This is a genomic window from Nocardioides ureilyticus (assembly GCF_051280745.1).
Taxonomy (GTDB): domain Bacteria; phylum Actinomycetota; class Actinomycetes; order Propionibacteriales; family Nocardioidaceae; genus Nocardioides.
In genome coordinates this window covers 1-54,245 of sequence record NZ_JBNCOG010000015.1, presented here as the reverse complement: position 1 = coordinate 54,245, position 54,245 = coordinate 1, and the positions used below count along the sequence as shown (strand labels likewise).

60 protein-coding genes, 1 tRNA gene and 1 pseudogene (1 of these 62 running past the window's edge) are annotated in these 54,245 nt (G+C 73.5%); 29 read left to right on the top strand and 33 right to left on the bottom strand.

Annotated elements, in window-relative coordinates:
- The 6 genes from ACSMHG_RS10390 to ACSMHG_RS10365 all read left to right on the top strand — a co-directional run.
- On the top strand, positions 1–972 hold the 3' portion of the coding sequence (locus tag ACSMHG_RS10390; protein WP_435744501.1) for an ABC transporter permease. It extends 51 nt beyond the left edge of the window; only the last 972 of its 1,023 coding nucleotides appear in the window; its start codon lies beyond the left edge, outside the window; it ends in the stop codon at positions 970–972.
- Positions 969–2,084 carry an ABC transporter permease gene (locus ACSMHG_RS10385; RefSeq protein WP_435744499.1) on the top strand — a complete coding sequence of 372 codons (1,116 nt, stop codon included), beginning with the start codon at positions 969–971 and terminating at the stop codon, positions 2,082–2,084. The genes ACSMHG_RS10390 and ACSMHG_RS10385 overlap by 4 nt, the downstream gene beginning before the upstream one ends.
- Positions 2,084–3,319 (top strand): substrate-binding domain-containing protein, encoded by a 1,236-nt coding sequence (locus ACSMHG_RS10380; protein WP_435744497.1) that lies wholly within the window; start codon positions 2,084–2,086, stop codon positions 3,317–3,319. The genes ACSMHG_RS10385 and ACSMHG_RS10380 overlap by 1 nt, the downstream gene beginning before the upstream one ends.
- A 138-nt stretch (positions 3,320–3,457) precedes the next feature.
- Positions 3,458–4,366, top strand: a complete 909-nt coding sequence (locus ACSMHG_RS10375) for a sugar phosphate isomerase/epimerase family protein (RefSeq protein ID WP_435744495.1) — start codon at positions 3,458–3,460, stop codon at positions 4,364–4,366.
- The gene (locus ACSMHG_RS10370; RefSeq protein WP_435744493.1) at positions 4,359–5,516 is read left to right on the top strand and encodes a Gfo/Idh/MocA family protein; all 1,158 of its coding nucleotides are present in this window, start codon (positions 4,359–4,361) and stop codon (positions 5,514–5,516) included. The genes ACSMHG_RS10375 and ACSMHG_RS10370 overlap by 8 nt, the downstream gene beginning before the upstream one ends.
- 51 nt (positions 5,517–5,567) lie before the next feature.
- A complete protein-coding gene (locus tag ACSMHG_RS10365; protein ID WP_435744491.1) occupies positions 5,568–6,566 on the top strand; it encodes a sugar phosphate isomerase/epimerase family protein in 999 nt (332 codons plus the stop codon).
- 113 nt (positions 6,567–6,679) lie between these two features.
- Here ACSMHG_RS10365 and ACSMHG_RS10360 read toward each other — a convergent pair whose 3' ends face one another.
- The 3 genes from ACSMHG_RS10360 to hflX all read right to left on the bottom strand — a co-directional run bounded on the left by ACSMHG_RS10360 (position 6,680) and on the right by hflX (position 9,232).
- Entirely contained in the window at positions 6,680–7,384 is a 705-nt protein-coding gene (locus ACSMHG_RS10360; protein WP_435744489.1) for an SGNH/GDSL hydrolase family protein, read from the bottom strand.
- Between the two features lie 106 nt (positions 7,385–7,490).
- On the bottom strand, positions 7,491–7,643 hold the full coding sequence (locus ACSMHG_RS10355; RefSeq protein ID WP_435744487.1) for a hypothetical protein: 153 nt from the start codon (positions 7,641–7,643) through the stop codon (positions 7,491–7,493).
- A 47-nt stretch (positions 7,644–7,690) separates the two neighbouring features.
- Positions 7,691–9,232 carry a GTPase HflX gene (hflX, locus tag ACSMHG_RS10350; protein WP_435744485.1) on the bottom strand — a complete coding sequence of 514 codons (1,542 nt, stop codon included), beginning with the start codon at positions 9,230–9,232 and terminating at the stop codon, positions 7,691–7,693.
- A gap of 92 nt (positions 9,233–9,324) precedes the next feature.
- Between hflX and ACSMHG_RS10345 the strand changes: the two genes are divergently transcribed.
- A complete protein-coding gene (locus tag ACSMHG_RS10345; RefSeq protein WP_435744483.1) occupies positions 9,325–9,942 on the top strand; it encodes a nucleoside/nucleotide kinase family protein in 618 nt (205 codons plus the stop codon).
- 61 nt (positions 9,943–10,003) lie between these two features.
- Positions 10,004–11,647 (top strand): catalase, encoded by a 1,644-nt coding sequence (locus ACSMHG_RS10340; protein ID WP_435744481.1) that lies wholly within the window; start codon positions 10,004–10,006, stop codon positions 11,645–11,647.
- A gap of 84 nt (positions 11,648–11,731) precedes the next feature.
- Here the strand turns inward: ACSMHG_RS10340 and ACSMHG_RS10335 are convergent, their stop codons facing one another.
- On the bottom strand, positions 11,732–11,941 hold the full coding sequence (locus ACSMHG_RS10335; protein WP_435744479.1) for a hypervirulence associated TUDOR domain-containing protein: 210 nt from the start codon (positions 11,939–11,941) through the stop codon (positions 11,732–11,734).
- A gap of 145 nt (positions 11,942–12,086) precedes the next feature.
- Between ACSMHG_RS10335 and ACSMHG_RS10330 the strand changes: the two genes are divergently transcribed.
- The gene (locus tag ACSMHG_RS10330; protein ID WP_435744476.1) at positions 12,087–13,364 is read left to right on the top strand and encodes a serine hydrolase; all 1,278 of its coding nucleotides are present in this window, start codon (positions 12,087–12,089) and stop codon (positions 13,362–13,364) included.
- A 69-nt stretch (positions 13,365–13,433) separates the two neighbouring features.
- Here the strand turns inward: ACSMHG_RS10330 and ACSMHG_RS10325 are convergent, their stop codons facing one another.
- From ACSMHG_RS10325 to miaA, 7 genes are all read right to left on the bottom strand, one after another.
- Positions 13,434–14,210: an SDR family NAD(P)-dependent oxidoreductase gene (locus tag ACSMHG_RS10325; RefSeq protein ID WP_435744474.1), complete on the bottom strand. Its 777-nt coding sequence runs from the start codon at positions 14,208–14,210 to the stop codon at positions 13,434–13,436.
- A 28-nt stretch (positions 14,211–14,238) separates the two neighbouring features.
- Positions 14,239–15,123, bottom strand: a complete 885-nt coding sequence (gene dapF, locus ACSMHG_RS10320) for a diaminopimelate epimerase (protein ID WP_435744472.1) — start codon at positions 15,121–15,123, stop codon at positions 14,239–14,241.
- Positions 15,116–15,784: a pyridoxamine 5'-phosphate oxidase family protein gene (locus tag ACSMHG_RS10315; RefSeq protein WP_435744469.1), complete on the bottom strand. Its 669-nt coding sequence runs from the start codon at positions 15,782–15,784 to the stop codon at positions 15,116–15,118. Before ACSMHG_RS10315 ends, dapF begins: the two co-directional genes overlap by 8 nt.
- A gap of 47 nt (positions 15,785–15,831) precedes the next feature.
- The gene (locus ACSMHG_RS10310; protein ID WP_435744467.1) at positions 15,832–16,380 is read right to left on the bottom strand and encodes a dihydrofolate reductase family protein; all 549 of its coding nucleotides are present in this window, start codon (positions 16,378–16,380) and stop codon (positions 15,832–15,834) included.
- A complete protein-coding gene (locus ACSMHG_RS10305; protein WP_435744464.1) occupies positions 16,377–17,312 on the bottom strand; it encodes a helix-turn-helix domain-containing protein in 936 nt (311 codons plus the stop codon). The genes ACSMHG_RS10310 and ACSMHG_RS10305 overlap by 4 nt, the downstream gene beginning before the upstream one ends.
- Positions 17,313–17,393: 81 nt before the next feature.
- A complete protein-coding gene (locus tag ACSMHG_RS10300) occupies positions 17,394–18,377 on the bottom strand; it encodes a serine hydrolase domain-containing protein (RefSeq protein ID WP_435744462.1) in 984 nt (327 codons plus the stop codon).
- Positions 18,378–18,477: 100 nt separating this feature from the next.
- Positions 18,478–19,440 (bottom strand): tRNA (adenosine(37)-N6)-dimethylallyltransferase MiaA, encoded by a 963-nt coding sequence (gene miaA / locus ACSMHG_RS10295; protein ID WP_435744460.1) that lies wholly within the window; start codon positions 19,438–19,440, stop codon positions 18,478–18,480.
- A gap of 47 nt (positions 19,441–19,487) precedes the next feature.
- On the opposite strand from miaA, the gene ACSMHG_RS10290 reads away from it, so the two are divergent.
- Genes ACSMHG_RS10290 through ACSMHG_RS10265 form a run of 6 tightly spaced genes read left to right on the top strand, consistent with a single transcriptional unit; the run spans position 19,488 to position 21,209 of the window.
- Positions 19,488–19,658: a hypothetical protein gene (locus ACSMHG_RS10290; RefSeq protein WP_435744458.1), complete on the top strand. Its 171-nt coding sequence runs from the start codon at positions 19,488–19,490 to the stop codon at positions 19,656–19,658.
- The gene (locus tag ACSMHG_RS10285) at positions 19,655–19,858 is read left to right on the top strand and encodes a hypothetical protein (RefSeq protein ID WP_435744455.1); all 204 of its coding nucleotides are present in this window, start codon (positions 19,655–19,657) and stop codon (positions 19,856–19,858) included. Before ACSMHG_RS10290 ends, ACSMHG_RS10285 begins: the two co-directional genes overlap by 4 nt.
- Positions 19,855–20,046 (top strand): hypothetical protein, encoded by a 192-nt coding sequence (locus ACSMHG_RS10280; protein ID WP_435744453.1) that lies wholly within the window; start codon positions 19,855–19,857, stop codon positions 20,044–20,046. The genes ACSMHG_RS10285 and ACSMHG_RS10280 overlap by 4 nt, the downstream gene beginning before the upstream one ends.
- Before the next feature lie 7 nt (positions 20,047–20,053).
- Positions 20,054–20,533 carry an NUDIX domain-containing protein gene (locus ACSMHG_RS10275; protein ID WP_435744451.1) on the top strand — a complete coding sequence of 160 codons (480 nt, stop codon included), beginning with the start codon at positions 20,054–20,056 and terminating at the stop codon, positions 20,531–20,533.
- Positions 20,533–20,832 carry a hypothetical protein gene (locus tag ACSMHG_RS10270; RefSeq protein WP_435744449.1) on the top strand — a complete coding sequence of 100 codons (300 nt, stop codon included), beginning with the start codon at positions 20,533–20,535 and terminating at the stop codon, positions 20,830–20,832. Before ACSMHG_RS10275 ends, ACSMHG_RS10270 begins: the two co-directional genes overlap by 1 nt.
- Complete coding sequence (locus tag ACSMHG_RS10265) at positions 20,829–21,209, top strand: hypothetical protein (RefSeq protein ID WP_435744447.1); 381 nt, start codon at positions 20,829–20,831, stop codon at positions 21,207–21,209. Before ACSMHG_RS10270 ends, ACSMHG_RS10265 begins: the two co-directional genes overlap by 4 nt.
- A gap of 4 nt (positions 21,210–21,213) precedes the next feature.
- Here ACSMHG_RS10265 and miaB read toward each other — a convergent pair whose 3' ends face one another.
- A complete protein-coding gene (gene miaB, locus ACSMHG_RS10260) occupies positions 21,214–22,701 on the bottom strand; it encodes a tRNA (N6-isopentenyl adenosine(37)-C2)-methylthiotransferase MiaB (protein ID WP_435744445.1) in 1,488 nt (495 codons plus the stop codon).
- A gap of 135 nt (positions 22,702–22,836) precedes the next feature.
- Between miaB and ACSMHG_RS10255 the strand changes: the two genes are divergently transcribed.
- From ACSMHG_RS10255 to ACSMHG_RS10230, 6 genes are all read left to right on the top strand, one after another.
- On the top strand, positions 22,837–23,988 hold the full coding sequence (locus tag ACSMHG_RS10255; protein WP_435744443.1) for a Kelch repeat-containing protein: 1,152 nt from the start codon (positions 22,837–22,839) through the stop codon (positions 23,986–23,988).
- A gap of 243 nt (positions 23,989–24,231) precedes the next feature.
- The gene (locus tag ACSMHG_RS10250; RefSeq protein WP_435744566.1) at positions 24,232–24,951 is read left to right on the top strand and encodes an amino acid ABC transporter ATP-binding protein; all 720 of its coding nucleotides are present in this window, start codon (positions 24,232–24,234) and stop codon (positions 24,949–24,951) included.
- 76 nt (positions 24,952–25,027) lie between these two features.
- Positions 25,028–25,906 (top strand): glutamate ABC transporter substrate-binding protein, encoded by an 879-nt coding sequence (locus ACSMHG_RS10245; RefSeq protein ID WP_435744441.1) that lies wholly within the window; start codon positions 25,028–25,030, stop codon positions 25,904–25,906.
- Between the two features lie 87 nt (positions 25,907–25,993).
- A complete protein-coding gene (locus ACSMHG_RS10240) occupies positions 25,994–26,671 on the top strand; it encodes an amino acid ABC transporter permease (protein ID WP_435744438.1) in 678 nt (225 codons plus the stop codon).
- Positions 26,668–27,516 carry an amino acid ABC transporter permease gene (locus tag ACSMHG_RS10235; RefSeq protein WP_435744436.1) on the top strand — a complete coding sequence of 283 codons (849 nt, stop codon included), beginning with the start codon at positions 26,668–26,670 and terminating at the stop codon, positions 27,514–27,516. Before ACSMHG_RS10240 ends, ACSMHG_RS10235 begins: the two co-directional genes overlap by 4 nt.
- Before the next feature lie 39 nt (positions 27,517–27,555).
- Positions 27,556–29,091, top strand: a complete 1,536-nt coding sequence (locus tag ACSMHG_RS10230) for a CehA/McbA family metallohydrolase (protein ID WP_435744433.1) — start codon at positions 27,556–27,558, stop codon at positions 29,089–29,091.
- Here the strand turns inward: ACSMHG_RS10230 and ACSMHG_RS10225 are convergent.
- From ACSMHG_RS10225 to ACSMHG_RS10210, 4 genes are all read right to left on the bottom strand, one after another.
- The gene (locus tag ACSMHG_RS10225; RefSeq protein WP_435744431.1) at positions 29,057–29,560 is read right to left on the bottom strand and encodes a hotdog fold domain-containing protein; all 504 of its coding nucleotides are present in this window, start codon (positions 29,558–29,560) and stop codon (positions 29,057–29,059) included. The two genes, ACSMHG_RS10230 and ACSMHG_RS10225, sit on opposite strands and share 35 nt — an antisense overlap.
- A 76-nt stretch (positions 29,561–29,636) precedes the next feature.
- A complete protein-coding gene (locus tag ACSMHG_RS10220; RefSeq protein ID WP_435744429.1) occupies positions 29,637–29,900 on the bottom strand; it encodes a metal-sensitive transcriptional regulator in 264 nt (87 codons plus the stop codon).
- A 213-nt stretch (positions 29,901–30,113) separates the two neighbouring features.
- Positions 30,114–30,485 (bottom strand): VOC family protein, encoded by a 372-nt coding sequence (locus ACSMHG_RS10215; protein ID WP_435744427.1) that lies wholly within the window; start codon positions 30,483–30,485, stop codon positions 30,114–30,116.
- Positions 30,482–31,258 carry a trans-aconitate 2-methyltransferase gene (locus ACSMHG_RS10210; protein ID WP_435744425.1) on the bottom strand — a complete coding sequence of 259 codons (777 nt, stop codon included), beginning with the start codon at positions 31,256–31,258 and terminating at the stop codon, positions 30,482–30,484. The genes ACSMHG_RS10215 and ACSMHG_RS10210 overlap by 4 nt, the downstream gene beginning before the upstream one ends.
- Before the next feature lie 63 nt (positions 31,259–31,321).
- Between ACSMHG_RS10210 and ACSMHG_RS10205 the strand changes: the two genes are divergently transcribed.
- Positions 31,322–31,807, top strand: a complete 486-nt coding sequence (locus ACSMHG_RS10205; protein ID WP_435744422.1) for a MarR family winged helix-turn-helix transcriptional regulator — start codon at positions 31,322–31,324, stop codon at positions 31,805–31,807.
- Positions 31,808–31,822: 15 nt separating this feature from the next.
- Here ACSMHG_RS10205 and ACSMHG_RS10200 read toward each other — a convergent pair whose 3' ends face one another.
- The 7 genes from ACSMHG_RS10200 to rsmI all read right to left on the bottom strand — a co-directional run bounded on the left by ACSMHG_RS10200 (position 31,823) and on the right by rsmI (position 39,508).
- A complete protein-coding gene (locus ACSMHG_RS10200; RefSeq protein WP_435744419.1) occupies positions 31,823–33,670 on the bottom strand; it encodes an ABC-F family ATP-binding cassette domain-containing protein in 1,848 nt (615 codons plus the stop codon).
- Between the two features lie 2 nt (positions 33,671–33,672).
- Positions 33,673–34,578, bottom strand: a complete 906-nt coding sequence (locus ACSMHG_RS10195) for a 4-(cytidine 5'-diphospho)-2-C-methyl-D-erythritol kinase (protein WP_435744417.1) — start codon at positions 34,576–34,578, stop codon at positions 33,673–33,675.
- Positions 34,575–35,450, bottom strand: coding sequence for a 16S rRNA (adenine(1518)-N(6)/adenine(1519)-N(6))-dimethyltransferase RsmA (gene rsmA, locus ACSMHG_RS10190; protein ID WP_435744414.1), 876 nt, complete (start codon positions 35,448–35,450; stop codon positions 34,575–34,577). Before rsmA ends, ACSMHG_RS10195 begins: the two co-directional genes overlap by 4 nt.
- A gap of 35 nt (positions 35,451–35,485) precedes the next feature.
- The gene (locus ACSMHG_RS10185; RefSeq protein WP_435744412.1) at positions 35,486–36,643 is read right to left on the bottom strand and encodes a resuscitation-promoting factor; all 1,158 of its coding nucleotides are present in this window, start codon (positions 36,641–36,643) and stop codon (positions 35,486–35,488) included.
- A gap of 297 nt (positions 36,644–36,940) precedes the next feature.
- On the bottom strand, positions 36,941–37,801 hold the full coding sequence (locus ACSMHG_RS10180) for a TatD family hydrolase (RefSeq protein WP_435744410.1): 861 nt from the start codon (positions 37,799–37,801) through the stop codon (positions 36,941–36,943).
- Complete coding sequence (locus tag ACSMHG_RS10175) at positions 37,798–38,640, bottom strand: alpha/beta fold hydrolase (RefSeq protein WP_435744408.1); 843 nt, start codon at positions 38,638–38,640, stop codon at positions 37,798–37,800. The genes ACSMHG_RS10180 and ACSMHG_RS10175 overlap by 4 nt, the downstream gene beginning before the upstream one ends.
- Positions 38,641–38,659: 19 nt before the next feature.
- Positions 38,660–39,508, bottom strand: a complete 849-nt coding sequence (gene rsmI / locus ACSMHG_RS10170) for a 16S rRNA (cytidine(1402)-2'-O)-methyltransferase (protein WP_435744406.1) — start codon at positions 39,506–39,508, stop codon at positions 38,660–38,662.
- A gap of 68 nt (positions 39,509–39,576) precedes the next feature.
- Between rsmI and ACSMHG_RS10165 the strand changes: the two genes are divergently transcribed.
- Both ACSMHG_RS10165 and ACSMHG_RS10160 read left to right on the top strand, forming a co-directional pair.
- Positions 39,577–41,214: a dolichyl-phosphate-mannose--protein mannosyltransferase gene (locus tag ACSMHG_RS10165; RefSeq protein WP_435744404.1), complete on the top strand. Its 1,638-nt coding sequence runs from the start codon at positions 39,577–39,579 to the stop codon at positions 41,212–41,214.
- Positions 41,215–41,222: 8 nt separating this feature from the next.
- Entirely contained in the window at positions 41,223–41,636 is a 414-nt protein-coding gene (locus ACSMHG_RS10160) for a TIGR03618 family F420-dependent PPOX class oxidoreductase (protein ID WP_435744402.1), read from the top strand.
- 133 nt (positions 41,637–41,769) lie between these two features.
- On the opposite strand, the gene ACSMHG_RS10155 is transcribed toward ACSMHG_RS10160, so the two are convergent.
- The 3 genes from ACSMHG_RS10155 to ACSMHG_RS10145 form a co-directional block, all read right to left on the bottom strand.
- Positions 41,770–42,525, bottom strand: coding sequence for an alpha/beta hydrolase family protein (locus ACSMHG_RS10155; protein ID WP_435744401.1), 756 nt, complete (start codon positions 42,523–42,525; stop codon positions 41,770–41,772).
- Positions 42,526–42,633: 108 nt separating this feature from the next.
- Entirely contained in the window at positions 42,634–43,083 is a 450-nt protein-coding gene (locus ACSMHG_RS10150; RefSeq protein WP_435744400.1) for a hypothetical protein, read from the bottom strand.
- A complete protein-coding gene (locus tag ACSMHG_RS10145) occupies positions 43,080–45,221 on the bottom strand; it encodes a DEAD/DEAH box helicase (protein ID WP_435744398.1) in 2,142 nt (713 codons plus the stop codon). The genes ACSMHG_RS10150 and ACSMHG_RS10145 overlap by 4 nt, the downstream gene beginning before the upstream one ends.
- 283 nt (positions 45,222–45,504) lie before the next feature.
- On the opposite strand from ACSMHG_RS10145, the gene ACSMHG_RS10140 reads away from it, so the two are divergent.
- Together ACSMHG_RS10140 and ACSMHG_RS10135 are read left to right on the top strand one after the other, a co-directional pair.
- Positions 45,505–45,909, top strand: a complete 405-nt coding sequence (locus tag ACSMHG_RS10140; protein WP_435744396.1) for a ChaB family protein — start codon at positions 45,505–45,507, stop codon at positions 45,907–45,909.
- A gap of 151 nt (positions 45,910–46,060) precedes the next feature.
- Positions 46,061–47,455, top strand: a complete 1,395-nt coding sequence (locus ACSMHG_RS10135; protein ID WP_435744394.1) for a PAS domain-containing sensor histidine kinase — start codon at positions 46,061–46,063, stop codon at positions 47,453–47,455.
- A 119-nt stretch (positions 47,456–47,574) separates the two neighbouring features.
- Here ACSMHG_RS10135 and ACSMHG_RS10130 read toward each other — a convergent pair.
- The 7 genes from ACSMHG_RS10130 to ACSMHG_RS10100 all read right to left on the bottom strand — a co-directional run bounded on the left by ACSMHG_RS10130 (position 47,575) and on the right by ACSMHG_RS10100 (position 52,881).
- Positions 47,575–47,650: transfer RNA gene (locus ACSMHG_RS10130), tRNA-Ala, on the bottom strand.
- 80 nt (positions 47,651–47,730) lie between these two features.
- Positions 47,731–48,597 (bottom strand): divisome protein SepX/GlpR, encoded by an 867-nt coding sequence (gene sepX / locus ACSMHG_RS10125; protein WP_435744392.1) that lies wholly within the window; start codon positions 48,595–48,597, stop codon positions 47,731–47,733.
- An 82-nt stretch (positions 48,598–48,679) separates the two neighbouring features.
- On the bottom strand, positions 48,680–49,291 hold the full coding sequence (locus ACSMHG_RS10120) for a GNAT family N-acetyltransferase (RefSeq protein WP_435744390.1): 612 nt from the start codon (positions 49,289–49,291) through the stop codon (positions 48,680–48,682).
- Between the two features lie 6 nt (positions 49,292–49,297).
- On the bottom strand, positions 49,298–49,777 hold the full coding sequence (locus ACSMHG_RS10115) for a MogA/MoaB family molybdenum cofactor biosynthesis protein (protein WP_435744388.1): 480 nt from the start codon (positions 49,775–49,777) through the stop codon (positions 49,298–49,300).
- Positions 49,774–50,259: a cyclic pyranopterin monophosphate synthase MoaC gene (gene moaC / locus ACSMHG_RS10110; protein WP_435744386.1), complete on the bottom strand. Its 486-nt coding sequence runs from the start codon at positions 50,257–50,259 to the stop codon at positions 49,774–49,776. The genes ACSMHG_RS10115 and moaC overlap by 4 nt, the downstream gene beginning before the upstream one ends.
- A gap of 1 nt (position 50,260) precedes the next feature.
- Positions 50,261–51,481, bottom strand: a complete 1,221-nt coding sequence (glp, locus tag ACSMHG_RS10105; protein ID WP_435744384.1) for a molybdotransferase-like divisome protein Glp — start codon at positions 51,479–51,481, stop codon at positions 50,261–50,263.
- Between the two features lie 5 nt (positions 51,482–51,486).
- Positions 51,487–52,881, bottom strand: coding sequence for a UTP--glucose-1-phosphate uridylyltransferase (locus tag ACSMHG_RS10100; protein WP_435744382.1), 1,395 nt, complete (start codon positions 52,879–52,881; stop codon positions 51,487–51,489).
- Between the two features lie 23 nt (positions 52,882–52,904).
- On the opposite strand from ACSMHG_RS10100, the gene ACSMHG_RS10095 reads away from it, so the two are divergent.
- The 3 genes and pseudogenes from ACSMHG_RS10095 to ACSMHG_RS10085 form a co-directional block, all read left to right on the top strand.
- Complete coding sequence (locus ACSMHG_RS10095) at positions 52,905–53,498, top strand: 5-formyltetrahydrofolate cyclo-ligase (RefSeq protein WP_435744380.1); 594 nt, start codon at positions 52,905–52,907, stop codon at positions 53,496–53,498.
- Between the two features lie 112 nt (positions 53,499–53,610).
- A complete protein-coding gene (locus ACSMHG_RS10090) occupies positions 53,611–53,973 on the top strand; it encodes an FmdB family zinc ribbon protein (RefSeq protein ID WP_435744378.1) in 363 nt (120 codons plus the stop codon).
- 86 nt (positions 53,974–54,059) lie between these two features.
- Positions 54,060–54,245: pseudogene (locus ACSMHG_RS10085) on the top strand (hypothetical protein); the annotation flags it as partial.

Sequence of the window (54,245 nt, the reverse complement as noted above, 5' to 3'; positions counted from 1 at the left end):
CTGGCGCTGCTGGTGCTCAGCCTGGTGCTCGGCGTCGTGCTCACCGCGCTGGAGGGGCGCAACTTCCTCTCCTCGGGCAACATCTCGGCGCTGCTGACCGGGATCAGCATCCTCGGCTTCATCGCCATCGGGCAGACGCTGGTCATCCTGGTCGGCAGCCTCGACCTGTCGGTGCCCTACGTCGTGAGCCTGGTGAGCGTGCTCGCCGCCGGCACCATGGACGGCCAGGACGCCAACGTGCTGCCGGCGGTCCTGCTCGCCGTCGCCGTCGCCGCGGGGATCGGCCTGGCGAGCGGCGCGATCGTCGCCTACCTCAACGTCCACGGCTTCATCGCCACCCTCGGCGTCGGCCTCGTCGTCAGCGGCTACCTCGCCACGAACTACCAGGGCAGCCACGGCTCGGCCCCCCGCTCCTTCCGGCTCGTCGGCGCCACCCACATCGGCCCGGTGCCGGTCTCGACGCTGATCCTGCTGGGGTGCGCGGTGCTGGTGATCGTGCTGCTGCGCCGGACCCGCACCGGCCACCACCTGTACGCCGTCGGCGGCAGCCGCGAGGTGGCCCGGCTCTCCGGCATCCGCACCTCGGTGCCGGTGCTGGTCGCCCACACCCTCTCGTCGGTGATGGCCGCGCTGGCCGGCCTGCTGCTGGTCGCCCGGCTCAGCGTCGGCAGCCCGACCATCGGCAGCCAGGGCGGCTACGACCTGATGTCGATCGCCGCGGTCGTCCTGGGCGGGACCGTGCTGGCCGGCGGCAAGGGCAACATCGTCGGCACCCTCGCCGGCGTCGCGATCTTCTCCGTCCTCGACAACGTCATGGGCGTCATGGGCGTCAGCGCGTTCCTGCAGAACGTCGTGCGCGGCCTGGTCATCGTCGTGGCCGTGGCGGTCTACGCCCGCCGCCAGGTCGACGCCCGACCGGCCCGCTTCGACGGCGCCGCCCCCACCCGGCCGACCCTCCAGGAGGCGACGTGAGCACCTCGACCCTCGTGCCCGGGCGGGCCGACCGCGCGCCCCTGCCGGCCCACGACCGCGGGGTGGCGGGGCGGGTCGCAGCGGCGCTCGCCACCCCGGGCGGCGCCGTCTACGTCCTCGTGCTCGTCCTGCTGGTCGCGACCATCGCCGCCAACCCGAACTTCGGCGACCCCGGTGTCCTGGTCCGCTTCCTCGGCCGGACCGCGCCGATCGCGATCGCGGCGATCGGCCAGTACTACGTCATCGTCTCCGGCGAGTTCGACCTCTCCATGGGCGCCGTCGTCGCCGCCCAGGTGGTGATGGCCGGCAACCTCATCGGCGACGACGAGAGCCGGATCCTCCCCGTCATGGCGCTGATGATCGGCGTCGGCGTCCTCATCGGCCTGCTCAACGGCCTGGGGACCACGCTGCTGGGCGTGCCCAGCTTCATCGTGACGCTCGGGATGATGCTCGCCCTCGGCGGCCTCATCGACCACCTCACCGGCGGCGCCGCCACCGGCAACCCGGCCGACTCCTTCCGCGAGATCGGCCGCGGCGGGTTCGAGGACGTGCCGGTGGTCGAGGTCATCCCCTACCCGCTGCTCATCCTGCTCGCCGTGGCCGCGCTGGCCTCCTGGTCGATGCGCCGCCCGTTCGGCCGCAGCCTGGTCGCGGCCGGGGACAACCCCGCCGCGGCGCGGGTCTCCGGCAGCTCCCTGTGGTGGCTCAAGACCCGGGCGTTCATCATCTCCTCGCTCTCGGCCACCCTCGCCGGCATCATCCTCGTCGGGTACGCCGGCGTGCACCCCTCGGTCGGCCAGGGCTACGAGTTCACCGCCATCACCGCGGTCGTCCTCGGCGGCGTCCTGCTCGGCGGCGGCCGCGGCTGGGTGCTCTCCGCCGCGGCCGGCGCGGTGGCGCTCGAGCTGCTCTTCGTGCTGCTCACCGCCTACGGCATCGAGTCCACGTGGCGCGACACCGTGCAGGGACTGATCATCATCGCCGCGGTCGCCGTGGCCGCCCGCGCCTGGACCCACCGCCGCCGCCCCCGGCGTACCACCTCGACCTCCCGGGACGCCCGTCCGCACCCCACCCAACTGCCCACCCAGGGCACAACCACAGGAGACAACTGATGCGCAGAACGTTGCCCACCAGGTCGTTCAGGGGCGCCGCGGCGTCCGTCGCCGTGCTGGCCACGCTCGCCGCGTGCAGCACCGACTCCTCGGTCGACGACGACCCGACCGCCCAGGACCCGTCCTCCGACGTCGAGGAGGAGGGTGGCAGCAGCCAGGAGTGGTTCGTCCAGGCCGAGTACGACGAGCAGATGGCCCAGCGCGACGCCACCTTCGAGGGCGACCCGGAGCAGCCCTGGCTGCAGTACATCGACGGCGAGATGACCGACACCTCGGACCTCGCCAGCAACCAGCCCCAGAAGGTCTGCTTCGCCAACGCCTCGATCTCCAACCCGTGGCGCCAGACCGGCTGGATCACCATGAACCAGCAGCTGGAGGTGCTCCAGGACGAGGGCGTCATCTCCGAGATGGAGACCCGGGACGCGCAGGACGACGACAACACCCAGATCGCCGACATCGACTACTTCATCTCCGAGGGCAACTGCGACGTCTTCATCATCTCGCCGAACTCGACGGCGGCGCTGACCCCGGCCGTCGAGCGGGCCTGCGAGACCGGCAAGCCGGTCATCGTCTTCGACCGCGGCGTCAACACCGACTGCCCGACGACGTTCATCCACCCCATCGGCGGCTACGCGTGGGGCATCGACACCGCCAACTTCCTCGTCGAGAACCTCGAGGAGGGCGACAAGGTCGTCGCGCTGCGGATCCTGCCCGGCGTCGACGTGCTCGAGACCCGCTGGGCCGCGGCCGAGAAGATCTTCGAGGAGAACGGCATCGAGGCCGTCGACTACTTCACCGGCGCCGACCCGACCGAGATCAAGAAGATCATCTCCGACGAGCTCGTCCAGGGCGAGGTCGACGGCGTCTGGATGGACGCCGGTGACGGCGCGGTCGCCGCGATCGAGGCCTTCGAGGACGCCGGCGTCGACTACCCCGTGATGACCGGCGAGGACGAGATGAGCTTCCTGCGCAAGTGGGAGGAGACCGGGCTGAACGGCCTGGCCCCGGTCTACTCCAACTTCCAGTGGCGCACGCCGCTGCTGGCGGTGCAGAAGATCGCCGCCGGCGAGGAGATCCCGCAGGAGTGGGTGCTCCCGCAGGAGCCGATCACCGAGGACGAGCGCGCCGACTTCCTCGAGGCCAACGAGGGCATGCCCGACGGCCACTACGCGAAGTTCGGCGGCGAGGACCTGCCCGGGTACCCGCAGGTCTGGCAGGAGCGCCAGATCCCCTGACCCCCGCAGCGGTCGGCCGGGCGGTGCACCCACCGCCCGGCCGGCCCGGGGACCCGTGCCCCTGACCTCCGACCCGACCTCCGACCTGACCTCCGACCCGACCTCCGCCACCCCGCCCGCGCACCGGAAGGCCACCCCGTGAGCTCCCCTGCGAGACCGATCGGCGTCAACACCTGGGTGTGGACCTCCCCCCTCACCGACGCCGGGCTCCCCGCCCTGCTCGAGCGCATCGCCGGCCTCGGCTTCGACGCCGTCGAGCTGCCGCTCGAGGAGGCCGACCACCTCGACCCCGCGCGGACCGCCGCCGCCGTCCGCGACGCCGGCCTCGCGCCGTACGTCGTCGGTGCGATGGCCCCCGGCCGAGACCTCGTCGCCACGGACCCCGCGACCGTCTCCCGCACCCAGGACTACCTGCGCCGCTGCGTCGACCTCGCCGCCGCCGTCGGCGCGCCGAGCGTGTGCGGCCCGTTCTACGCCGCCACCGGGCGGGTGTGGCGGATGAGCGCCGCCGAGCGCGACGCGGCGTACGACGAGTGGCGCACCCACCTGGCACCCGTCGTCGACCACGCCCGCGCCGCCGGCGTGGTCATCGGCATCGAGCCGCTCAACCGGTACGAGACCTCCCTCGTCAACACCGTCGACCAGGCCCTCACCGCGCTGGCGCCCCTGCTCGGGGCCGGCCCCGACCAGGGCCTCGGCCTGGCGCTGGACACCTACCACCTCGGCATCGAGGAGCGCTCCAGCGCCGACGCGGTCCGCCGGGCCGGGCCGCACCTGGCGCACGTGCAGGTCTGCGGCAACGACCGCGGCGCGCCCGGCCACGACCAGACCGACTGGCCGGCGCTGCTCGCCGCGCTCGACGAGGTCGGGTACGCCGGCGCGCTGAACATCGAGAGCTTCACCCCCGACAACGCGTCCATCGCCGTCGCCGCGTCGATCTGGCGGCCGCTCGCCGCCTCCCCCGACGACCTGGCCCGAGACGGCCTCACCTTCCTCCGGTCCGTGACGACCGGCACCGACGCCCCAGGAGGCACCCCCCATGACTGACGCGACCGGGCCCGCCCCGACGGGCCGACGCGAGCTGGGCGTGGCCGTGGTCGGCCACTCGTTCATGGGCAAGGCCCACTCCCACGCCTGGCGCAACGTCGGTGCCTTCTTCCCCGACGTGCCGCCGGTGCGCCGGCAGGTGCTCGTCGGCCGCGACCCGGCGGCGCTGAAGACCGCGGCGGAGCGGTACGGCTGGGCCGACACCGCCACCGACTGGCGCGACGTCCTCACCCGCGACGACGTCGACATCGTCGACATCTGCACCCCCGGCCACCTGCACGCCGAGATCGCGCAGGCCGCGCTCGAGGCCGGCAAGCACGTGCTGGTCGAGAAGCCACTGGCCAACAGCGTCGCCGAGGGCGAGGCGATGGTGGCGGCGGCCGAGGCGGCCGCCGCGCGGGGCGTCCGGTCGATGCTGGGCTTCAACTACCGCTGCGTGCCCGCCCTCGCGCTGGCCCGCCAGCTGATCGCCGAGGGCCAGATCGGCACGGTCCGGCAGGTCCGGGCCAGCTACCTGCAGGACTGGCTGGTCGACGAGGCCGCCCCCATGACCTGGCGGCTGCGCCGCGAGTCGGCCGGCTCCGGCGTGCTCGGCGACCTCGGCTCCCACGTCGTCGACCAGCTGCACCACCTGCTCGGCGAGCCGGTCACCACCGCCCGGGGGCACCTGCGCACCTTCGTGCCCGAGCGCACGGGCGAGGGGGGCCGCGAGCCGGTCACCGTCGACGACGCGGCCTGGGCGACGCTGGAGACCGCCTCGGGCGTCGTGGCCAGCGTCGAGGTGAGCCGGATGGCCACCAGCCGCAAGAACGCCTTCCGGATCGAGGTCTACGGCAGCACCGGCTCCCTCAGCTTCGACCTGGAGCGGCTCAACGAGCTCGGCGTCGACGACCGCGGCCTCGACAGCGCCGGCGGGGTGCGCCGGGTGCTGGTGACCGAGGCCGACCACCCCTGGGTCGCCGCCTGGTGGCCCCCCGGCCACGTGCTGGGCTGGGACTCGACGTTCACCGTGCAGGCCGCCGAGCTGCTCACCGCGATCGCCGAGGAGCGGCCGGCCACGCCGTCGTTCGCCGACGGGCTGGCCGTGCAGCGGGTGCTCGACGCGGTCGAGCGGAGCGCGGCCGCCGACGGCTGCCGCGTGGACGTCTGACCCGCGCCACACTGCGGGGACCGCTCAGCGCCGTACGAGAAGGAGGAACGAATGGGCAAGCGCTTCACCCTCTTCACCGGCCAGTGGGCCGACCTGCCGCTCGAGGAGGTCGCCTCCCTGGCCGCCGGCTGGGGCTACGACGGCCTGGAGATCGCCGTCTCCGGGGAGCACCTCGACGCCTGGCGGTGGGACGAGCCGGGGTACGTCGAGGGACGGATGGAGATCCTCGAGCGGCACGGGCTCGGCTGCTGGGCGATCTCGAACCACCTGACCGGCCAGGCCGTCTGCGACGACCCGATCGACGAGCGGCACCGCGCGATCGTGCGCGAGCGGGTGTGGGGCGACGGTGCCCCCGAAGGCGTCCGCACCCGCGCCGCCGAGGAGCTGCGGCTGACCGCGCGGCTGGCGCAGAGGATGGGCGTCTCGACCGTCGTGGGCTTCACCGGCTCCTCGATCTGGCCGTACGTCGCGATGTTCCCGCCGGTCCCCGCCACGCGGATCGAGGCCGGCTACCAGGACTTCGCCGACCGCTGGAACCCGATCCTCGACGTCTTCGACGAGTGCGGCGTCCGGTTCGCCCACGAGGTGCACCCCTCGGAGATCGCCTACGACTACTGGTCGACCGTGCGGACGCTCGAGGCGATCGGCCACCGCGAGGCCTTCGGACTCAACTGGGACCCCAGCCACATGATGTGGCAGGACCTCGACCCCGTCGCGTTCATCTCCGACTTCGCCGACCGGATCTACCACGTCGACTGCAAGGACACCCGGCTCCGGCTGGGCGGCGGCCGCAACGGCCGGCTCTCGTCCCACCTGCCGTGGGGCGACCCCCGGCGCGGGTGGGACTTCGTCTCCACCGGCCGTGGCCAGGTGCCCTGGGAGGACTGCTTCCGGGCGCTGGCCGCCATCGGGTACGCCGGGCCGATCTCGGTCGAGTGGGAGGACGCCGGCATGGACCGGCTGCACGGCGCGCCCGAGGCGCTCGAGTTCTTGAAGCAGTTCGACTTCGAGCCGCCCAGCGCGTCCTTCGACGCGGCGTTCAGCTCCTAGTTGCACCTCACCGCTGCGCCGGCGTCCCGGATGTAACGCGACGTTCGCTGTACTAGCCGCCCGCTGCAACGTGCGGGAACAGTGGCAAGCGTCGCGTTACAGCTCACGAACGGTCAGCCCTCGGGCCGGTCGAGCCGGTCGATCGCGGCGGCGACGGCGTCGCCGAAGGCGCGGTGGCCGGCGGGTGTGAGGTGCAGCCGGTCGGGGAGGTACTCGAGGTCGAGGCCGGCCGTCGGGACGTACGCCGCGCCGGCGCCGGCGGCGAGCCGGGCGAGGAGCCGGTCCACGTCGGCGACGCCGGGCATCCGGGCCGGCGCCGAGGCGGGGCCGACCACGACGACTCGGTGGCCGGCCAGGCGCGCCATCAACCGCCCGAACCCGGTCTCGACCGCGGCCGGCGGCTGGTCGACGTCGTTGAGCCCGCCCTCGACCACCACGAGGTCGGCGCCTCCGCGCAGCGCGGCCCCGGCCCGCTCGGCGAAGGAGACCCCGGCGCAGCGGCTCGCGCCGATGCTGAAGCCCGAGCCGGAGAAGCCGGCCACCCGCACCCGACCCGGCAGCCGGGTGGGCCAGGAGTCCGCGAGGTCGGCGAGGCCGAGGCCGGCCGACCAGGAGTCGCCGAGGACGACGACGCGGTCGCCCGGACCGTCGCCGGCGCCGGTCACGAGCGCCGCTCGCTCCGCCGACGCGGCGGCGAACCGCTCGCAGCGCGGCACCTCGGTCCCCCGCGCCCGGTCGGCGAGCTGGACGACCAGCACGACGACCATCGCCAGCGCGCACGAGGCGAGCGCCAGCGCACGGCGTCGGGGCAGGGTCACCCGCCGATCGTCGGGCAGCCGTCGGCCGGCCCGCGGCGTTGTTGCCGAACTGTTGCCGGCGCGCTACCCGCCGTGGCGGATCGAGGTCGGATCAGCAGCCCCCGGATCAGGACTCGGTGGGCTCCGGGGTGGCCGGGTCGACGTCCGGGGTGCCGGGGTCCTCTCCGGGTGCGACCGGGTTCGGCGCCTGCTGCGGGTCGCCGCCCGGCGGGACGAGGTCGGGGTCGGTCGGGTCGGGCTCGAGGGGTGCAGTGGTCACGGCCGCTCGGTACCCGCTCCGGGCCGTGCAGACCCGCCCGCGTCCGCTCAGGCCGTGACGTACGCCGACAGCTCGCCGGCGAGGTCCTCGTTGGCGCGCCCGCGGACGACGGTGCCGTCGGCGGTGTGCTCGAGGGAGTCGATCTCGCCGTGCTGGTGCAGCCGGTTGATCAGGTCGCCGCGCTCGTAGGGCAGCAGCGCGGTGAACTCCACGCCCGGCCGGGGCAGCTCGCCCTCGACCACCGCGAGCGCCTCGGCGATGCCCTCACCGGTCTTCGCGCTGACCACCACGCAGTGCGGCTCGCGCTGCCGGAGGCGGGCCAGCACCATGGGGTCGGCGGCGTCGGCCTTGTTGACCACCACCAGCTCTGGCACCTGGTCGGCACCGATCTCGGCGAAGACCTCCCGGACGGCGGCGATCTGACCCTCGGGGTCGGGGTGCGACCCGTCGACCACGTGCAGGACCAGGTCGGCGTCGGCGACCTCCTCCAGCGTCGAGCGGAACGCCTCGACGAGCTGGTGCGGCAGGTGGCGGACGAAGCCGACGGTGTCGGACATCGTGTAGACCCGGCCGTCGGCGGTCGTCGTGCGCCGCGTCGTCGGGTCCAGGGTCGCGAAGAGCGCGTCCTCGACCAGCACGCCGGCGTCGGTGAGCCGGTTGAGCAGCGAGGACTTGCCGGCGTTGGTGTAGCCGGCGATCGCGACCGCGGGGATCTGGTGGCGCCGGCGCTCTTGGCGCTTGGTGTCGCGGGTGCCCTTCATCTCGCGCAGGTCGCGGCGGAGCTTGGCGATCTTCGTGTTGATCCGGCGGCGGTCGGTCTCGATCTTGGTCTCACCGGGGCCACGGCCACCGATGCCCTCACCGCCGGAGACCCGGCCACCGGCCTGCCGCGAGAGGTTGCCACCCCAGCCGCGCAGGCGCTGCTTCATGTACTGCAGCTGCGCCAGCTCGACCTGGGCCTGACCCTCACGCGACTTCGCGTGCTGGGCGAAGATGTCGAGGATCAGCGCGGTCCGGTCGACGACCTTGACCTTGAGCCGGTCCTCCAGGTTGCGCAGCTGGCTGGGGGCGAGCTCGCCGTCCATGACGACGGTGTCGGCACCGGTCGCCTGCACGATCTCCTTGAGCCCCTCGACCTTGCCGCGGCCGATGTAGGTCGCGGGGTCCGGCTTCTGCCGCCGCTGGTAGATGGCGTCGAGCACCTCCGAGCCCGCGGTCTCCGCGAGCAGGGCCAGCTCGGCCATGGAGTTCTCGGCGTCGGTCACCGATCCCTCGGTCCACACGCCGACCAGCACGACCCGCTCCAGGCGCAGCTGGCGGTACTCGACCTCGGTGATGTCCTCGAGGTCGGTGCGCAGGCCGGCGACGCGGCGCAGCTCGTGCCGCTCGGCCAGGTCGAGCTCACCGGTGGTGAGCTCCTCCTCCGGGTCGGGCTCGTCGGCGTACCCGGAGACGAATCCGTCCCCATCGACCTCGTCGACCACGTCGACCTCGTCGACGTCGGGCTCGGCGAGCTCCTCCTCGTCCCACCCCACGGTCTCCTCCAGCTCGGTGTCGAGCGAGAAGTCCCGTGCGTTCGCGTTGGTCATGTGCCTCCGTGTCTTGCCAGGTGTCGTGCTGACAGTCATCTCGGAGGGCACAACGCCGCCGAGGCCTCCACTATGCCCGCTTGACTGGCGTCGTGAACATCGACTTTCCGCCGGCCCTCCCCGCGGTGCCCTCCGGCGTCCGCCTGCTCGGGCTCACCGGCGCGCCGGGGGTCGGCAAGAGCACCGTCGCCGCGGCGCTGGCCGCCGACCACGGCTGGTGCGTGCTGCCCATGGACGGCTTCCACTACGCCGACGTCGAGCTGCGGCGACGGGGCCTGCTCGACCGCAAGGGCGCGCCCGAGACCTTCGACGCCGAGGGGTACGCCGTGCTGCTGCGGCGGGTGCGCGGGCGCGAGGAGGCCGTCGTGGCGCCGGCCTTCGACCGGCACCGGGAGCAGCCGCTGGCCGGGGCGATCGCCGTACCAGCGAGCGGCACGGTGGTGACCGAGGGGAACTACCTGCTGCTGGACCAGCCACGGTGGCGCGCCGCGCGCGAGGAGGTCGACGTGGTCTGGCACCTGCACGTGGACGACGCGCTTCGCCGCGAGCGGCTCGTCGCCCGGCACGTCCGCCACGGGAAGTCACCCGAGGAGGCCCGCGCCTGGGTCGACCGGGTGGACGAGCCGAACGCGCGGCTGGTCGCCGAGGCGGCCGGTCGCGCCGACCTCCTGGTCGACCTCACCGGATGGACGCCGCCGGGATCGGCCTGAGCCTGAGGGGTACGGGCAGCACGGACTCGAGCCACCCCACCCCACCCCCAGGAGGACGAGCATGGCCGACAACGCCGGCACGCTGACCAACCGGCAGGGACACCCCGTCTACGACAACCAGAACCAGCGCACGATCGGCGCTCGGGGCCCGGCCACCCTGGAGAACTACCAGTTCCTCGAGAAGATCAGCCACTTCGACCGTGAGCGGATCCCCGAGCGCGTCGTCCACGCGCGCGGCACCACGGCGTACGGCTACTTCGAGGCCTACGGCACCTGCGGCGACGAGCCGATCGCCACCTACACCCGCGCGAAGCTCTTCGCGGAGAAGGGCAAGCGCACCGACGTCGCCGTCCGCTTCTCCACGGTGGCCGGCGGACGCGACTCCTCGGAGATGGCGCGCGACCCGCGTGGGTTCGCGGTGAAGATGTACACCGAGGACGGCAACTGGGACCTGGTCGGCAACAACCTCGGGGTCTTCTTCATCCGCGACGCGATCAAGTTCCCCGACTTCATCCACTCCCAGAAGCCCGACCCGGTGACCTTCGAGGCCAGCGTCGCGAACCGGGCTTTCGACTTCTTCAGCCAGTCGCCCGAGGCCATGCACATGGTCATGCTCGTCTTCAGCCCGCGCGGCATCCCGGCGACCTACCGTCACATGCAGGGCTTCGGCGTCAACACCTACAAGTGGGTCAACGAGGCCGGCGAGACCCAGCTGGTGAAGTACCACTGGATCCCGAAGCAGGGCGTGCGGTCGCTGTCCTCGGCGGAGGCCGCGAAGATCCAGGCCCAGGAGCTCGGCTTCCACACCCGCGACCTCTACGAGGCCATCGAACGCGGCGAGCATCCCGAGTGGGAGCTGAACGTGCAGCTGATGAGCGACGAGGAGCACGCCGAGCTCGACTTCGACCCGCTCGACGACACCAAGGTGTGGCCGGAGGACGACTTCCCCCTGCGCCCGGTCGGCCGGATGGTCCTGGACCGCAACGTGCAGGACTTCCACAACGAGAACGAGCAGATCGCCTTCGGCACCGGCGTGCTCGTCGACGGCCTGGACTTCTCCGACGACAAGATGCTGGTCGGTCGCACCTTCTCCTACAGCGACACGCAGCGCTACCGGGTGGGCCCCAACTACCTGCAGCTGCCGGTCAACCAGGCCAAGAACGCGAAGGTCGCCACGCACCAGCGCGGCGGCGAGATGTCGTACGGCGTCGACCTCGCCGAGGGCCAGAACCCGCACGTCAACTACGAGCCGTCCACGCTCGGCGGCCTGGCCGAGGCGCCGAAGCCGGCCCACTCCGAGCAGGGCCCGGAGATCAACGGGCGGCTCACCCGCGTCCGGATCCCGCGGACCAACGACTACCAGCAGGCCGGCGAGCGCTACCAGCTCTCCGAGCAGTGGGAGAAGGACGAGCTGGTCGCCAACCTGGTCGACGCGCTCTCGAAGTGCGATCGGCACATCCAGGAGCGGATGGTGTGGCACTTCTTCATGGTCGAGGACGAGCTGGGCCAGCGCGTCGGTGAGGGCATCGGCATCACCGCCGACGACGTGCGCCACCTCGAGCCGCTGCCGACGCAGACGCTCAGCGACGCCGAGCTCGAGCGGGTGCAGAACCTCGGCAAGAACGGCCCCCGGCCGGTGCGCGACGTGATGACGCACTGCGTGCCGAACGGCCAGGCCACCGCGGAGGAGCTGCTCGGCGGCTGACCCGCTCCCGCGCGGACGCACGCAGGGCCCGCTCCCCGTCGGGGGGCGGGCCCTGCGACGTGCTCGAGGAGGGGTGGCGGGGCGTCAGTCCTTCTTCGTCAACGCCGACGGCTTGTGCACGGCCTCCCCGCCGGACTTCTCGCTCTTCACGAGGTACTGCGGGTCGTCCTCGCTCGCTCGCACCGTACGCCCCGCGGCCTCGGTGTCGGAGGTGATCTTCTTCTCCACCACTCCTTCAGCCGTGCCGCCGTGGGACTTCCAGGTGACCTTGTCGCCCTTCTCGAACTCCGTCATGGAGGGCCGGTACCCGCGAGCCGGGCGGCAACGACGGCGAAATGCTGGCGAAACCGCGGCGGCGACCGACGCCCCTAGCGTCCGTGACCTCGGGTCCACCGGCCGGACGAGCGTCCGGCCGTCCGCGTGTCACGAAAGGACATCCATGAGACGACGCCTGGGTCGCTCCCTCACTCCGCTCCTGCTCGTCGCCGGCCTCGTGCTCGGCACCACGCCCGGCGTAGCCGCTCCGGTCGCCGCGGCTCCCGCGGAGGCGGACCCCCGCAGCTGGCCGTCGCTGGCGGAGCGGCTGCAGCCGATCATCGAGGACGCCCGCGAGGAGGGCGTCGCCCTGGGACTCTTCGTCTCCGACCTCAGCGGCACCTTCGGGGACGCCACGCTGTACCTCGGCAAGCAGGACAGCTACACCACCGCCAGCACCATCAAGCTGTCGCTGGCCGTGACGGTCATGAAGCAGGTCGAGGCCGGCGTCCTGTCGCTGGCGGACCCGGCCACCATCGAGGACGACGAGGTCGTCGGCGGTTCCGGCGTCCTGAAGGATCGCCCACGCCCGATCGAGACCACCGTCGGCGAGATGCTGGAGCTGATGATCACGGTCAGCGACAACACCGCGACCAACAAGCTGGTCGACGTCGTCGGCGGGTTCGACCCGATCAACGCGCTGACCCAGGCGGCGGGCATCGCCAAGGAGGACCTCCACTTCGGCCGCAAGATGTTCGGGGCGATCGTTCCTCCGGACGGCGACCTGTGGTCGACGCCGCACGGCTACCGGCAGCTGCTCGACCTCTACTGGGACGCCTACGAGGGCCACCCCGCCGACGGCTTCATCGGTGAGGACAGCACCCGCCACCTGGTCGGGCTCATGCGCCGGCAGCAGGTCAAGACCAAGCTCGGCGCCGTGGTCCCGGGCCAGCTCCTCGCGCACAAGACCGGCGAGAACGGCACGGTCAGCCACGACCTGGGTTTCCTGATGCTCTCCGGTCGCGTGGTCAGCGTCGGGGTCTTCACGCAGAACGACGGCGGCTACACCGGCGACGCGTGGTACGCCGCGGCCGACCCGTACGTCCAGGAGGTCGCCGCCGTCGTCTACGACCACGTGCTGCGCGGGGAAGGCTCGGGCGCCGAGGCGCCCCTGCCGACGACCTCCACGATCGAGCTCGCACGCCGACACGTCGCCCACGGGCGCAGCGGTGTCCGGCTCACCGTCCGGGTGGACGCCGCGAGCACACCCGAGGGGAAGGTCGTCATCCGAGACGGCCGGCGCCGGCTGGTGGCCAAGCGCCTCGAGGCGGGCACCGCGACGTACCGCCTGCCGAAGCGGCTGGCCCGCGGCACGCACCGGCTCCGGGCCCGGTACCTCCCCAGCGACCCGGCGGCGTTCGCCCCGTCGACCTCACCGGTGGCGGTGCTGAAGGTGCGCTGACCCCGCCTCGCCTCGTGCTGCCCACCGTGCGCCCTGGCGCACGCTGGGCCGCACGAGGCGGTCAGGGGATCACTTCGGAGGCATCCGGATGCCGCCGTCGACGCGGATGGTCTCGGCGTTCATGTAGGAGTTGGTCAGGCACTCCACCACCATGCTGGCCAGCTCGTCGGCGGTGCCGAGGCGCTTCGGGAAGAGCACGCTCTCGCCCAGCTTGGCCTTGAACGCCTCCGCCTCCGGCCCCTCGCCGTAGATCGGCGTCTCGATCAGGCCCGGCGCGACGGTGTTGAGGCGGATGCCGGCCGCGGAGAGGTCCCGGGCGACGGGCAGCGTCATGCCGACGACCCCACCCTTGGAGGCGGAGTACGACGCCTGGCCGATCTGGCCGTCGAAGGCCGCGACCGAGGCGAGGTTGACGATGGCGCCCCGCTCGCCGGACTCGGTCGGGTCCTGGGTGCTCATCACCGTGGCCGCCTGGCGGACCATGTCGAAGGTGCCGATCAGGTTGATCTCGATGACCTTCTTGAAGGCACCGAGGTCGTGGGCCGACTCCAGCTGGCCGTCGCGGCCGATGGTGCGCTGCGCCCAGCCGATGCCGGCGGAGTTCACCACCGCGCGCAGCGGGGCGATCTCGGCGGCCGCGCGGACGGCGCCGGCGATCTGCTCGGTGTCGGTCACGTCCACCCGGGCGAAGACGCCGCCGATCTCCTCGGCGAGGGCCTCGCCCTTGTCGGCCTGCAGGTCGGCGACGACCACGACGGCCCCGCGGGCGGCGAGCTGGCGGGCGCAAGCAGCGCCGATGCCCGACGCTCCGCCCGTGACGATGGCACTGGCTCCGTTGAGTTCCATGCTCCGGAGACTAGTGGGGCGCGCCCGGTCAGAGCCGCGTGGTCCCGCGGGCGACGACGACGGCGGGCCCGGTCATCAGCACCCGGTCCTCGGCGGTCCAGCTGATCTCGAGGGTGCCGCCGGGCAGGTCGACGCGGTACGTCGCGTCCCCGCCCGCCGAGCCCGCCGAGCCCGCTGCGCCCGCCGACCGACCGTCGGCCAGCGCCGTCGCGACCGCCACCGCGCAGGCCCCGGTGCCGCAGGAGCGGGTCTCCCCCGAGCCGCGCTCGTGGACGCGCATCGCGACGTGGCGCTCCCCGCGCCGGACGACGAACTCGACGTTGACCCCGGCCGGGTAGACCGCGCGGTCGTAGGCCGGCTCCTCGGCCAGCGGGCCGACCGGCCCGTGCGGGTCGAGGGAGTCCCCCTCGCGCAGGAACGCCACCGCGTGCGGGTTGCCCATGTCGACGTGGCGCGCGGTCCACCGCGACTCCCCCACCGCCACCTCGGACTCGCCGAGCACCCGCGGCCGCCCCATGTCGACGGTGATCCGGTCGCCGTCGACCTCGATCACCTTGACCCCGTCGCGGGTGCCCACGGGGATCGGCCGGCCCGGCTCGACCAGCCCCTCCTCGAGCAGGTGGCGGGCGAAGACCCGGATGCCGTTGCCGCACATCTCCGAGACCGACCCGTCGCTGTTGCGGTAGTCCATGAACCACGCGGCCTCCGCCGGGTCGACGTGGTCGCGCGCCGCGGCGTACGCCTCGGTGCGGATGACGCGCAGCACGCCGTCGCCCCCGATGCCGGCCCGCCGGTGGCACAGCGCGGCGACCCGGGCGGGGTCGAGCTCGCCGTGGACGGTGCCGTCGTGGTCGGGCAGGAGGACGAAGTCGTTCTCGGTGCCGTGGCCCTTGAGGAAGGCGTACTCACTCATAGAGGCTCTTGCCGTAGTTCTCGGGCCGGTAGTAGTCGTCGAGCTGGGCGATGTCCATGCCGTTCGCCTCGACCTCCTTGGCGATGAGGGCGCGGCGCGGGACCTTGGCCTCGGGGTCCCACGTCTCCGGCTGCCACAGCCCGCTGCGCAGGAACGCCTTGGCGCAGTGGAAGAAGAGCTCCTCGATCTCGACGACGACCGCGAGCAGGGGCCGGTGCCCCTTGACCGCCATCTCGTCGAACCACGGCGCGTCGCTGACCAGCCGGGCGCGCCCGTTGATCCGCAGGGTGTCGCCGCGGCCGGGGATCACGAAGCAGAGGCCGACCTGCGGGTTGACCAGGATGTTGCGGTAGCCGTCAGCGCGCCGGTTGCCCGGGCGCTCGGCGAGCGCGATGGTCCGGTCGTCGAGGACGTGGACCAGCTGCCCGGCCGGGTCGCCCTTCGGCGAGGCGTCGCAGCGGCCCTCCGCGTCGGCCGTCGACATCACGCAGAACGGCGAGGCGGCGAGCCAGTCGCGGTCGACCGGCAGCAGCGCGGGGCGGGCCTTGTCGCGCGCGCGCTGGTGCGGCTCGCCGAGCAGCCCGACGAGCTCCTCGACGGTGGTGATCTCACGGGTCACGCCGTGCTGGGGCTGGGGACTGGTCTCGGCGGTCTGCGGCACGGCCCTCACGGTACGCCGGTCGGCGGGTGCCGCGCGCGGCTCGGTGGTCAGGCGACCGCGCGGCGGCCCACCACGTCGTACGTCGCGCACAGGAACGCGCCGTTGCGGCCGTGGTCGACCAGCCGCAGGTCGAACGGGCGCGGAAAGAGCGGCCGGCCGGCGCCCAGGGTCACCGGCGCGATCGAGAGGCGGAGCTCGTCGAGGAGCCCGGCCTCGGCGAACTGGCAGGCGAGGTCGCCGCCCCCGACCACCCAGACGTCCTTGCCCGCCGCTGCCTCCACCATCGCGGCGTGCACCGGCGCGACGTCGCCGGAGGTGATCGCGACGTTCGCGGCGACCGGCTCGAGGTCGCGGTGGGTGAGCACCCAGGTCGGCTGCTCGTAGGACCACTCCTCTCCCGTCCCGGCGAGGTGGTCGAGCAGCCACTCGTAGGTCGTCGCCCCCATCGCGAGCGCGCCGACCCCGGCGATGAACGGGGCGTAGTCGTGCATGCCGCCCTCGTCCAGGGGCTGGGTGAAGAGCCAGTCGAGCGAGTCGTGCTCGTCGGCCAGGAAGCCGTCGAGCGTGGTGGCGGTGTAGTAGACGGTGCGGGTCATCGGAGGCTCCTCCTCGTGCGGCTCCAGGTGATCGGGTCGCCGTCGTCGACCGGGACGCCCAGCATCCGCAGCATCAGCCGCGCCAGCTGGCGGCGGTGCGAGGCGTAGGTGAGGACGTGGGCGACCACCTCGCCGAGCACGAAGCTCTCCGGCGGTTCGCAGAGCGCGTCGACGAGGCGGTCGCCCCACGCGCCCCGACGGTCGATGTCCCGGACGACGGCCAGCCACCGCGGCGCGACCGCGTCGTGCCGCTCGACCAGCCACAGGACGTCGCCGTCGCCCCGCGCGGGGGTGTCGAGCCCCTCGATCGAGGCCAGCCACACCTCCTTGCTGAACACCTGGCTCTCGAGCACGGCCGCCACCGACGGCTCCTCACCGTCCCACTCGAGCACGCGGTGCCCCGGGAGCACCGCCAGGTGCAGGGTCTCCTCGGGCAGGCCCTTGGCGAGCTCGAGCAGCGCCCGGGTGTCGTCGAGGTCGTGCTGCAGCAGCTGCTCGGTGACCGGGTCGCCGGTCGGGGTGCCGGCCGCCTCGGTCGCGTCGACCCACAGCGAGGTCGGCGGGTGGAAGTGGATGCCGTTGGGCGCCGGCAGCCAGTGGTCCCGCGGGCCGCCCGCCGCGACGGCGCTCGGCGGCTCGCCGTAGGTCCGGGCGAAGGCGCGGCTGAACCCCTCCACGCTCTCGTAGCCCGCCGCGAACGCCACCTCGGTCACCCTCCTGCCCTGGCGCAGCTGCCACGCCGCCCGCTCCAGCTCCACCCGGCGCCGCATCGCCACCGGCGGCTCGCCGGCGTCGCGACGCAGCCGGCGGGAGAAGTGGTACGGCGAGGAGTAGGCGTCGCCCGCCATGTCGGCCAGCGTCCGGTTCTCCTCGTCGAGCACGGCGTCGAGCAGCTCACGCAGCCGGTCGCGCCCCTGCGGTCGGTCGTCCATGCCGACCAGTCTGGGCCCGCCACGGCCTCCGGCGCCCGACCGATCTTGCTCCTCTGCGCTGCCCTCGGTCGGGATGCCGGATCAGCGTGCCGACGCGGCCCCGAGCAGCGTGAGCCCGAGGCCGGTGACCCCGCGCGCCCGCGCCGAGAGCACCACCACCGACGTGCCCAGGTCGGGACGGGACCCGACGAAGCAGCGGTAGCCGCCCGTGCCGCCGTCGTGGAAGAGCATGCCGTCAGGCCCGACCAGCCACCCGAGCGCCACCTTCGCCGGACCGAACCGGCCTGCGGGGCGACGGGGCTCCCGCGCCGCGGCGGCCGCCGCGGCCAGCGGGCCGGCGTACCCCTCGTCGAAGGTGGCGGTCCAGCGCAGCAGGTCCGCCGCGGTGGAGACCACGCCGCCGGCGCCGGCCAGCAGGTTGAGGTCCCAGCGGCCGGCCGGACGGCCGCGCCACCCGTGGCCCGGGGCGAGCCGGCGCTCCTGCCCCGGGCGCGGGACGACGCCGGTGTCGACGAGGCCGAGCGGCCCGGTGAGGCGATCGGCCAGCAGCGTGGCGTAGTCGGTGCCGGCCGCGCGGGCGAGCGCCCAGCCGAGCATCCCGGCGCCGAGGTTGGAGTAGCTGAACCGCCGGCCCGGCGCGGCCTTCGGACGGGTCGCGGCGATGGCGGCCGTCAGCGTCGCCTCGTCGTAGCGCGCGTAGGGGTCGTTCCGCTCGCTGGTCATGCCGGTCCACAGCGCACCCCGCGGCAGGCGCGGGAGGCCGGAGTGGTGGGTGGCCAGGTCCAGCAGCGTGATCGGCCGCTCGACCACCGGCGGCGCGGCCGGCAGGTAGGAGCCGACCGGGTCCTCGAGGCCCACGACGCCCTCCCGGGCGAGGTCGGCCAGCAGGAGCGCGGTCATCGTCTTGGTGACCGAGCCGATCTCGAGCAGGGAGGCGGCGCCGTCGGGCAGGTCCCCGCGCTGGTCGTAGGTGGTGCCGTCCTGGGTCCGGATGCCGACGACGAGGCCGGTGCCGTCGTCGCGGCGCCGGGCGAGGACCTGGTCGATGCTCAGCCGGCGAGGCACGTCGTTACCCTCTCACGACGGTCGGCTGCCGAAGTACTGAACCAACGCAGGTGGCGGGGCCGGACCCACGCGTGGCCGGAGCCGCGGACCCGTCGTTGGCTCAGTACTTCGGCGACGCACCCGGGGTCGCTGCGTCGGCGATGGCGGCCAGCGCCCGGTCGACCCGGTCGGGGTCGTCGTGACGGACCCAGACCACGCGAGGGTCCTTGCGGAACCAGGAGTCCTGTCGGCGGGCGAACCGCCGGGTCGCGACCACGGTCCGCTCACGCGCCTCCTCGAGGCTGATCTCCCCGGCGAGGTGCGCCGCCACCTCGCGGTAGCCGATCGCCCGCCCCGCGGTCCGCCCCTCGGCCAGGCCCTCCTCCAGCAGCCGCGCCACCTCGTCGACCAGGCCCGCGGCGAACATCGCGTCGACCCGCTGCTCGATGCGCGCGTCCAGGGTCGGCCGGTCCACGTCGACGCCGACCTGCACCGTGCCCGCGTCGAGGTACTCCAGCTGCGGCAGGGAGGCGCTGAACGGCCGGCCGGTCAGCTCCACCACCTCCAGCGCGCGGACCGTGCGACGGCCGTTCTCCACGAGGATCCGGTCGGCGGCCTCGGGATCGACCGCACGCAGCCGCGCGTGCATGGCCGCGGGCCCGACCTCGGCGAGCTCCGCCTCGAGGCGGGCGCGGAGGGCCTCGTCGGTGCCCGGGAAGTCGAACCGGTCGAGCACCGCGCGGGTGTAGAGGGCCGACCCCCCGACCAGCACCGGCACCCGGCCGGCCGCCCGCAGGTCGGCGACGACCGAGCGGGCCCATCCCTGGAACTCGGCCACGCTCGCTGGCTCGCGGACCGACAGGCGGTCGAGCAGGTGGTGCGGGATGCCGCGGCGCTCGGCCGGCGGGAGCTTCGCCGTGCCGATGTCCATGCCGCGGTAGAGCTGCATGGCGTCGGTGTTGAGCACCTCACCGCCGAGCCGCTCGGCGAGGTCGAGGGAGAGAGCCGTCTTGCCGCTCGCGGTGGCACCGACCACGGCGACGATCGGCAAGCCCCGGATCGAGGAGATTGCGATCGGCCCCATCTGGCTAGTGTGTCAAGGAACCCCGTCACCGACCGGAAGGGGCCAGCATGACCGCGCCGATCCCCGAGCGCAGCAACGAGCCGGCGCTCGACGTCGACCAGGACGTGCCCGACCAGGAGCACCGCAGCGACCTGACGAACGGCACCATCCCGAGCGCCGCGGCCGAGGCCGAGCAGGAGCACAACGCCGAGACGTCCTTCCCGGAGCCGAGCCAGTGACCCAGCTTCCCGAGAACCCCACACCCGACGAGCACCAGCCCGACGACCCGCCCCCGACCGACGAGGCGGCCGACCCGACGAGCTACGCGCCGCAGGAGCCGGCCTCCGACGAGACCGGCACCGTCTACGAGCGCGCGACCGGCGAGCCCGCCGTGACGCCGGCGGACGAGCTCGTCGACGACGAGGAGGACGAGCTGTGAGCCAGCCCAGCGACCAGCACGGGAACCCGCCCGGCAACCCCCCGCCGGGGAACCCGCTGCGCGACGACGAGCCGGCCGCCGAGACGGGCGCCGACCGTCGGCCGCGGGGTGACGTCGACCCCGAGCACCTCCGCGAGCCGGTCGCCGGCTCGGAGGCCGACCACCGCCACGGCGACCGCCCTGAGTGAGCGTGCCGTGAGTGGCCCGGAGGGGCGGTTCGTGGTGGTGCCGGCCGCCTACGTCTTCCTGCTGCGCGACGGCCTCGCCGGCCCGGAGGTGCTGCTGCAGCTGCGCCGCGGCACGGGCTACATGGACGGCCACTGGGCCGCCGCGGCCGCCGGCCACGTCGAGCGCGGCGAGACGGCGTACGACGCAGCCGAGCGCGAGGCACGCGAGGAGGTCGGCGTGGAGGGGCTCGACCTGCAGCTGGTGACCGCGATGCAGCGCACCGGCGGCGGCGAGCCGATCGACGAGCGGATCGACTTCTTCTTCACCTCCTACACCTGGCTCGGGGAGCCGCGGATCGTGGAGCCGGAGAAGTGTGCCGACATGCGGTGGTGGCCGCTCGAGGCGCTCCCGGACCCGGTGGTCCCGCACGAGCTCGCGGTGTTGCGGGCCGTGCGGTCGGGTACCGCCACGCCGTACACCACGTTCGGCTTCCGAGGAGACCGTTGATGCCCGAGGACGACAGGACGACCGACACCGGCAGCGGCGACCTCGCCCCGAAGCCCGAGCCGGAGATCGAACCGGGCGAGCCCGAGCCGGGCGGCGCCGACGCCATCGAGGACCCCGGCGGCCGGGCCATCCCGGACCTCACCCCCGACCAGAACCCCGCCATCGAGGACAAGACGCCGGCCGACCTGCGCGAGCAGATGTCGGGCAGCGAGGACACCTCGACCGACGCCACCGACGCGAGCGGCGAGGACGCCGGGGCCCAGGACACCGGCAGCGCCGAGGAGGGGAAGGCCGGATGAGCGACCAGCACGCGGGCCGCACACCCCGCGACACGTCCAGCGACACCCCGAGCGACCTGCCGGGGAACCCGCCGGTGGACGAGGACCTGGCCGAGCCCCTGCGCGCCTCGAACCCCAACAGCACCGGGCCGCAGGGCGCGGCCGGTGGCATGGGCGTCAGCTCCGAGCGGGTCGGCCACGCCGGGCCCGGGCAGGCGGCCACCGACGGGATGCGCGACAACTCCGCGGTCGGCGAGGCCCGCACCGACGACCCGCCGCCGGAGCAGTCCGAGGGCGCCCCGGAGGCGAACCCGACCGGCCTTGCCCCGAAGGCCGGCTACCCCCGCGCCGACCCGCGGTCGAAGGAGAAGCGGTTCCAGGCCAAGCCGGACGTCTGAGCCCTCAGCGGCAGGCGGGCGCGTCCGGCAACGGCGCCGGCACGCCGACGCTCGGCATGCCGAGGGTGACGCCGACGGTGGCGGGCGCCGCCGTACGGGCCTCCCACGCGTCGCCGGAGCGGGTACGCCGTACCGCCAGCACGCGGTCGGCGACCAGGTGGTGCGGGGCGGCGTAGGTGACCTCGACGGTGACCATGTCGCCGGGCCGGGGCGAGCCCAGCTCGGCGGGCGGCGCGGCGAAGTGGACCAGCCGGTTGTCCGGCGCGCGTCCCGACAGCCGGAGGGTGGCGGCGTCCTTGCGGCCCTCGCCCTCGGCGACCATCAGCTCGACGGTCCGGCCGACGATCCGCTTGTTCTCCTCCCAGGCGATCTCGGTGACTAGCTCGGACAGCCGGCCGTAGCGGTCCTTGACCACCTCCGGCGGGACCTGCTCGTCGAGGACGGCGGCCGGGGTGCCGGGGCGCTTGGAGTACTGGAACGTGAAGGCGCTCGAGAACCGCGACTCGCGGACCACGCGCAGCGTCTCGAGGAAGTCCTCCTCGGTCTCGCCGGGGAAGCCGACGATGATGTCGGTGGTGATCGCGGCGTCCGGGATCGCGGCGCGGACCCGCTCGATGATGCCGAGGTACTTGCTGGACCGGTAGGAGCGGCGCATCGCGCGCAGCACCCGGTCGGAGCCGGACTGCAGCGGCATGTGCAGGCTGGGCATGACGTTCGGCGTCTCGGCCATCGCCTCGATGACGTCGTCGGTGAACTCCGCGGGGTGCGGGCTGGTGAACCGCACCCGCTCGAGGCCCTCGATCTTCCCGCAGGCGCGGAGCAGCTTGGAGAAGGCCTGCCGGTCGCCGAACTCCACGCCGTAGGCGTTGACGTTCTGGCCGAGCAGGGTCACCTCGGTGACCCCTTCGGCGACGAGTGCCCGGACCTCGGCGAGGACGTCACCGGGTCGGCGGTCCTTCTCCTTGCCGCGCAGCGCGGGCACGATGCAGAACGTGCAGGTGTTGTTGCACCCGACCGAGATCGAGACCCACGCGGCGTACGCCGACTCCCGCTTGGTCGGCAGCGTGCTCGGGAACACGTCGAGGCTCTCGAGGATCTCGACCTGCGCCTCCTCCTGCACCCGAGCACGCTCGAGGAGCACCGGAAGCGACCCGATGTTGTGGGTGCCGAAGACGACGTCGACCCACGGCGCCTTCTCGGTGATGGTGGACCGATCCTTCTGGGCCAGGCAGCCGCCGACGGCGATCTGCATGCCCGGCCGCGCGGCCTTCACCGGAGCGAGGTGGCCGAGGTTGCCGTAGAGCTTGTTGTCGGCGTTCTCCCGCACGGCGCAGGTGTTGAACACGACCACGTCGGCCTGCTCGCCGTCCGCCGGCGCGACGTACCCCGCGTCCTCCAGCAGGCCGGTCAGCCGCTCGGAGTCGTGGACGTTCATCTGGCACCCGTAGGTGCGGACCTCGTAGGTGCGCGGGGCATCGGTGGTGGCAGGCATGACCGGTCCAGGGTACGGCGGGCGCGCGGGGCCGGCGGAATCCTGCAGGAGTGACGGCAACCCCGCCTGCCCCCGGTCGCGACGCCGGCCGCGGCTCGGACGGAACGCTGTCCGGCCTCGTCGCGTCGTACGGGCATGCGTCTGGTCACGGCTCTGCTGCTCGCGTCGCTGCTCGCGGGGTGCGGCCGTGCCGTCGGTGACGGCCCTGCCGGGTCGGCCGACCCGGCCCATCCCTCCGGGGCCGGTCCCGGGCGGTGGACCGCGCTGCCCGCGCCGCCGCTCTCGCCCAGGGAGGCGCCGGTCGCGGCGATGGTCGACGGGGAGGCGGTCTTCGTCGGCGGCTACGGCGGCCCGCCGTGCCCAGCCACCGCCGCCTGCCGCTACGGCGAGCCCGGCGAACGTCGGGACGGAGCCGCGTGGAACCCCTCGACGGGCACCTGGCGGCGGATCGCGGACGCGCCCGTGTCCGTGCCGTTGTGGGCGCCGTCGGCGGTCATCGGGACGCAGCTGTACGTCCTCACCGGAGACGGGTTGGTGGCCTGGGACAGCCGGCAGGACGCGTGGCGACGGCTCCGGACCCCACCGGAGGCGAGAGACGGTGGGCTCCTCGCCGACGGCGACCGGCTGGTCCTGCCGTCCTGGAGCGACGAGAACGGCGTGGGCCCCGACCACGTCCTGGACACCTCGACCGGCCGGTGGTCCACCCTGCCGGCCGACCCGCTCGAGCCGTCGTACGACCGCTTCCTGACCGCCACGCCGCACGGCCTGGTCCTCACCGCCAAGCCGATCGCCCCCGGTGGGAGGCTTGCCGACCCGGCGCTCGTCCACGCCGCGATCCTGCCCCCGGGCGAGGAGGAGTGGCGCGTGCTGCCGACCAGCGACCAGCTCGGGGGCTGGCGCTGGTCGTGGACCGGTGAGCGACTGGTCGACCCGACCCCCGGTGGCGCCGACGGCGGAGAGGTCGACAACTTCGGCCGGACCATCCCCTACGGAGGCGCCCTCGACCCGGCGGCCGGCACGTGGAGCCGACTGCCGAACGCCCCCGAGGAGCACACGGGCGGCTGGCCGGTCGAGGCGCTGGGCGGCCCGCTCCTCGCCGCCGAGGGCTGGCTCTACGACGACCGTTCCTCCACCTGGACCCGGCTGCCGCAGCCCGCCGGCGGCCCAGCGGAGCCGGGCACGGCGACCTGGGTCGGCGAGCACCTGGTCGTGCTCGGCGGCACCGACTGGGGCGGCTCCGGCGGCGTCCGCTCGACCGGGGCGTGGGTGCTTCACGCCGAGGCGTGACCGAGGGTGAGCCCCGCGGGCGGCCGATCACCGCACATCGCCGGCTCGCCCGGTTCCCAACGGCACCTGGCGCCACACTCCTCAGGAGACTCCTGCAAGCCCCCAGGTCACGATCGGATTCCGGTCGCGATCTCGGCGCACGCGAGCATGGCCACCTCGGGCCCGATGTGGCTAGGGTCATCGGCCATGACGAGCCTGGAGAGCCGACCGGCCCCCACCGGCCGGGGTGACGCACTGGTCGTGATGGACCACGTGGACAAGTGGTTCGGCGACCTGCACGTCCTCAAGGACATCGACCTCACCATCAAGCGCGGCGAGGTGGTGGTGGTGATCGGCCCGTCCGGCTCGGGCAAGTCGACGCTGTGCCGCACGATCAACCGGCTCGAGGCCATCGACAAGGGCGAGATCCTCCTCGACGGTCAGCCCCTGCCGGCCGAGGGCAAGGCACTGGCGAAGCTCCGGGCCGAGGTCGGCATGGTCTTCCAGAACTTCAACCTCTTCGCGCACAAGACGATCCTCGAGAACGTCACCCTCGGGCCGATCAAGGTCCGTGGCCAGAAGAAGGCCGACGCCGACAAGCGCGGCATGGAGCTGCTGGAGCGGGTGGGGATCGAGCACCAGGCCCAGAAGTACCCCGCTCAGCTCTCCGGCGGCCAGCAGCAGCGCGTCGCCATCGCCCGGGCGCTGGCGATGGACCCGAAGGTGATGCTCTTCGACGAGCCGACCTCGGCGCTGGACCCCGAGATGATCAAGGAGGTCCTCGACGTCATGGTCGACCTCGCCGAGGGCGGCATGACCATGGTCGTCGTCACCCACGAGATGGGCTTCGCCAGGAAGGCCGGCGACCGGGTGATCTTCATGGCCGACGGCGCGATCGTCGAGGAGAACACCCCCGAGGAGTTCTTCACCAACCCGCAGTCCGAGCGTGCTCAGGACTTCCTCGGCAAGATCCTGGAGCACTGAGCCCGGCACGAGCCGGGGTCGACCACTCGCCTCGAGAAGACCGACGCACAAACGAATCGAAGGAGTGACCATGGGGATGACCCGGATGAAGGCCGCGGCCGCTGTCAGCGGCCTCGTGCTCGCGCTGGCCGGCTGCGGAAGCGACGACGGAGGCGTCGACGTGGCGGTGGAGGACAACCCGGAGTTCGAAGCCGGCAGCCGGATGGCCGAGCTCTCCGAGGCGGGCGAGATCACCATCGGCGTCAAGTACGACCAGCCCGGCATCGGCTACCTCGAGCCGGGGGCCGACGAGCCCAGCGGCTTCGACATCGAGATGGGCAAGATCGTCGCCGCCCAGCTCGGCATCGCTCCCGAGGACATCACGTGGGAGGAGACTGTCTCCGACAACCGTGAGCCCTTCCTCCAGAACGGCACCGTCGACCTCGTGCTCGCGTCGTACTCCATCACCGACGAGCGGCGCGGCGTCGTGGGTCAGGCCGGCCCGTACTACGTGACCGGTCAGCAGCTGCTGGTGCGCGAGGAGGACAAGGAGAAGATCACTGGCCCCGACGACCTCGACGGAGTGAAGGTCTGCTCGGTCACCGGCTCCACCTCCATCAAGACGGTGACCGAGGAGTACGGCGCCGACCCGGTGCCGTTCGACACTTACTCCGACTGCGTGACCCAGCTGCAGAACGGCTCCGTCGACGCCGTCACCACGGACGGCGCCATCCTCCTCGGCTATGCCGCGCAGGCGCCCGACGAGCTCGAGGTCGTGGGCGAGCCTTTCAGCGAGGAGCGCTACGGCATCGGCTTCAACAAGGACAACACCGAGATGTGCGAGTTCCTCAACGACGCCATCCAGGAGTCCTACGACGACGGCAGCTGGGCGGAGGCCTTCGAGGCGACGCTCGGGGAGTCCGGCGTCGAGACCCCCGAGCCCCCGCAGGTCGACGAGGGCTGCCAGGCAAGCTGATTTCGCCCGCACGTCCCTGGCCTGTCACGAGCCGGCCGGGGACGTGCGGAGCCGACGCCAGCCACCGCAACGACCCCCAGGACGACCATGACGAGTGAGTACATCAGCGAGGCCTTCAGCCGCATCGTCGGGGCCTTCGGCCTGACGCTGCAGATCCTGGTCTACTCGATGGTCGTGGCAACCCTGGTCGGGTTGATGCTGGGCGCGATGCGGGTCTCCCCCATCCCGACGCTACGCGCGGTCGGCACCGTCTACGTGAATCTCTTCCGCAACACGCCCCTGGTGGTCCTGTTCATCTTCGCCGCCGTTGGCCTGCCCGACCTCGGACTACTCGTCGACTCCAGCTACCTCGGGCAGAACACCTTCTTCTGGCGCGCTGTCACCGCCCTCGGCCTCTACACGGCCGCCTTCGTCTGCGAGGCGGTGCGCTCGGGGGTCAACACCGTCGACGCTGGCCAGGCCGAGGCCGCTCGCGCGATCGGGCTGGACTTCACCGGCTCGCTGCGCCACGTGGTGATGCCACAGGCGCTACGCAACGTCGTGCCGCCGCTGACGAGCGTCTATGTCGCGCTCACCAAGAACACCTCGGTCGCCGCCGGCTTCGGCGTCACCGAGGCGACCTACCAGCTCAGCGACCTGATCCGGGACTTCCCCGGCAGCCTCTGGTGGAGCTTCATCGGCATCGCGCTGGGATACGTCATCATCGTCGCCGTCCTCGTGATGACGTCGAAGACCTTCGAGCGACGGACGGCGGCAGCGCGATGACCTCAGTCCTCTTCGACCTGCCGGGACCGAAGGCGCGGGCGCGCCACCGCCTGCTCACCGTGCTCTTCCTCATCATCGTGGCCGCCATCGCGGCGTGGGCGACGTGGAAGTTGTGGGAGGCCGAGGCGATCACACCCGACCAGTGGGAGTTCCTCGGCGAGCCTCGCATCGTCGAGGCTCTCCTGGAGGGCTTGCTCGACACCCTCAAGATCGCTGCCGCGGCGATCGCCCTCTCCCTCGCCTTCGGGGCTGTCTTCGCGGGCATGCGGCTTTCCGAGTCGCCCATCCTCCGATGGCCCGCCGTGCTGGTCGTCGAGTTCTTTCGCGCCGTTCCCGTGCTGCTGCTGATCCTGGTGATCTTCTTCGGCTTCTCGGACGTGATCGGCCGGTTCTGGGCGCTGGTTCTCGCACTGATGCTCTACAACGGCTCGGTCCTGGCGGAGGTCTTTCGGGCCGGGGTGCAGTCGGTCCCGAAGGGGCAGAGCGAGGCGGCGTACGCGGTGGGGATGACGCGCCGTCAGACCCTCCGCCTCGTCCTCGCGCCCCAGGCGGTGCGCGCGATGCTGCCGGCGATCATCAGCCAGTGCGTCGTGGCGCTCAAGGACACGGCTCTCGGGTTCATCATCGGCGCCCCAGGGATCATCGAGGTCGGCTCCCGGATCTGGATCTCGCCCGCGTACCTCAATCCATTCGCCGTGGCCGTCGTCCTCGCCGTCGTCTTCATCGTCATCAACTACGCCCTCTCCAAGCTGGCGGTCATCCTCGAGGCGCGGCTGTCCGGACGGGACCGGTCGCCGAGCGGTGGTGCAGCCGTCGAGGGGACACCACAGGCTGCCGGCGCGTGAACCCCGTGACACGCCCACGCCCCACTCGTTGACCGGAGCGTGTGCGACCGTCACCTCCCCCCGCTGACCCGCCGCAGCCTGCTCGCCGCCGGCCCGGCCGGGGCGGTGGTCGTGGGCGCCACCGGATCGGCGGAGGCGGCGGGGAGCCGGACACTGACCTTCTCCGGCCGGTTCACCGGCGTGGGCACGCCGGACTGGCACTACCTGCCGTTCCGGATGCCCCGCGGCGTCCGCGAGGTCGAGGTCCGGCTCAGCCACGAGAAGCTCGACACAGGCGTGGGCCTCTCGTTCAACATCATCGACCTCGGCATCCTCGGCCCCGGCGGCTCCTTCCGCGGGTGGTCGGGCGGTGCCCGCGAGCAGTTCCGGATCAGCCGGAGCCGAGCGACGCCGGGCTACCTCGCGGGTGACCTCGACCCGGGCACGTGGCGGGTCGTCCTCGGCCCGTTCACGGTCGTCCCGCCCGGCGTGGAGTGGACCGTGACGGTGACGCTGCGGAGGGGCGCGCCCGGGCGGCGCTTCCGCCCCCGGCCGGCGCCGCGCGCCGTCCGCGGGACCGGGCCCGGCTGGTACCGCGGCGACCTGCACACCCACACCGTCCACTCCGACGGGCGCTGGACGCAGGCGCGCCTGCTGGCCGCGGCCCGCGCCGCCGGGCTGGACTTCCTCGCCTCCACCGAGCACAACACCTCCTCGGCCCACCTCACCTGGGGCCGGCAGGCCACCGACGACTTCCTCGTCATCCCCGGCGAGGAGGTCACCACCCGCGCCGGCCACTGCGTGGCCTTCGGCCAACCCGCGGGCGCCTGGCTCGACTGGCGCTTCCGCGACGACGCCAGCCTCGCGCGGGTCACCGGCCGGGTGCGCCGGCTCGGCGGCGTCTCCATCGCCGCGCACCCGCACGTTCCGACGTCGGGCTCCACCTGGTCCTACGGGTACGACGAGGTCGACGCGGTCGAGGTCTGGAACGGACCGTGGACCCTCGACGACGAGGCCACGCTGGCCACCTGGCACGCGCAGCTGGTGGCCGCACCGGCATCGGGGACGTGGCTGCCGGCCGTCGGCTCCTCCGACACCCACCACGAGGGTCAACCCGTCGGGACGCCGCACACGGTCGTACGAGCGGAGACGCTCTCGGTCGGCGCGGTCGTCGCCGCGGTCCGCGCCGGGCGGGCGTGGCTGGCCGAGACCAGCGACGTCGACCTGGCGCTCACCGCCACGGCCGGCGACCGGACGGCGAGCTGCGGCGACGCGCTCGGCGCCGGGCCGGCCGAGCCCGTCGACGTACGCCTCGAGGTGACCGGCGTGCCTGGTTGCCTGGCGCAGCTGGTCGGGCCGCTCGGGCCGCTCGCGGGTGCGGTCGCCGACGGGTCGGGCGCGGCGACGCTGAGCGCGACGGTCGCGCCGGCGCTGGCGCCGTTCGTGCGGGCGGAGGTACGCCGCCTCGACGGCGAACCCGTGCTCGACCCGCTCCGGGGCGTGCCGGGGCTCGCGATGGTCGCGCTGACGAACCCGGTGTGGCTGGGTCGTCCGCCGGGGATCAGCCCTTCGGGCCCTTCGCCGGCCGCGGGGTGACCCAGAGCCGGATCGTGCCCTCGATGACGACGGTGCCGTCGTCGCGGACCCCGCGCACGCGGACCGGGAGGTCACCACCGCCGTCGGGGATGTCGGTCCACTGCTCCGGGTCGGTCTCCGCGACGCAGGTGATGTCGCTGGTCGCCTTGGCGGTGTAGCCGACCTCCATCCCCTTCGGGATCCACCGCTTGTCGGCGGGGATGGTCGCCTCGGCGAGCGCGCCCATCGCGGCCTCGAGGCCGTTGCAGAGGGCGATCGCGTGGACGGTGCCGAGGTGGTTGTGGACGCCCCGGCGCTTCGGGATGACCAGCTCGGCGCGGTTCGGGCGGATCTCGGTGAACCGCGGCCGGATCGTCGCGAAGTACGGCGCCTTCTGGGCGAAGAGCAGCGAGAACACCCGCGCGCCGAGCACCGGGCCGACGACCGGCAGCTGGGTGGCGGAGCGCCACATGGAGAGGACCTGGCTCATGGGGTCAGGTTACTCCCGAGTAACCACGAGCGCCAGCAACGCCCGCCCCCGGCCTGCGGACACCGCACGGAGCAGGTCAGCCGAGGGCGAGCACGAACCTCTCCAGGTCGGCCAGGCGCTCCTCGTCGATCGACCCGCCGTCGGCGAGGTGCCGGCGCAGGTCGGCGGTGATCATCGCGAACGCCGCTCGGTCGAGGGCGCGCGAGACCGCCTTGAGCTGCGGGATGACCAGGTCCACCTCCTGACCCTCCTCGATCATCCGCAGCACCCCGGCCAGCTGGCCGTGGGCACGCTTGACACGGTTGACGACAGCCGAGTTGTCGACCGACTGGAGTGGCATCTCTCGGGATCTCCGGGATTCTTCGGGGAACCGCGACCCCGGTGGGGCTCGCGGTGCTAGTGTTGCGTGCCGGTCCGATACCCCCGAAGGTATCGACCGTCAGGTATGTCGGCCGGCTGCGGACGGCCCCTCGGGTGGAGCTCCCCCCGCTTCTCCCGAGGGGTCGCCCACGGCCGGTCGACGCCGTGGACAACGGCCGACACCCCGCCGAAGTTACGCACCAGTAACGAGTTCCACCCGATTCCCGTGCCCGTCGTAGGCGTGGAACCGCTGGTGCCCCGTGAAGGTGTGCCGCTCGCGCCAGTCGACCTCGAAGCCGGCGGCCGTGAGCCGTTCGCCCAGGGTCTCGAGCGTGGCGACGTCGTCGACGGCCAGCGCCGGGTGCGCCTTGCGCGCCGGCACGAACGGCTCCTCGACGCCGACGTGGATCTCCGCCTCCCCCGACCGGAACCAGGCACCACCACGCCCGGCGAGCTCGGGCGGCTTGGGCACCTCGGTCATGCCGAGACCGTCGCGCCAGAACCGACGGGCGACCTCCTCGCCACCGGCGGGGCAGGCCAGCTGGACGTGGTGAAGCCGGATCATGCCGCCACCTGCGCGACCACGAAGACCCGGCGGAACGGCAGGACCACGCCGCCGCCTCGGTCCGGGTACGCCGCACGCAGCCGCGACCGGAGCTCCTCCTCGAAGGCCGGTCGCAGGTCGTCGGGCAGCGCCTGGAGCGTCGGGCGGGCGCCGGTGCCGGACACCCACGCGAAGACCGGGTCGGGCCCCGTGAGCACGTGGAGGTAAGTCGTCTCCCAGGCGTCGACCCGACAGCCCAGCCGCGTCAGCGCCTCGAGGTACGTCCCGGCGTCGTGCGCGGCGGGCACGGCGACGTCACCAAGGTGCTCGGCGTACGGCGGCTCGTCGGCGAGGTCGCGGCGGATCACGTGGCTGGGCTCCTCGAAGTTCCCGGGCACCTGGAGCGCGAGCCAGCCGCCGGGCGCCACGGAGGCCGCCAGCCGCGGGAGCAGGTCGAGGTGGCCGGGCACCCACTGCAGCGTGGCGTTCGAGACGAGCACGTCGACCGGCGCCGCGGGCGACCAGTCGCGCAGGTCCGCCACGTCGTAGGCGACGCCGTCCCCGCGCTCGCGCGCCGCGGCGACCATCTCCGGGCTCGAGTCGAGACCGACGACCCGCGCGCCGGGCCAGCGGTCGGCCAGCAGCGCCGTCAGGTTGCCCGGCCCGCACCCGAGGTCGACCACGGTCTCCGGCGCCGTGGCGCCCACGCGGGACAGCAGCTCGACGAAGGGCCTGCCCCGCTCGTCGGCGTAGCGGAGGTAGCGCTGCGGGTCCCAGGTGTGCGTCGCGGCCATGGCTCCATGGTGCTCCCAACTTATCTTGACGTCAAGATTCTCGACGTCCGCTACAGTGCGGGCATGCGGGACGAGGTCGACGAGCTGGTCGAGGCGTGGGCGCGCGAGCGCGACGACCTGGACCTCGAGCCGGTCGCCGTGTTCAGCCGGATCTCCCGACTGGCCCGCCACCTCGACCTCGCCCGGCGCCGCGCCTTCACCGCGCACGCCATCGAGTCGTGGGAGTTCGACGTCCTCGCCGCCCTGCGCCGGGCCGGCTCGCCGTACGAGCTCTCCCCCGGCCGGCTGCTGCGCGAGACGCTGGTGACCAGCGGGACGATGACCAACCGGGTCGACCGGCTGGCGGCCCGCGGGTTCGTCGAGCGCTACCCCGACCCGGACGACCGCCGGGGCGTCATCGTGCGGCTCACCGCCGAGGGGAAGGCCGCCGTCGACGGCGCCTTCACCGCCCTGCTCGACGCGGAGCACGAGCTGCTGGCGGACCTGCCGGACGCCGAACGGCAGCAGCTGGCCGGCCTGCTGCGTCGGCTGCTCGCCCCGTTCGCCTGAGGCCCCGGCTCCGACCTACTCGAGCAGCTCCGCGGCCTCGAGCCACTCCAGCTCGAGCTCTTCCTTCTCGGCGGCCAGCTCCTGCAGCTCCGCGCTCAGCCGCGCGAGCTCGGTGTAGTCCTGGGCGTGCTCGAGCACCGCGGCGTTGAGCTCGGCCTCCCGCTCGGCGATCTTCTCCAGCCGCTTGTCGATGCGGTTGACCGTCTTGCGCGCCGCACGCTCCTCGGCGCTGCCGGCCTTCACCTTCCCCGGCGCCGGCGGCCGCGCGGACCCACCGCCGGTCGAGTCGGGAGTTCTGACCGTTGAGTCGCCCGATTCGACGGGCACAGGTCCCGACTCGACGGGCACAGGTCCCGACTCGACCTGACGGCGCGCGAGGTACTCGTCGACGCCACCGGGGAGCATGGAGATCTGCCCGTCTCCGAGGAGCGCCCAGACCGAGTCGGTGACGCGCTCGAGGAAGTACCGGTCGTGGCTGACCACGACCAGGGTGCCGGGCCAGCCGTCGAGGAAGTCCTCGAGCACGTTGAGGGTCTCGATGTCGAGGTCGTTGGTCGGCTCGTCGAGGAGCAGGACGTTCGGCTCGGTCAGCAGCAGCCGCAGCAGCTGGAAGCGCCGCCGCTCGCCACCGGAGAGATCACCGATCCGGGCGGTCAGCCGGTCACCGGTGAAGCCGAAGCGCTCCAGCATGGAGGTCGCGGTCAGCTCCTGGCCGTCGGCGGTCTTCGTGAGCCGGCGGATCGACTCGACCGTCGGCAGCACCCGCCCGTCGGGGTCGAGGTCGTCGAGCTGCTGGCTCAGGTGCTGCAGCGCCACCGTCCGTCCGTGCTTGACCCGGCCCGCCGTGGGCGCCAGCTCGCCGGTGAGCAGCGAGAGGACCGAGGTCTTGCCGGCGCCGTTGACCCCCACGAGGCCCACCCGGTCCCCCGGGCCGATCCGCCACGTCGCGTGCCGCAGCAGCACCCGACCGCCGGCCGTGGGGTCGCCGCGCACCAGGTCGACGTCCTCGACGTCGATGACGTCCTTGCCGAGCCGCTGGGTGGCGAAGCGCTGCAGCTCGAGACGGTCGCGCGGCGGCGGGACGTCCTCGATGAGCTGGTTGGCGGCGTCGATGCGGAACTTCGGCTTCGAGGTCCGCGCCGGCGGCCCGCGCCGCAGCCAGGCCAGCTCCTTGCGGACGAGGTTCTGCCGGCGGGCCTCGGAGGCGGCGAGCTGTCGCTGCCGCTCGGCCTTGGCCAGCACGAAGGCGGCGTACCCGCCCTCGTAGGCGTCGACCTGGCCGTCGTGGACCTCCCAGGTCCACTGGCAGACCGCGTCGAGGAACCACCGGTCGTGGGTGACCACCACGAGGGCCGAGGAGCGCCCCGCGAGGTGCTCGGCCAGCCAGGCGACGGCCTCGACGTCGAGGTGGTTGGTGGGCTCGTCGAGGACGACGAGGTCGTGGTCGCCGAGCAGGAGCGCGGCCAGCGAGCAGCGCCGACGCTCACCACCGGAGAGGCCGGAGACGGAGCGGTCGAGCGTCACCCCGGCCAGCAGCACCTCGACGATCTCGCGGGTGCGGGGGTCGGCGGCCCACTCGTGGTCGGCGCGGCCGCCCAGCACGGCCTCCCGGACGGTGTGGGTGTCGACGAGCTCGTCGCCCTGGTGGAGGTAGCCGACGAGGAGCCCCCGCTGGCGGGAGACGCGACCGGTGTCCGGCTCCTCCAGCCCGGTCATCACCTCGAGCAGCGTGGTCTTGCCCTCGCCGTTGCGCCCGACGATGCCGATCCGGTCGCCGGCGCCGATCCCGAGGGAGACGTCGGTGAGCAGCGGACGCACGCCGTAGGACTTCGAGACCCGCTCGAGATTCAACAAGTTGGCCATGGTCAGGCGTACTCCACCAGGTGGGCACCGGCGACCGGGCCGTTGGCCACGAGCACCTGCGGGTGGGCGCGCTCCAGCGTCGCCGCGACGTCGCGGGCGTGGTCGGCGGACTCGCAGAGGAAGACGCACGTCGGGCCGGAGCCGGAGACCAGCCCGCGCAGGGCGCCGGCATCCCGACCGCGGTCGAGCAGCTCACCGAGGTCCGGGCGCAGGTCCACCGCGGGCGCCTCCAGGTCGTTGTGGAGCGCCAGGGCGAGCCGGCGGGGGTCGCCGGAGGCCAGGGCCGCCAGCAGCGCGTTCGGGTGCCGGGGCTCGGCCGCGGCGTCCGGGAACATCTCGTCGAAGTGGCGGTACACCGCAGGCGTCGAGAGCCCCTGCGCGGAGGGGACCACGACCCACCACCAGGTCGCCTCGTCGGTCACCGGCTCGACCACGTCGCCCCGGCCGGTGCCCAGGGCGGTGCCGCCGAGGAGCGCGAACGGGACGTCGCTGCCCAGCTGGGCGGCGATGCCGAGGAGGTCCTCGTCGGTGGTGCCCGCGTCCCAGAGCCGGTCGAGGGCGACGAGCGCGGCCGCGGCGTCCGCCGACCCACCGGCCATGCCACCGGCGACCGGGATCGCCTTGACCACCGAGACCAGCCCGGTCGCGGGGATGCCGTGGTGGGCGGCGAGCAGCGCGGCGGCCCGGTCGACGATGTTCGCGCCGTCGGCCGGCAGGACGGAGGCGTCGAACCAGTCGGGCGCCGACATGCACACGCCCCAGTCGTCGGCGGGGGTCGCGGTCAGGTCGTCGCAGAGCCCGACGGCGTGGTAGACGGTCGTCACCGGGTGGAAGCCGTCCGGGCGGGCGGCGCCGACCCCCAGGTGCAGGTTGATCTTGGCCGGCGCGCGGACCGTCACGGCGCTCACCCGCCGGCTCCGGCGGGCAGCCCCTCGGCGATGCGGGCGAAGTCCTCGACCGCCAGGGACTCGCCGCGGGCGAGCGGGTCGACGCCCGCGTGGGCCAGCGCCGCGTCGACGGCCTCGGCCGAGCCGGCGAGGCCCCGGAGGACCCCGCGCAGCGCCTTGCGCCGCTGGGCGAAGGCCGCGTCGACGACCGCGAAGACCTGCTCGCGGGAGGCCGTGGTCGCGGGCGGGTCGCGGCGCTCCCACCCGACCAGGCCGGAGTCGACGTTCGGCGCCGGCCAGAAGACGTTGCGGCCGATGGCGCCGGCCCGCCGGACCGAGGCGTACCACGCGGCCTTGACCGACGGGACGCCGTACACCTTGGAGCCGGGTCGCGCGGCCAGCCGGTCGGCGACCTCCGACTGCACCATGACCAGGCCGCGCTCGAGCGTCGGCAGCAGCTGCAGCAGGTGGAGGAGCACGGGCACCGAGACGTTGTACGGCAGGTTCGCGACCAGGGCCGTCGGCGGGGGGCCGGGGATGTCCCGCACCCGCATCGCGTCGGCGAGCACGACCTCGAGCCGGTCGGCCTGGGCGGGCGCGTGGGCCCGGACGGTGTCCGGCAGGGCGGCCGCCAGCTTCTCGTCGACCTCGACCGCCACGACCCGGCCGGCGACCTCGAGCAGGGCGAGGGTCAGCGAGCCGAGGCCGGGCCCGACCTCGATGACGACGTCGTCGGCGCCGACGCCGGACTCCCGCACGATCCGCCGGACGGTGTTGGGGTCGATGACGAAGTTCTGCCCGCGCTGCTTGGTCGGCCGCAGGTCGAGCGCGGCCGCGAGCTGACGCACCTCCGCCGGCCCGAGCAGCCTCGGACCGGCGGAGGTGTCTGACATGGGCCTCAGGCTACTGAGGCGTCCCGAGCCGCTCGTCAGCGAGGCAGGCCGAGCTTGGAGGAGCAGTGCGGCCAGGAGCCGTACCCGCCGGTCGCGGCACGGAGCCGCTCGGCCACGGCGATCTGGGTCTCGCGGCTCTGCTGGTGCGGGTAGCCGGGGCCGCCGTAGGCGCGCCACGTCGACAGCGAGAACTGCAGGCCGCCGTAGTAGCCGTTGCCGGTGTTGATCGCCCAGTTGCCGCCGGACTCGCACTGGGCGAGCCGGTCCCAGACCGTGCCGCCGCTGGCGTAGGTGGCCGCGGCCGGCTCCGGCTCCGGCTCCGGCTTGGTCCCGACCCGCACGACCTCGGTGACCGGCGCCCGGGTGACCCGGGAGCGGACGACGTCGGTCGAGACCACCTCGCCGTTGCGGTAGGTCAGGCGGTAGGTGACGTCGCGCAGGCCGTCGCGGCCGGCCCGGACGGTGGTCGACTCGCCCTCGAGCATCGAGCCGTCGGCGCGCTCCTCGGTGTCGTGGGCGATGGTCTCGCCGGTGACCTTCTTGGTCTCGACCCGGACGTCGGTGAAGACGATGCGGTCGCCGTCGGCGATGGTGCGCCCCAGACCGGGCTTGGTCCGGTCGCGCTTGCCCGGCTCGACGCCGAGCTCGCCGAGGGCCTCCTCGACGGTGAGCGCGGTGACCGTGCGCTTGCGCCAGTCCTTCGCACCCAGCTTCACGCGGATCGTCTTCGGGGTGACCACCTCGAGCGACAGCCCGTCGCGGTCGATGGCCCCGCCGCGGCTGACCGACAGCGCGGCGCCGTCGAAGGAGCGGCCCAGCTGCCCCAGGGCACCGGCCACCTCGGTGGCGGTCACCCAGTGCGTGGTCGTCTCGCCGTCGACGGTGAGCTCGACCGGGCGGCCGAAGCGGACAGCGATCTCGGTGCCGTCGGACACCTCCTCGTCGAGGCCCGGCGCGACGCGGTCGTGCTGACCCACCTCGATGCCCTGGTCCTCGAGGACGTCCCCGACCGTGGTGCCCATCGAGGTCACCTGCTGCTCCTCACCGTCGAGGGTGAGGGTGACCGACTTGCTGAGCGCCGAGTAGCCGAGCGTGGTCCCGGCGACCGCCAGCGCGACGACGGTGGCCAGGACCACCATCACCACTCGACTGCGGCTCCACGAGACCACCCGCGGTGCGATTGTGCTGCGCACGATTCTCCGAACGTCGTCCTCCCCGGTCCTCGGGCACCGGCGCGTGCGCACGGGGCCGCCTCGCAGCGGCCCGTCGTGGCGTCGTGGGCCACCTCCGGAGGCTTCCCCACCCCTGGACGGCACCGCCCTCGCGCACCGGAAGATCATCCCGATCCCGGCCTTCTGCACTCCAGCAGAACAGTCCTCGGAGGCGATCGCAAACCCTCGCGGACCGGTGTGGGCGGCCTCTCACCACACTAGTCAGGGCTCTCAGGGCTCTCAGGGCTCTCAGGGGGCGGCCGCGGCGTCACCAGGATGTCACCAGGATCCGCCGAAGGCCTCCTCGGTGCTCGCGTCGATCGCCCGGCAGAGCTCCTCGAGGTCGTCCCCGCGGACCTCCGCCATGGCCCGCACGGTCACCGGGACGAGGTACGACGCGTTGGTGCGGCCGCGGTGCGGATGGGGCGTGAGGTACGGCGCGTCGGTCTCGACGAGCACCCGGTCGCGCGGGGCCACCACGAGCGCGTCGCGCAAGGACGCGGCGTTCTTGAAGGTGACCGTCCCGGCGAAGGAGAGGTAGGCGCCCCGGTCCAGGCAGGCCCGGGCGAAGGCGGCGTCACCGGAGAAGCAGTGCATCACCCACCGGTCGGGCACGCCCTCCTCGTCCAGCACCCGCAGCACGTCGTCGTGGGCGTCGCGGTCGTGGATCACGAGGGTCTTGTCCAGCCGCTTGGCGAGGTCGATGTGGCGCCGGAACGACTCCACCTGCACCGCCCGACCCTCCTCGCCGGTGCGGAAGTGGTCGAGCCCGGTCTCGCCGACGGCGCGCACCTTGTCGTGGGCACCGGCCAGGGCCTCGATCTCGGCGAGCGCGTCGTCGAGGCTCGTCCCCTGCTCGACCAGCCGGGGTGCCTCGTTCGGGTGCAGCGCGACGCCGGCGACCAGCGCGTCGTGAGTCGCGGCCGCCTCCACCGCCCACCGGGCACCGCGCAGGTCGCAGCCGATCTGGACGATCCGCGGGACGCCCACCTCGGCCGCCGCGGCGATGGCGGCGGCCGGGTCGGCCGGCGGTGACACCTCGGGGCCACCCCGGCCGAGGTCGAGGTGGCAGTGGTTGTCGACGACCGGCGCCGGCAGCGGCTCCGGCGCGGGTGGCCGCTCCTCCTCACGGTCGCTCACGTGCCGGCCACCCGCTCGAGGACCGCCTCGGCGAGCGCCTCCGGCGCCTGGGTGGGGATCCAGTGGCTGACGCCCTGGAGCACGACGAGCTCGTAGTCGGCGCGGCAGTAGCGCTCGGTGAGCTCCGGGCCGCGGCGGGCGAGCGCCGAGTCGCCGTCGCTCCACACCATCGTCGTCGGCACCTTGATCGAGCGACCCATGAGCGAGCGGTCGGAGAGCGGGAGGGCGCGGTACCAGCCGAGCGCGTGCGGCAGGGCGCCGTCCTCGACCACCTCCTCGCGCACCCGGGCGAGCTCGTCGTCCTCCATGCCCGAGGCGCGCAGGAAGTGCTCGAAGAGCCGGCCGCCCCCGGCGTGGGCGAGCAGCTCGACGACCTTCGGCACCTGGAAGAGGCCGATGTACCAGCTGCGGAGCGCCTGGTCGGAGGAGGTCATCGCGGCGCCGAACGCCGCCGGGTGCGGCACGGACACGGCGGTCAGCGTGCGCACCAGCTCCGGGTGCTGGCCGGTCAGGACCCACGCGACCTGGGCGCCCCAGTCGTGGCCGACCAGGTGCACGGGGCGACCGATCGTCCGCACGAGGGCCGCCACGTCCTCGGCCAGGAGCTCGGTCCGGTAGTGCCGGCGCCCCTCGGGCCGCGCGCCCGGCGAGTAGCCACGCTGGTCCATCGCGTAGGTGCGCAGGCCGGCCTCGTGCAGCAGCGGGGCGACCCGGCGCCAGGAGCTGGCACGCTCGGGGAACCCGTGCAGCAGCGTCACCGGGTCACCGTCGAGCGGCCCGTCGTCGACGACGTCGAAGGTCAGGCCGTCGTGGTGGAACCGGGCCAGGCGCTCGCTCATGCTCATCCCTCTTCCCTCATCAGGTCGATCGGTGGACCAGGTCGTAGACCTCCCGCTTGGGCACCCCGGCCAGGCGGGCGACCTCCACGATCGCCTCCTTGCGGCTGGTGCCCTCCGCCTCCCGCTCGGCGACGGCCGCGCGCAGGCTCGCGGGGTCGGTGCCCACCTCGGCCGTCGGCGACGCACCGGCGACCACGACCGTCACCTCGCCGCGCACCCCGTCCGCCGCCCAGGCGACGAGCTCGGCCAGCGCGCCGCGGCGCACCTCCTCGTGGGTCTTGGTCAGCTCGCGGCACACCGCGGCCGGGCGGTCGTCGCCGAACGCCTCGGCCATCGCGGCCAGCGCGGCCCCGGTGCGGTGCGGTGCCTCGAAGAAGACCATCGTCCGCTCCTCGCGGGCCAGCCCGGCCAGGCGCCGGGAGCGCTCGCCGGCCTTGCGCGGCAGGAAGCCCTCGAAGCAGAACCGGTCGACCGGCAGCCCCGAGACGGCCAGCGCGGTCAGCACGGCGCTCGGCCCGGGGACGGCGGTCACCGGCACGTCGTGCTCGACCGCGGCCGCGACGAGGCGGTAGCCGGGGTCGGAGACGCTCGGCATGCCCGCGTCGGTCACCAGCAGGACCCGGTCGCCGGCGAGCAGCGCCTCGAGGAGCGCCGGGGTGCGCGCTGCCTCGTTGCCCTCGAAGTACGACACCACCCGGCCGCCGATGCTCACGCCGAGGTCGCTGGTGAGCCGCTTGAGCCGGCGGGTGTCCTCCGCGGCCACCACGTCGGCGCCCGCGAGCTCCTCGGCGAGCCGGGGCGGGGCGTCCGCGACGCGCCCGATCGGCGTGGCCGCGAGCACGAGCGTGCCGGTCGGCGGAGGCGTCATGGACCGATCATGTCAGCCCGCCCCGGTCCGCCCGGCAGGTCGGGGCGGTCCCCGTAGAGTCCTGCCTCGTGGCGTCGGCGAGCACCATCCGGGCGAAGGTCGAGGACCCCGTCGTCGGCTGGACCGCAGCGGTCGGCGTCGCGCTGCTCGCGCTCGGCCTGCGGCTGTGGCGGCTCGGGGAGCCGCGGGAGTTCCAGTTCGACGAGACCTACTACGCCAAGGACGCCTGGTCCCTGGCCAACCACGGCTACGTGCGCGAGTACGTCGACGACGCCAACGAGCAGATCCTCGCCGGCACCACCGACGGCCTGTGGGCCTCCGACCCGTCGATGATCGTCCACCCCGAGGTCGGCAAGTGGCTGATCGCGCTCGGCGAGCGTGCCTTCGGGATGGACCCGTTCGGCTGGCGGGTCTCGGCGGCGGTGGTCGGCGCGCTGATGGTGCTGGTGATGTGCCGGCTGGCGCGGCGGATGACCGGGTCGACGATGCTCGGGCTCGTGGCGGGCCTGCTGCTCAGCCTCGACGGCCTCCACTTCGTGCTCTCGCGGCTGGCGCTGCTCGACATCTTCCTGGCGTTCTTCACGCTGTGCGGCGTCACCTGCATCGTCGCGGACCGCGATTGGTACCGCGCCCGCCTGGCCCGGCTGGCGCCCAGCCCCGTCGACGGCGGCTGGGGACCGGTGCGCGGCCTGCTGTGGCGACCCTGGCTGGTCGGGGCCGGGGTCTGCTTCGGCCTGGCCGTCGGCACCAAGTGGACCGCGGCGTACCCCCTGGCGGCCTTCGGCCTGCTGGTGTGGGCGTGGAGCGCCGGCGCCCGGCGCTCCGCCGGCGTCCGCTGGCCGGTGCTCCGCTCGGCGGTGGTCGACGGCGTGCCGGCGTTCGCCTCGCTCGTGCTGGTCGCGCTGGCGGTGTACGTCGCCTCGTGGTCGGGCTGGCTGCTGCACGCGGCGGAGTACGAGGAGCACCTCTCCTCCACGCAGTACACCCAGTTCGAGGCCGAGCGGCCCTGCAAGGACGGCGCCGAGGACAACCTCGACAGCTCGGGAGCCCGCTGGCCGACCGCCGAGGAGCCCGACGCCACCGGCCTCGGGGAGCCGGTGCAGTCGCTGCGCTCGCTGTGGAGCTACCACCGCGACGTCTACACCTTCCACGCGCACTACCTGAACTGCAGCGAGCACGACTACGCCTCGAAGCCGTCGGGGTGGCTGCTGATCAACCGCCCGGTCGGCGTCGCCGCCGACACCGACATCGAGCCGGGCACGCGCGGCTGCGACGCACCCGAGGGCAGCGACTGCCTGCGGCAGGTGCTCCTCATCGGGACGCCGGTGCTGTGGTGGGGCGGGATCCTCGCGCTGGCCTACGCGGCGCTGATGTGGGTCGGGGCGCGGGACTGGCGGTTCGGTGTCGCCGTCGTGGGGACGGCGTCGACCTGGCTGCCGTGGCTGCTCTACGACGACCGGCCGATCTTCCTGTTCTACCTCGCCGTCACGCTGCCGTTCGTGGTGCTCGCGCTGACCCTGACGATGGGCAAGCTGATCGGCGGCTCCCGCGTGGCGACCGCCCGCCGGACCGCAGGGGTGGTGGTCGCCGGGTCGTTCCTGGTCCTCGTGCTGCTGAACTTCGCCTGGTTCTGGCCGATCTTCACCCACGAGCTGCTCACCCACGGCGAGTGGCTCGACCGCATCTGGTTCGAGCGCTGGATCTGAGGAGAGCGATGCCGTCCCTGCGTCCCGACTGGACCGCCCTGCCGACGGCTCTCGCCGCCATGTGGGCCGAGCGGCACCTGTGCACCCTGACCACGCTGCGCCCCGACGGCCGGCCCCACGTCGTGCCCGTCGGGTGCGCGGTGGACCTCGAGCGCCGCTGCGCCTGGGTGATCGCCTCCGGCGGCTCCCGGAAGGTCCGCAACGTGCTGGCCGCTCCGGGCGGCCCGGTCGCGGTCTGCCAGGTCGACGGGGCCCGCTGGTCCACCCTCGAGGGGACGGCCGTGGCGACCGACGCCCCCGACGACGTGGCGCGCGCGGTGGAGCAGTACGCCGCCCGGTACCGCCAGCCGCGGGTGAACCCGGAGCGGGTGGCGCTGCGGATCGAGGTCGAGCGGTTCCTCGGGTCGGCGTCGCTGTTCTGAACGCCGGCCGCCGACGGATGTAACGCGACGTCACCCACACCTCCTGCACGTTGCAGCGTGCAAGAACAGTGGCGAACGTCGCGTTACAGTCCGACGCCCTGGGCCCCGGAACGGGCGGCCTTGGTCGACGCAGCTACAGGCAGGACTCGGCAAACGCCACGAGGTCACGGGCGTTGAAGTGCGAGGGGTGCTGGTGCGGCCCCTCGACGTCGAGCAGGCTGTGCTCGACCCCCCGCGCGCGGAGGTTCGCCACGAGCGGCTGGGTGTTCTCGTCCCACATGACCCACTCGTCGGTCTTCGACGAGACGATCCGGTAGCGGGTGTCGGCCGGCAGCCGGTCGAGGTTCCGGACCGGGTTGCGGTCGGCGGGCACCGGCCCGCCATACGCCTTGCGGATCCAGCCGGGCCCGCCGGGCACCTGGTCCATCTCGGTGAGGTCGATGGCCGGCTTCACGCCGTACCAGCACGGCGGCGGCTGCACCCCGTGGACGAGCGCGTTGAGCGAGACGGTGGCACCCATCGAGCCCGCGACCCACAGGCTCGGCTCCAGGCCGGTCTGGTCGCCGGCCCACTCGATGAGGCGCGCGGCGTCCTTGGTGGAGGCGGCGTTGCCCCAGGACTTGCGGTGGAACTCCGAGGACGCGATCGCCCAGCCGTCGCGGCGCAGCGAGTCCAGCCACGGACCGTCGACGCGGTCGTTGACGTTGCCGCCCTGACCGTGGAACCAGACGACGAGCCCCCTCGGCTCGATGCCTCCGCCGGGCAGCGAGAGACGGACCGACTGGCCCGCGAGCGTGCTCCGCACGGTCTCGCTCGGCCGCTCGCCGCTCGCCCCGGTGGTCACGAGCACGAAGGCGACGGCCAGGGCCACGGCCAGCACGGCGCGCATCAGCGGCGGTCCGGGGTCGTGGTCATGGCGATGATTATCGGGGGCACCCGCCCGCCGCGGGAACCCCGGGCGCCGCGATGTGGTCGACACGACGCTCCCGGCGCCCGCTCAGTAGTCGGCGAGGACTCCGCAGGCCTCGGTGGGTCCACCCACCAGGCGCAGCGCCGCGCCGTCGTCGAGGTCGTCGAGCGAGAGCCCCGTGGTCTCGGAGTACGACGGAGCGCCGCCGTCCTCGGTCACGACCAGGTCCGGCAGCCGGGGGCCGCGAGGCCCCTCGCCGGCGGGGTCGTCGCACGTGGCCCCCGGGACCAGCGAGACGCGGTAGGTGCCCGGCTCCAGGCCGGTCGCCTGCACGCTCAGCTCGAGGGCGTCGGCGATGTCCGGCTCGGCCTCGGCCCGGCCGACGACCTCGCCGTCGGCGTCGGTCAGCGTCGCGCTCGCGTGCTCGGCCGTCCGGTAGGTGCCCGACCCGTCGGCGCCGACCGGCGGCGGCTCCTCCGAGGAGCACCCGGCCAGCGCGGCCAGGGCCAGGGCGGCACCCGCCCCCGCCCGCCTCACGCGGCGTCCCCGCGCCGGACGAGGGCGTCGGTGAGCATCGCGACGAGCGCCTCGAGCTGGATGTCGGCACTGTTGGGCAGCTCCTCGTCGGAGCCGTCGAGCGCCCGGGCGGCCAGGCCGGCCTTGCTGTCGATCAGCTCGGCGATCCGGGTGTCGAGCGTCTGCGCGGCGATGATCCGCCAGGCGGTGACCGGCTCCTCCTGACCGATCCGGTGGATCCGGTCGATCGCCTGGGTCTGCTCCGCGTCGGTCCACGACAGCTCGGCGAGCACCAGGTTCGAGGCGACCTGCAGGTTGAGGCCCACGCCCGCCGCGGTGAGCGAGCAGACGACGATCTCCACCTCGGGGTCCTCGACGAACGCGTCGATGTTGCGCTGCCGGGTCTTCGGCGTCTGGTCGCCGCGGATGGAGGAGTACTTGATCCCCCGGCGCGCGAACGTCTCCTCGGCGACGTCCATGACGTCGACGTGCTTGGCGAAGAAGACCACCTTGCCGACGTTGCGGGACAGCTGCGCCGCGTAGTCGGCCGCGAGGCCCGCCTTGGCCTGGCCGATGCGGCGCATCATGCCGAAGACGTTCTCGCCGGTCGTGGAGTCCGCGGTGTCCTCGCGCTCCCACGTCGCGACGCGGCGTACCAGCTCGTGGTCGATGCCCTCGACGACCTGGCCGGAGGTGCGGGTGGCCAGTGCGGTGTCGTAGCGCTCGACGAGGCGGCGGGCCAGCTCGCGCTCGGCCGCGCGGATCGACCGGGCGGCCTCGCCCTCGAGCTCGACCGGCAGGTCGGCGACCCGGCGGGCCGGGATGTCGGCGGCGACGTCGACCTTGCGGCGCCGGACGATGCCCATGTCGATGACACAGCGGCGGGCCGCGGGGTAGAACGGCGGGTCGGCGGGCGTGAGGCCGGTGTCCTCGAGGGCGTCCATCAGCCTCCCGAGCGGCTTCTTGTCGTCGATCCACCCGAGGAACTGCCAGATCGCCCGGAAGTCCTCGATGTCGTTGATGAGCGGGGTGCCGGTCAGCGCCATCATCAGCGGCCGCCCGATCCGCTGCCGGATCCGGTCGGAGAGCTGCAGGACGTGCTGGGAGCGCTGGGAGGTCTTGTTCTTGATGAAGTGGGCCTCGTCGACGACCATCCCGCGGAAGCCGAAGTCGCCGAGCCAGCCGACGTGGCGGTCGAGCACCTCGTAGTTGACCACGACGATGTCGGCGAAGCCGTCGATGTTCTCGCCGTCGCCGTGGATGACGGTCGCGGGCCGGTTGGGGACCCACAGCCCCGCCTCGCGGGCCCAGTTCGTCTTGACGACGTTCGGCACGACCACCAGCAGCGGGAACGCCTCGGCGGCCTGCGCGGCGAGGAGCGCCTGCGCGGTCTTGCCGAGGCCCGGCTCGTCGGCGAGGAGGAAGGTGCGGTGACCCTGCGCGGCCGCCGCGACGAGCTGCGCCTGGTGCGGCATCAGCTGGCGGTCGCCGGCGAGCTTGACGTCCGCGGGGTCGGGCAGCGGCATGCAGGAGACCGCGCCGGCCCCGCCGTACTCGAAGGAGCGGAAGAGCGGGCCGAGCAGCTCCCAGGTCGCCAGCCGGCGGGGCCGGCTCGCGCGCGCCTCGGCGACGCTGAAGTCCGGCGGCAGGAACGGGTTCGCGAGCTGGCGGGCGATGACGGACTGGGGGACGACGCGGCGCTCGGGCGCACCGGCGCCGACGAGCACCTCCTCGGGCTCCGGCTCGGGCTCCGGCTCCGGCTCGACCCCGGCGGCCCGGAGCATCTTCAGCTTCAGCTCGTGGGCGGCGTCGGAGACCTGGGCGTCCTCGGCGAGCACGGAGAGGAGCGAGGTGTCCCGGGCGGCGGTCTTGGCCAGGATGGTGCCGATGCCGTCCAGCCGCTTGAGCTGCTCGGCCTTCTGCGCCTCGCTGACCTCGGTGTCGGCCTTGACCCGGGTGCGCTCCTCACGGGCGAGGAGCGCGACGACCTGGAACTTGGTGCGCGCCGACGGGCTCACCGAGCCGCGCTGTGCGCTCGCCTCGACCTCGCGCACCGCGCGGGCGAGGACTGGGATGATGCCCTCGTTGTCGAGCTCGCGCGGACGACGACGGGGGGCGTTGCGCGGCGCGCCGTTGCGGCGCTGGCCTCCTCGAGCCAAAGCCTTCTCCTCCCGTGCCGTGGCACGCACGGCGGGACGACGACATCGCACACGCTGCCGGCCGCTGCTGCGGAGGACGGGACGCCCGAGGGGGTCCGCGTGCGATGTGTAGCGGGCGACCACCGGTCGGTGGCCGCGGCACCGGTCGCGCGACGACGCCGTGGACCGGACGCGACCACTGTAGCGCGCACCGACCTGCGGCGGCGGATCCAGGTACGACTCGCGCGACGGCGGGTCGGGTACCGGACCGCGCAGACCGATCCCCGACGTAGCGGAGGCGACGATGCCCGCCAAGGAAGAGCTGCCCTCGACCCTGCAGCGCTCGCCGAAGAAGGCGCAGCGCACCTGGTCCAAGGCGCACGACAGCGCGGTGGAGGAGTACGGCGAGGGCGAGCGCGCCCACCGCACGGCGTACGCCGCGCTCAAGCACTCCTACGAGAAGGTCGGCGACCACTGGGAGGGCAAGGACGAGAAGGGCCCCTCGGACAAGCAGGCCGCCAAGGGCGGGTCCTCGGCCCGGAAGGGCGGGAAGACCGCCGAGGGCGTCGACGCCAACGCCAGCAAGAAGCACCTGATGGACGTCGCCCGCAAGCTCGACGTCTCGGGCCGCTCCTCGATGAACAAGGACGAGCTGGTCGACGCGATCAGGAAGGAGAACGCGAAGCAGACGCGCAAGAGCCGCTCCTGAGCGCGTCCCCCGGCGGGCGCCGCCTCATCGGCCCGCTCGCCCGCCGTGCGGTCGGACCCCATGACACACCTGAGCCATTCGACGGTGACCTGCGTCCCGAGCAGGGACCCAGGACGGACCATGGCCTGGTGATGGACGAATGCGACGGCTCGTGAGCCGGCACCGGTGGCCCCGGCTCTCCCTGCCGGACGTCACCGCGTGGGCCTTCCTCACCGCGGCGGTGCTGGTCATCACCGCCGGCCACGACTGGTTCCCGGCGTGGACGTCGGTGGACGTCGGCGGGCACCACCTCGACGGGCACGACCTCGCCACCCTGATCCTCATCGCCCCCGCGATGTGGGTCCTGTCCTCGCGCCAGCGCCACCACTCGGCGCTGCGGCAGGCCGCCGCCATGGTCGAGGTCCAACGCGACCTTGCGGTGGCGAACATGCAGTACCGGTCGCTGTTCGACTACCACCCCGCCAGCGTCTTCTCCTTGAACCGCGACGGCCGGTTCGTGGAGGTCAACCCCGCGGCCGAGAAGCTCTCGGGCTACCGCCCCGAGGAGCTCACCCGCCTGTCGTTCGCCGACCTGCTCCACCCCGACGACCTGCCTCGCGGAGCCGACGCGTTCGACCAGATCCTGGCCGGCGAGCCGCAGCAGCTGGAGCTGCGCGTCCAGCACCGCGACGGCCACGACGTCGACCTCGAGATGGTCGGGCTGCCGATCATCACCGACCCGGAGTCGGGCGAGGTGACCGGCGTGTACGGCATCGCCCAGGACATCACCGAGCGGCAGCGACTGCACCGCGAGCTGGCGGACGCCCTGCACCAGGCCCAGGCCGCGAGCGAGGCCAAGTCCCGTTTCCTCACCAACGTCAGCCACGAGGTGCGGACGCCGCTCGCCAGCCTGCTGGCCGCCACCGAGCTGCTCGAGGACGCGGGCCTCTCCCCCGGCCAGGCGCGGATGGTCACCACCATCGACCGCTCCGGGCAGCGCCTCCTCCGGCTCGTCGACGAGATCCTCGACCTGGCCCGCATCGAGTCCGGACGGGCGGACGTGCGCCGTGAGCCGTACCGCCTCCAGGACGTCCTCGAGGACGTGATGCCCCTCGCCGAGGCAGCCGGGGCGCGCAAGGGCATCGAGGTGACCCGGCACGTCGACCCCGCGGTCCCGGACGAGCTCACCGGCGACCCGCACCGCGTCGCCCAGGTCCTCACCAACCTGCTCGACAACGCCGTGAAGTTCACCGAGCAGGGGACGGTGACGCTCACGGCCCAACCAGCCGGGAACGGCGAGCTCGTGGCCGTGGAGGTGACCGACACCGGCATCGGCATCGAGCCCGAGCAGCTCGACCGCGTCTTCGACGCCTTCTCCCAGGCCGACGAGTCGATCGTCCGCCGTTTCGGCGGCACCGGCCTCGGACTCGCCATCGTGCGTGAGCTGGTCACGGCCATGGGCGGCTCCATCTCGGTGGAGTCGGCGGTCGGGGTGGGCACCCGGTTCCGGGTGACCCTGCCCGTCAGCCCCTCCTGCGCCGGGCCCGGGTCGCCGGGCCAGCAGTGAGGAGAGGACCAGCCCGTTGCCCTGGTGGTCGTCGACCACGGCCGTCCCGGCGAACCACGCTGCGAAACGACGAACCGCCTCCCATCGGCATCACTGCTGGTGGGAGGCGGTTTCTTGTCTGGTGGAGCTGAGGGGATTCGAACCCCTGACCTTCTCATTGCGAACGAGACGCGCTACCAACTGCGCCACAGCCCCAGTGCGACCCCTGGGCAAGCACCCGGGACGCGAGGGAAGACGGTAGCACCCGCTCTCGCGGGCCACCGAATCGGTTCGGCTCAGGTGCCGACGGCGCGGTGGTCGCCGTCGTCGCGGGCGGACTTCGCGGCGCGCGCGGCGTCGTCGGCCTCCCGCGCCAGGGCCGCGTCGGCGTCGGTGCGTCCGGAGGTCCACACGCCGGTGGCGTCGAGGTCGATGGTGCGCACGGTACGGCGCGGCGCGGCCGACTTCGTGACGTACGTCGGGAGGGTGACCGGCAGCGGCTCCCACAGGCTCGGGTCCACCTCTGCGGGCTCGAGCACGGGCTGGTCCTCGACCCGGGCGGCGTCGAAGCCCTGGGTGTCGGCGTCCTCGAGGGGCGCGTGGTCCTCGCCCTCCGCCTCGTGCGCGGGCGCGTCGTCCGCGACGGGTGCGACGTCGACCGGCGCACCGGTCTCGTCGAGGTCCCCGGCGGCCGGGGCGGTCCGCGCACGGCCGATCCCCCGCTCCTGGCGGACCATCAGCCGGCAGGCGACGAGCCACGCGACCAGCAGCGCGACCGGTCCGGCGAGCCACCACCAGGAGAGGACGGCGGTGGCGGCGAGGGCGACGACCACGGCGTTGACCACGACGATCGCGCCCAGGACGCGACGCCGGCGCCGGGCCGCGCGGGCCGCGGCGGCACGGCGGCTCGCCGGCGCCTTCGCCGTACGGGCGGACGGCTTGGTGACGACCACCGCGGCCTGGGCGGGCCGGCCGGGGGTCACGACGAGGCGCGCGCTGCGCCGGTCCACCGGCTCCCGGCGCGCCAGGACTCGCATGGTGTCGGAGAACCGGTCGACCGACCGGCTCCGCTGGACGTCGTCGTGGTGCTTGAGCGCCTTGGGGATCAGGTAGACGGCCCAAGCCACCGCGAGGGCGACGAAGATGAGTGCGCTCAGGTCCACGAGCCCGAGCGTAGGGAGTGGTGTGACCGCCGCGGCGGATGTCAAGACGTGTGTCGCAAATTGCTCGTGATGCTGGTGTGACTCAGGGGTCGCCGCGGTCCAGGCGAGCCAGCATCCCCTCGGGGCACTCCTCGACCGTGACCGCGAAGAGCCGGTGGTCGCGCCAGGCGCCGTCGATGTGCAGGTAGCGGGGGGCGTAGCCGATCTCGCGGATGCCGAGCTTCTCGACGACGCGGAGCGAGTTGGAGTTCTCCGGCCGGATCGCGATCTCGATCCGGTGCAGGCCGGCGGCGGTGAAGCAGTGGTCGATGGTCAGCGCCACGGCCCGCGGCATCACGCCCCGGCCCGCGAAGTCGCGGTCCAACCAGTAGCCGACCGAGGCGAAGAGCGCCGAGCCCCGCACGACGTTGTTGACGGTCACCTGGCCGGCGAAGGTGTCGTCGACCTCCACCGCGAAGGGGTAGGTCACGCCCTGCCGGGCCTGGCGGTGCAGGCGCCGGACCAGCGATCCGTACGACGTGGGGCGGGCGTCGCCGCCCGGCGGCACGGTCGCGTCCCAGGGCAGCAGCCACGCGGCGTTGCGGCGGCGGGCCGAGCGCCAGGCCCCCGCGTCGGCGTACGAGAGGGGCCGCAGCATCACGTTGCGCGACCGCAGGACGGCCGGCCAGGCGCGGCTAATGGTCGCTCCCCGCACGGGCGCTCAATGGTCGCCTCCGGCGACCTGTTCCACCGCATGCACCAGCAGCGGCTCGAGCACGGCCAGCCCGTCCTTCACGCCGCCGCGGGAGCCGGGGAGGTTGACCACCAGGCAGCTGCCGGACACGCCGGCGAGCCCGCGCGAGAGGACCGCGGTCGGCACACCCTGCGCGACGCCGTGTGCGCGGATCGCCTCGGCGATCCCGGGCACCTCGCGGTCGAGCAGCGGCCGGGTCTCCTCGGGCGTCCGGTCGGTCGGGGTGAGACCGGTCCCGCCCGTGGTGAGCACCACCCGCGCACCGGCGTCGACGGCCGCGCGGATCGCCGCGCCCACCGGCTCGCCGTCGGGCACCACCGCGGGCTCGCCCACCTCGAAGCCCAGGTCCCGCAGCGCCTCGACGATGAGCGGCCCGGTCGTGTCGGCGTACACGCCGGCGGCGGCGCGGTTCGAGGCGACGACCACGGCGCCGGGGAGCCCGGTCACGGTCGCGACCAGTCGCCGGACTTGCCGCCGGTCTTGGTCTCCACCCGGACGTCGGTGATGACCGCGGCCTTGTCGACCGCCTTGACCATGTCGACGACGGTGAGGCCGGCGACCGCGACCGCGGTCAGCGCCTCCATCTCGACGCCGGTGCGGTCGGTGGTGCGCACGGTGGCGGTGATGTCGACCGAGGCCTCGCCGACGACGAGGTCGACGGTGACCGAGGAGAGCGCGAGGGGGTGGCACAGCGGGATGAGCGTCGAGGTCTGCTTGGCGCCCATGATCCCGGCCAGCCGCGCCACGGCCAGGGTGTCGCCCTTGGGCACCCCCGCCCCGCGGAGCAGCTCGACGACCGTGGTCGAGACGAGGACCCGCCCGGACGCGGTCGCGGTGCGGGCGGTGACGTCCTTGGCCGAGACGTCGACCATCCGGGCGGCGCCCGCCTCGTCGACGTGGGTGAGCCGGGGGGTGGGTCCGTCCGCCATCTCAGAACTCCTCGTCGAGCCGCACGACCTGCACATGGTCGCCCGCGGCCAGGGCGGTCACGTCCTCGGGGACGACGATCAACGCGTTGGACGCCGCGAGGTCGCCGACCAGGTGGGAGCCGGGGCCGCCGACGGGCGCGACGTACGCCCCGGAAGCGTCGACGCCGAGCTCGCCGCGCAGGAACTGCCGCCGGCCCTCCGGCGAGGAGACCCCGTGGGTGAGCCGGGCCCGCACCTGCGGCCGCGACCACGGCAGCAGCCCCATCATCTTGCGCAGCGCCGGCAGCACGAAGGTCTCGAAGGAGATGTAGGCCGAGACGGGGTTGCCCGGCAGCGTGAAGATCGGGACCCGGTCCTCGCCGACGAGGCCGAAGCCCTGCGGCTTCCCCGGCTGCATCGCGACCGGGCCGAACCAGACGCCGTGCGGGCGCAGCGCCTCCTTGACCACGTCGAAGTCGCCCTGCGACACCCCGCCTGACGTCACCACGACGTCGGCGCGGACGAGCTGGTCCTCCAGAGCGTCGAGGAAGGCACGCGGCTCGTCGGGGACGATCCCCACCCGGTAGGCGATCGCGCCGGCGCGACGGGCGGAGGCGGCCAGCAGGTAGGAGTTGCCGTCGTAGATGGAGTCGGAGCCGAGCGGCTGCCCCGGCTCGCGCAGCTCCGAGCCGGTGGAGAGGACCACCACGCGCGGCCGGGGCCGCGCCTGCACGGTCGGCCGGCCGACGGAGGCGAGCAGACCGAGGTGCCGAGGCCCCAGCACGGTGCCGGCCTCGACCAGCAGGTCCCCGACCGAGACGTCCTCGCCGGCCCGGCGCACGTGCTGCCCGACCGCCGCCGCGCGGTCGATGCGCACCTGGGCGACGCCGCGGTCGGTCCACTCGTACGGCACGACGCAGTCCGCCCCGGCCGGGACCGGCGCGCCGGTCATGATCTTCGCGGCCGTGCCCGGCGAGAGGGCCAGCAGCCCCGACGCCTGGCCGGCGCCGATCTCCCCCACGACCGGCAGGTGCACCGGGGTCTCCTCGGTCGCCGACGCGACGTCGGCGTGGCGCACGGCGTACCCGTCCATCGAGGAGTTGTCGAAGCCGGGCAGCGCGACGGTCGCGTGCACGTCCTCCGCGGACGCGAGCCCGAGCGTCTCCACCAGCGGCAGCGGGTGCGCCGCGAGCGGCGAGACCTCGCTCAGGACCAGCTCGAGGTGCTCCTCGACCGAGCGCACGGGCGTCAGCCGTCCCCGTGCGCGTCCGTGTCGCTCAGCACGGTGCCGGCGTCGATGCGGCCCGTCGGTCCGTCGAGCGCGACCTCGCCGACCACCTGGACGCCCTTGCAGAAGGTCCAGTCCCCGGCGACCTTCAGCGACCAGGCCTCCTTGAGCGACGGGGCACCCTCGGGGAAGCGCTTGTCGAACTCGCCGACGAGCTTGTAGTGCTCGCTGTCGAGGTCGACGAAGGGGATCTCGCCGGCGACCTGGTCGAGCACGAAGTCCTCGCCGATGTCGTAGACGTCGGAGCGCAGCACGAGCAGGTCGTTGGTCGTCTTGACCGGCACGAACCGGTCGCGGCCGACCTCGATGAGCGCCGAGCCCTCGAACACCTCGATCGCCGCGCCCATGGCGGTCTCGATCTGGACGACCTCGGGCGAGCCCGGGTCGCCGGGGTCGACGTTCTTGACGTTGCGGATCATCGGCAGGCCGAGGATCCCGTCGCGGACGTCGAGGGCCTGCTTCATCGCGCGCAGGTCGAACCAGAGGTTGTTGGTCGAGGTGTACCGGTGCCGGTCGAGGTCGGCGAGGGCCGCCTTGTCCTCGTCGAGGGTCTGCGCGGTCTCGCGCAGCACGATCCGGCCGTCGGCCTTCCGGCGGGCGAAGTGGCCGCCCTTGCGGTCGGAGGGAGTACGCCGCACCGCCTCGATCGCGAACGGCGCACCGGAGCCCGCGAACCACCCGGCCACCCGCGGGTCCGGGACCGCGCCGAGGTTGTCGGAGTTGGAGACGAAGACCCGCTCGTAGCCGGCCTCGAGCAGCGTCTCCAGCAGGCCCGTCCCTCGCAGGGCGGTGTAGAGGTCGCCGTGGCCCGGTGGGCACCACTCGAGGTCGGGCTCCTTGGGCCAGCTCACCGGCATCAAGTCGGCGGTCAGGAGCTTCGGCTCCTTGTTCTGCAGGAACTCCAGCGGCAGGCCCTCGACCGGCAGGTCCTCGTAGCGCGCCAGCGCGGCCATGGTGTCGGCCGAGGTGCGGAAGGAGTTCATGAAGATCAGCGGCAGCGGGGCGCCGTGCTGCTTGCGCAGGTGGAGCACCTGCCGGGCGATGATGTCGAGGAAGGAGAGGCCGCGGCGCACGCACAGCAGCGACTTCGCGCGGTCCATCCCCATCGAGGTGCCGAGGCCGCCGTTGAGCTTGATCACGGCGGTGGTCCGCAGCGCGGCGGCGCCGGCCTCCTCGCCCACCTCGACGTCGGCCAGCGACTCCATGCCCACGGGGTCGATCGTCGACTCCGGGATCATCCCGGTCTCGCCGTGCTCCAGCAGCCGGTAGTAGTGGGCGAAGGTCTCGATCGCGACCCGGTCCACACCTTCGGCGAGCATCTTCTCGCGCGCCCTCTTCAAGCCAGCACTACCCATGGCGTCGATCGTAGGCTCGCAGGGTGAGCGATCGGCAACTGCCCGCCAAGGTGGCGCTGCGCGACCAGCTCCTCGCGGCCCGGCGCCGCCGCCCGCTGCTGGAGGTGGCCGAGGCCGGCCGCGTGATCGCGGGGCACCTGCTCGACTGCCCGGAGGTACGCCGGGCGGCCACCGTGGCGGCGTACGTCTCGGTGGGCAGCGAGCCGGGCACGTCGGCCCTCCTCGCCGGCCTCGGCGCCGCCGGGAAGCGGGTCGTCCTGCCGCGCCTGCTGCCCGACGGGGACCTCGACTGGGGCACCTGGCGCGGCGAGGAGTCGCTGCGCCCGGCCGCGCGCGGGCTGCTCGAGCCCGAGGACTCGCTCGGCGTCGAGGCGGTCGCGACCGCGGACGCCGTGCTGGTGCCCGGGCTGGCGGTCTCGCCCACCGGGATGCGCCTCGGGCGCGGGGGTGGCTCCTACGACCGCGCCCTGGCCCGGGTGCCCGTCGACACCTTCACCTGCGTGCTCCTCCACGACGACGAGGTGGGCCTGGAGGTCCCCGTCGAGCCGCACGACCGGCCGGTGCTCGCCGCGGCGACACCCCGAGGGATCACCCGCCTCCGGCCCGCGTCCGCCTGATCCCTCCCCCAGACGAGCGCATCCGTGGTGCCCCGTCGGTCCGTGTCGTAGAATTGGCAGTCGCAGCACGAGAGTGCCAAGCCCATCGGGCCAGACCCCTCCGGAGTGAACGTTGCCGACCTACCAGTACGCCTGCACCGAGTGCGGCCACGCCTTCGAGCAGTTCCAGAGCTTCTCCGACGACGCCCTGACCGAGTGCCCCGAGTGCACTGGTCGGCTCCGCAAGCTGTTCAACGCGGTCGGCGTGGTCTTCAAGGGCTCCGGCTTCTACCGGACCGACAGCCGCGGCTCCTCCGCCGAGGGCAGCGGCTCCGCGACCGAGAAGAAGGCCGACTCCTCCTCGTCCTCCTCCACGGGCAGCAGCTCCTCCGGCTCCGGCGACGCCAAGGCATCGGGGGCATCGGGGGCATCGGGGGGATCGGGCACCAGCGGCTCGTCCACGTCCACCGCCGCGGCCTCGCCCGCCTCCGCCTGACCCCGGCCACACCCGGCCCCGGCTGAGCCGGCCGGCCCTGTGGAGAGCGCACGGCGGGACCGGCGGCGTCGTTCTACCGTCGGGCCATGCTGCTGACGCTCCGGGACCGCCTCACACGGACCGTCCGTCCGGCACGCCGCGCGGTGCTCGCGCGGCGCCGGTCGCTGGCCGCGCTGCTGGCGGCGGTGGCGGTCGTGGCCGGCCTCCGCGCGGTGACCGGGCCGCCACCGGCGACCGTGCCGGTGACCGTGGCCGCCGCCGACCTGCCCGCC

Bases quoted from the DNA above. Each gene is read 5' to 3' on its own strand.
- ACSMHG_RS10380 (WP_435744497.1), top strand. From the start codon at position 2,084: ATGCGCAGAACGTTGCCCACCAGGTCGTTCAGGGGCGCCGCGGCGTCC.
- ACSMHG_RS10370 (WP_435744493.1), top strand. From the start codon at position 4,359: ATGACTGACGCGACCGGGCCCGCCCCGACGGGCCGACGCGAGCTGGGC.
- ACSMHG_RS10365 (WP_435744491.1), top strand. From the start codon at position 5,568: ATGGGCAAGCGCTTCACCCTCTTCACCGGCCAGTGGGCCGACCTGCCG.
- hflX (WP_435744485.1), bottom strand. From the start codon at position 9,232: ATGACCAACGCGAACGCACGGGACTTCTCGCTCGACACCGAGCTGGAG.
- ACSMHG_RS10340 (WP_435744481.1), top strand. From the start codon at position 10,004: ATGGCCGACAACGCCGGCACGCTGACCAACCGGCAGGGACACCCCGTC.
- ACSMHG_RS10335 (WP_435744479.1), bottom strand. From the start codon at position 11,941: ATGACGGAGTTCGAGAAGGGCGACAAGGTCACCTGGAAGTCCCACGGC.
- ACSMHG_RS10330 (WP_435744476.1), top strand. From the start codon at position 12,087: ATGAGACGACGCCTGGGTCGCTCCCTCACTCCGCTCCTGCTCGTCGCC.
- ACSMHG_RS10325 (WP_435744474.1), bottom strand. From the start codon at position 14,210: ATGGAACTCAACGGAGCCAGTGCCATCGTCACGGGCGGAGCGTCGGGC.
- dapF (WP_435744472.1), bottom strand. From the start codon at position 15,123: ATGAGTGAGTACGCCTTCCTCAAGGGCCACGGCACCGAGAACGACTTC.
- ACSMHG_RS10310 (WP_435744467.1), bottom strand. From the start codon at position 16,380: ATGACCCGCACCGTCTACTACACCGCCACCACGCTCGACGGCTTCCTG.
- ACSMHG_RS10305 (WP_435744464.1), bottom strand. From the start codon at position 17,312: ATGGACGACCGACCGCAGGGGCGCGACCGGCTGCGTGAGCTGCTCGAC.
- miaA (WP_435744460.1), bottom strand. From the start codon at position 19,440: ATGGGGCCGATCGCAATCTCCTCGATCCGGGGCTTGCCGATCGTCGCC.
- ACSMHG_RS10290 (WP_435744458.1), top strand. From the start codon at position 19,488: ATGACCGCGCCGATCCCCGAGCGCAGCAACGAGCCGGCGCTCGACGTC.
- ACSMHG_RS10270 (WP_435744449.1), top strand. From the start codon at position 20,533: ATGCCCGAGGACGACAGGACGACCGACACCGGCAGCGGCGACCTCGCC.
- ACSMHG_RS10265 (WP_435744447.1), top strand. From the start codon at position 20,829: ATGAGCGACCAGCACGCGGGCCGCACACCCCGCGACACGTCCAGCGAC.
- miaB (WP_435744445.1), bottom strand. From the start codon at position 22,701: ATGCCTGCCACCACCGATGCCCCGCGCACCTACGAGGTCCGCACCTAC.
- ACSMHG_RS10255 (WP_435744443.1), top strand. From the start codon at position 22,837: ATGCGTCTGGTCACGGCTCTGCTGCTCGCGTCGCTGCTCGCGGGGTGC.
- ACSMHG_RS10250 (WP_435744566.1), top strand. From the start codon at position 24,232: ATGGACCACGTGGACAAGTGGTTCGGCGACCTGCACGTCCTCAAGGAC.
- ACSMHG_RS10245 (WP_435744441.1), top strand. From the start codon at position 25,028: ATGACCCGGATGAAGGCCGCGGCCGCTGTCAGCGGCCTCGTGCTCGCG.
- ACSMHG_RS10240 (WP_435744438.1), top strand. From the start codon at position 25,994: ATGACGAGTGAGTACATCAGCGAGGCCTTCAGCCGCATCGTCGGGGCC.
- ACSMHG_RS10235 (WP_435744436.1), top strand. From the start codon at position 26,668: ATGACCTCAGTCCTCTTCGACCTGCCGGGACCGAAGGCGCGGGCGCGC.
- ACSMHG_RS10225 (WP_435744431.1), bottom strand. From the start codon at position 29,560: ATGAGCCAGGTCCTCTCCATGTGGCGCTCCGCCACCCAGCTGCCGGTC.
- ACSMHG_RS10220 (WP_435744429.1), bottom strand. From the start codon at position 29,900: ATGCCACTCCAGTCGGTCGACAACTCGGCTGTCGTCAACCGTGTCAAG.
- ACSMHG_RS10215 (WP_435744427.1), bottom strand. From the start codon at position 30,485: ATGATCCGGCTTCACCACGTCCAGCTGGCCTGCCCCGCCGGTGGCGAG.
- ACSMHG_RS10210 (WP_435744425.1), bottom strand. From the start codon at position 31,258: ATGGCCGCGACGCACACCTGGGACCCGCAGCGCTACCTCCGCTACGCC.
- ACSMHG_RS10205 (WP_435744422.1), top strand. From the start codon at position 31,322: ATGCGGGACGAGGTCGACGAGCTGGTCGAGGCGTGGGCGCGCGAGCGC.
- ACSMHG_RS10200 (WP_435744419.1), bottom strand. From the start codon at position 33,670: ATGGCCAACTTGTTGAATCTCGAGCGGGTCTCGAAGTCCTACGGCGTG.
- rsmA (WP_435744414.1), bottom strand. From the start codon at position 35,450: ATGTCAGACACCTCCGCCGGTCCGAGGCTGCTCGGGCCGGCGGAGGTG.
- ACSMHG_RS10175 (WP_435744408.1), bottom strand. From the start codon at position 38,640: ATGAGCGAGCGCCTGGCCCGGTTCCACCACGACGGCCTGACCTTCGAC.
- rsmI (WP_435744406.1), bottom strand. From the start codon at position 39,508: ATGACGCCTCCGCCGACCGGCACGCTCGTGCTCGCGGCCACGCCGATC.
- ACSMHG_RS10160 (WP_435744402.1), top strand. From the start codon at position 41,223: ATGCCGTCCCTGCGTCCCGACTGGACCGCCCTGCCGACGGCTCTCGCC.
- ACSMHG_RS10155 (WP_435744401.1), bottom strand. From the start codon at position 42,525: ATGCGCGCCGTGCTGGCCGTGGCCCTGGCCGTCGCCTTCGTGCTCGTG.
- ACSMHG_RS10140 (WP_435744396.1), top strand. From the start codon at position 45,505: ATGCCCGCCAAGGAAGAGCTGCCCTCGACCCTGCAGCGCTCGCCGAAG.
- moaC (WP_435744386.1), bottom strand. From the start codon at position 50,259: ATGGCGGACGGACCCACCCCCCGGCTCACCCACGTCGACGAGGCGGGC.
- ACSMHG_RS10100 (WP_435744382.1), bottom strand. From the start codon at position 52,881: ATGGGTAGTGCTGGCTTGAAGAGGGCGCGCGAGAAGATGCTCGCCGAA.